The sequence below is a fragment of the Hymenobacter terrigena genome (assembly GCF_054776515.1).
The window spans coordinates 747,643-805,313 of the sequence record NZ_BAAHBU010000002.1 but is presented as its reverse complement, the minus strand read 5'-3'; the positions used below and the strand labels follow the sequence as shown (position 1 = coordinate 805,313).

Here is a 57,671-nt window from a genome sequence, read left to right as displayed (position 1 = left end):
ACGGGGCGAATACCGTGGCTGTGCTGGGCAGCACCTTATATGTGGGAGGTACCGCCACGCCACCGGCTACGTTTGGCAGCCAGTCCATTGCCACGGCGGTCCCGGCCAGCGTGGGCTTCCTGGCCTCGCTAGCCGCCGGTCCGTTGGCCACGGCCGATGCCGTGGCGCTGGTCGGCCTCAGCCTCAGTCCCAACCCGGCCCACGGCACGGCCACCGTGCAGCTCCCGGCCGTGCCCGGCGCGGCCACGGCCACGCTCACCGTGCTCGATGCGCTGGGCCGGGCCGTGCGCACCCAACCCGTGGCCACCGCCCACGCCGTACTCGACCTCACCAGCCTCGCGCCCGGCCTCTACGCCGTGCGGGTGGCTGCCGGCGGCCGCACCGCCACCCAACGGCTGGTGGTGGAGTAGGGGGGCAGAACCCCGTACCTTTGCCCCATGAACCTCGCCGCACGAATCGACCACACCCTCTTACGCCCCGACTGCACCGAGGCTCAGATAATCCAACTCTGCGAGGAAGCCGCCGCCCACGGCTTCGCCACGGTGTGCGTGCCGCCCTGCTACGTGGCCCTGGCCGCCGGCCGGCTGGCGGGCACGGCGGTGGGCATCTGCACCGTCATCGGGTTTCCGCTGGGCTATGCCATGCCGGCCGTGAAGTTTAAGGAGGCCGAAGTGGCCCTGTACGACGGGGCCACAGAGCTGGACATGGTCATCAATATTTCGGCCCTGAAATCGGGCAAGACCGATGCCATTCAGGCCGAAATCCTGGATTTGGCCGACCTCTGCCATGTGCACCAGGCCCTGCTCAAGGTCATCATCGAAACCGCTCTGCTCTCGGAGGAGGAGATTGAGCTGGCCTGCCGCCTGTGCGTGGGCGGCGAGGCCGATTTTGTGAAAACCTCCACCGGCTTCGCCAGCCGGGGCGCGTCGGCGGCCGATATCGAGCTCATGCGCCGCTCCCTGCCCGATACCATGCGTATCAAGGCTGCCGGGGGCATCCGTACCCGCGAAGCTGCGCTGGCCCTGGTGGCCGCCGGCGCCGACCGCATCGGCTCGTCCAATAGCCTGGCCCTGATTGCTGAATCCGATGAACCGACTGCTGCCTAAGATGCTCGTCGCCTCCCTGTTCTTCGGGCTGGCTGCCTGCGCGGGCACGGCCCCGCAGGCCCCCCACGCCAGTACTCCCGCCGATACTACCCTCAAAAAGGCCAACACTACGGCCGCGCTGCCGGCCGAGGACGTGACGAAGTACCGGCCGGTGTTTGCCGCTCCCAAAACCACGCCCATTCTGGCCACAGCGCCCGCCAAAACCACGGTGCTGCCCACCAACCACGTCAACGCCCCGGTAGAGCAGCGCCTGCGCGACCAGGCCTTCACCAACCAGAACGTGAAGTACGCCCAGGGTTACCGCCTGCTGGTGTACCTCGGCCTGGAGCGCGACCAGGTGATGGCCATTCGCCGCACCGTCATCGGCCGCTACCCGGATGAGACGGACTACATCACCTTCAAATCGCCGGTCTACCGCCTCTACATCGGCGACTACCTCACCAAGCTCGACGCGGCTCGTGCCATGGCCCGCTTGCGCGGCCTCACCCCTAAGCTGGAACTCGAAGCCACACAAGTACTGCTGAACAAGAACCCGTAGGGGCGTTTGCCTCAGGAAAGAACGGTCATGCCGAGCGCAGCGAAGCATCTTTACCGCGCAACGCAATCCAATCGAGAGGATTACTGCCTCGGTAAAGATGCTTCGCTGCGCTCCGCATGACCGTTCTTTCTGCCCTAAAACTGCACTACCCATCGTTTCCATGCCCGATACTCTCATCCCCCGCATCCAGCAGCTCGCCGCTGCCCACGCCGCCGATACCATCGCCATTCGCCAGCACCTGCACGCGCACCCCGAGCTTTCGTTCGAAGAAGTGAACACCGCCGCTTTCGTCACGCGGGAACTGGAGAAGCTGGGCCTGAAGCCGCAGCCCATTGCCAACACTGGCGTGGTGGCCCTCATCGAAGGCCAGCCCGGCGGCCCCACCATCGCCCTGCGGGCCGACATGGACGCGCTGCCCATCCAGGAAACCAGCGACGTGCCTTACAAATCGACCAACCCCGGTGTGATGCACGCCTGCGGCCACGACGTGCACACGGCCTCGCTGCTGGGCGCGGCCCGCATCCTCACGGAGCTGAAGGGCGAGTTCAAAGGCACCGTGAAGCTCATGTTTCAGCCCGGCGAGGAGCGGCTGCCCGGCGGCGCGTCGCTGATGATAAAAGAAGGCGTGCTGGAAAACCCCGCCGTGGGCCATGTGCTGGGGCAGCACGTTTTTCCGCACCTGCCGGCCGGTAAAATCGGCCTGCGCCCCGGCCGCTACATGGCCAGCACTGATGAATTGTACCTGACGGTAAAAGGCAAGGGCGGCCACGGCGCCATGCCCGAAATGAACCTTGACTCCGTGCTGGTGGCTGCCCACATCATCGTGGCCGCCCAGCAAATCGTGAGCCGCCGCGCCAACCCCAAAATCCCCTCGGTGCTGAGCTTCGGCAAGGTCATCGCCAACGGCGCCACCAACGTCATCCCCAACGAAGTCTACATCGAAGGCACCTTCCGCACCCTCAACGAAGAGTGGCGCGCCGAGGCCCACCAGCACCTGCGCAAGCTCTGCGAAGGCCTGGCCGAAAGCATGGGCGCGGTGTGTGAGCTGGAAATCCGCCACGGCTACCCGTATCTGGAAAACGAGCCCGCCCTCACCGCCCGCGTCCGCGCCGCCGCCGAAGAATACCTCGGCCCCGAAAACGTGGTCGAGCTTGACCAGTGGATGGCCGCCGAGGACTTCGCCTACTTCTCGCAGGCTGCGCCCGCCTGCTTCTACCGCCTCGGCACGCGCCATGCCGATGGCCGTTTCGCCGCCTCCGTGCACACGCCCACCTTCGATATTGACGAGCAGGCGCTGGCCACTGGCCCCGGCCTCATGGCCTGGCTGGCCATTAAAGAGCTGGGCGAGTAAAATTGGAGCGCGGACTTTTAGACCGCGAGTGAACTACCCAAGCTATTCCATTCGCGGGCTAAAAGTCTGCGCTACTTTTCACTATGAATCGATTTCTGCCCTGTGCTCTGCTGCTGGCCGCCCTGCTCGCCCGGCCCGCTGCCGCCCAAACGCGCCGCTCCACCTCCGGCCTGCAGCTCTGGCCCGAAGTGCAGGCCGAGCTGGCCCTGCCCGGCAACGACTACCTGCTCCTGTCCGCGCGCGGCCAGCAGAATACCGACAACAACCACCTCCTCGGGGCCGACCCTAAGCGCGTGCTAGGTTTCGATGAGCAGCGCCTGAACCTGGCCTACGAGCATTTCTTGAGCGAGCACTGGAGCGTGGGTGGCACTCTGGGCTACTTCAGCGCCAGCAGCAAGGACTACGTGCTGATACCCGAGGCATTGCTGCGCCACCGCAGTCCGCTCGGCCCGCTCACCTTCGGCCAGCGCCTGAGCGTGGAGCGCACCTTTCCCAGCGCCACTGGGGCCAAGGGCCAGACCAACGCCCGCCTGCGCGTCGACCTCGAAAAGCTGCTGCCCATTGGTAGCGGCAGCTTTGCCCTGCGCCCCCGCCTAAGCTACGAGGCCGCCACCCACATCCGCCTCCTCACGTCCGACACCGACCCCGACGAGCGCACCATTCAGTTCACCAGCCTGCGCGGCGAGGTGGGCTTCCGGGTAGCCGGCCTGTTCGATTTCACGCCCTGGTTTGCGTACCAGACCAGTTACCTGGTCACGTTGCCGCAGTATAATTCGATGGGCACCCAGACTTCCGGCGGCAAGCTCAACGCTGTGACCCCGGTGCTGGGGCTTGACTTACGCTTCACCATCCTTCAGGGCCAGAGCGCCGACACCCGCCAGCAGTTACCCACGCAGCACTAAGGGCGCTTATGCGTATTTACAGCAGACAGGCAAGCGGTGTTGGTGACAAAATTTCAGGTTTGCTTTTAGCCAGAATACTGCTTTGTTGATGCCTTGTTTGATGTTTCGTCAGCCACTGCTGTTGGGTGACAATAGTTGGATTTCTAAAAATAAGACAAATTGTCATAAAATTAAAAGATAATCGACTTGGTATAGAATTTAAGGAAGTGCGATGTGCCGCTGGTCGGCCGTCATTCTTTCACACTTCCCAAATATTCTATCATCATGGCAACCCTGCTGTATAATAACCGACCCTCCCTCCGTCCCAGCCGCGCTTTGAGCGCCATGCTGGCCGACATGCTCCGCGAGCCGCAAACGGCCGCCGCACAACCTACGCCCGCCTTCGTGCCCGCCGCCGATATCCTCGAAATGGCTACCGGCTTTGAGCTGCACCTGGCCCTGCCCGGCGTGAAAAAAGAATCCGTCAACCTCGAATTCCTCGACGGCCAGCTCGTCGTATCCGGCACCCGGCCCAACCCGGCCACTGTTGCCAAAGAAGCTGCTGCTACCGCCACTGAGGCTTCGGCCAACGGCGAGGAGAACACGCCCGCCGTGGTAACCCCCGAGGCACCGGCCGCGCCCAAGTTCCGCCGCGTCGAAACCAACTACGGCCACTTCTCGCGCACCTTCCGCCTGCCCGATACGGTGAACGTGAAGGCCATTGCCGCCGAGCTGACCGATGGCATCCTGCGCGTGACGCTGCCCTTCGACACCGAGAAAGTGACCGCCCAGCACATCGAAATCCGCTAAGTGCGGGCCGGTTTGTAAAAAAAGGCACCTCCCGGGGTGCCTTTTTTACAGCTGCCAGCGTTGGGTTCCTGACAAGCTGGTTCTGGCCTGTTTTCTGCAACAAGCAACCTTCGGACGCGAAAGCGAATCCTTTCTGCGTTAAGCTGAAAATAACCGGGCCGGACTCATCCGGTTTTCATTCGGCTGATGCTAAATTAGGCTCCTGGTTCACCCATTCACCCTTTTTCAAATTTTTCCCTTACCCATGCAAGCAAAACAAATGATGCTCGGCCTGCTCGGTTCTGCCATTCTCGGCGGCGGCGTGGCCGTGGGGGGGTACAAGCTGCTTGAGCCGGCCCCCGTGGCACCCCAGGCCGTAGCCGCCGACCCCCAGGTGCGTTACACTTCCGAGATGCGGAGCACGCCCTACGCCGTGCCCGAAGGCCTGAACTTCGTGGCCGCTGCTGCCGCCGTAACCCCGGCCGTAGTACACGTAATGACCGAATACGCCGCGCCGTCCGTTGACCAGCGCCAGCAGCAGATGGACCCGTTTCTGCGCCAGTTTTTTGGCGACCAGCTGGAGCAGTTTCATGGCCAGCAGCCGCAGGGCGGCGGCCAGGGCTCGGGCTCGGGCGTGATTATCGCCGCCAACGGCTACATCGTGACCAACAACCACGTCATCGACAAAGCCTCCAAGATTGAGGTGGTGCTCGACGACAAGCGCAAGTTCGACGCCGAACTGGTGGGCGCCGACCCCAACACCGACCTGGCCGTGCTGAAAGTGAAGGCCGACAACCTGCCCTTCGTGAAGTACGGCAACTCCGACGACGTGAAAGTAGGCCAGTGGGTGCTCGCCGTGGGCAACCCTTTCAACCTGAACTCGACCGTAACGGCCGGCATCATCTCGGCCAAAGGCCGCAACATCGACATCTTGCGCCGCAAAGACAACATGGGCATTGAGTCGTTCATCCAGACCGATGCCGTGGTGAACCCCGGCAACTCGGGTGGTGCCCTCGTGAACCTAAACGGGGACCTCATCGGCATCAACTCGGCCATTGCCTCGCACACGGGCAGCTACGAAGGCTACTCGTTTGCCATTCCCAGCTCACTGGCCAGCAAAGTGGTGGACGACTTGCTGAAATACAAAGTGGTGCAGCGCGCCCTGCTCGGCGTGCAAATCCAGGAAGTGGACGCCAAGCTGGCTTCGGAGAAGAAGCTGAATACGCTGAATGGTGTGTACGTGCAGGGCCTGACGGCCGGTAGCGCGGCGGCCCAGGCCGGCCTGAAAAAGGAAGACATCATCACCCAAATCAACGGCGTGGCCGTGAATACCTCGTCGCAGCTGCAGGAGCAAGTGGCCCGTTTCCGGCCTGGCGACAAGATTAAGGTGAGCTACCTGCGCAACGGCACGGCCGGCCTGGCCGAGGCCATTCTGCGCAACGCCACCGGCACTACCGGCATTGTGCGCGAGGATGCCATGGCGGCCGCCATCAAGTACGAGGGTGCGACCATCGCCGCCGTGCCGGCCCGTGACCTGGCCAAACTCGGCCTGGAAGGCGGAGCTAAAATCTCGGGCATCAAGGGCAGCAACTTCCGCGAGACGGGCATGGCTGATGGCTTCATCATCACCCGCATCGACAAAAACCAGGTGACCAAGCCGGCCGACGTGAAGAGCTACCTCGACCAGGCCCGCGAAAACTCGGGCGCGCTGGTAGAGGGCGTGTACCCCGACGGCCGCAAGGCGTACTACCCCATCGGGCAGGAATAGACAGCCTTAAGTGAAGTGAAAAAAGCCCCTGCCGCATTGGCAGGGGCTTTTTTTATTGACCACTGGATTACAGTGGCTAATTCCCATTTTGGGATAAATTTTAATTTCCGGTACCATGAACCGGCAGCAGGTAATCTGTGCTTGTCAGCCCGAAAGTAGGGGCTTGATGTTCAGAGAAAATAATAAGAAAAAATAGCCTTTTTAGGTCTGCGTAGTTAGTCCTTATTGGTGATTTCTAACGTAATTGTTATCCCAGATTGGGAGAAGTACCTCTGCGGCGTGCGCCGCTTTTTCTTGATTAATGGAAAACGTAATCAACACCCTCTATATTCAGAACTTTAAGTCGATTCGGAGTGCCGTGCTGCACCCGCGGCGGGTCAATCTCATCATCGGGCAGCCCAACGTGGGCAAGTCGACGGTGCTGGAGGCCATGAGCCTGCTGGGGAGCTTTCCATTTGAACAGAAGAAGCGGTTTATGCGCAGCTTTATCCGGTATGAGAAGCCGGCGCAGCTGTTTCACGACAGCCTGATGACGGCCCCCATTCGGGTAGAAACCGACCGCGACGTGTGCCTGCTGGGCCGCGTAGGCGAGGGTGAGAGCAAGCGCTTCCAGTATGGAGCGTTCAGCCAGACAGCCTACCTGCTGCTGCGCGCCCAACTGGGCCTGCCGCTGCTGGAAGGTCGGAGCCGCACCCGTACCAGCGACGATGCCCAACTACTGGCCCGCTTGCACGGCCACCTCGCCAGTGCTGCCGCCCTGCCCGAGCCCGGCTTTATCTATACCGAGTTCGACCGCGACGGGCTGACCGACCGGCCGGGAGTGGATGGGCGCTACCTGGCGTCGCGGCCGGCCTGGCAGCCCCGGGCCGTGAAATCTTACCGTTTCAAGCGCAACACCCACCTCGACCGCCGCTACGCCGATACCACGCTGCGCCCGCCCCACGGCAACAACCTGGTGCAGGTGCTGGAAGCCAACGCCGACCTGCGCCACGAATTCGCCACGCTCTTTGCCGACCACAACCTGCGCCTGCGCGTGCGCCCCGACACCAACCGCTTCGAGGTGATGAAGGAGCTGGACGGCCTGAGCTTTGCCTACCCGTACTCAAGCAGTGGCGACACGTTGCAGCGGTACGCCTTCCACCTGGCGGCCATGGAATCGAACCGCAACACCGTGATTTTACTGGAGGAGCCCGAGGCCCATTCTTACCCCCTGTATGTGACGCAGCTGGCCGAGCGCATTGCCACCCAGCAAACCAACCAATATTTTGTGACCACGCACAGCCCCGGCTTTTTTGATGCGGTGCTTGAAAACATGGTGCCCTACGAAAACCGGGTGCCCGAACTGGCTGTGTTTGTGGTGTATTACAAGGACTTTCATACTAAAATTCGTCAGCTCTCGGATGAGGAAGTACGCGGGATGCGCCGCAACAGCCTCGACGTGTTCAATAACCTGCACCTGCTGGCGCAGGAGCCGCGCAAGGTGTAGAAAAGCCCGGTATTTGTCATTCCGACGCAGGAGGAATCTGAGTCAAGCCACTGAAACGGCTTAGCCCAGATTCCTCCTGCGTCGGAATGACCGTTTTGGGGAAGTGGGCAGTACAGCCCTGACCCATACCTCGGCCAACTCCGCGGCAAACCGTAGCTTTGCCGCAGCAACATCCCACCCCAACCACCCCATGAAACAGGCCCTCGAAGAAGCCACCGCACCCGACGTAACGGTACCGCACCCCCACCACGACCCCCACGGCATTCAGGACGTGCTGCGCCAGCTCGGCGTGCAGGCCGACAATGCCGCCTATAGCACCGGCCGCGCCTGGGGCGGCGATGCTAATGCCGACCGCCGTGTCATCAACGCGCCCGCCGATGGCCGCCGCATTGCCAGCGTCGCTTTCGCCACCGCCGATGATTACGAAACCGTAGTAAAAGCGGCCCAGGAGGCTTTCAAGACCTGGCGGCTGGTGCCGGCCCCGAAGCGCGGCGAAATTGTGCGCCAGATTGGCAACAAGCTGCGCGAGTTCAAGGAGCCGCTGGGCAAGCTGGTGAGCGCCGAAATGGGCAAAATCCTCCAGGAAGGCCTGGGCGAAGTGCAGGAGATGATTGACATCTGCGATTTCGCAGTGGGCCTGAGCCGGCAGCTGCACGGCTTCACCATGCACTCGGAGCGCCCCGCGCACCGCATGTACGACCAGTATCAGCCGCTCGGCATCGTAGGCATCATTTCGGCCTTCAACTTCCCGGTGGCCGTGTGGAGCTGGAACGCCATGCTAGCCGCCGTGTGCGGCGACGTGAGCATCTGGAAACCCTCGGAGAAAACGCCCCTCACGGCCGTAGCCGTGCAGCACATTATCAAAGACGTGCTGGCCGAGAATGACATTGCCGAAGGCGTGTTCAGCGTGATTATCGGCGATGCCAGCATTGGCGCGGCAATGGCAGCTGATAAGCGCATTCCGTTGGTGTCGGCCACGGGCAGCACCCGCATGGGCCGCAAGGTGGGCGAGGTAGTGGGCGCCCGCCTGGGCCGCGCCCTGCTGGAGCTGGGCGGCAACAACGCCATCATCGTGACCAAAAACGCCGACCTCAAAATTGCCATCCCGGCCATCGTGTTTGGGGCGGTGGGCACGGCCGGGCAGCGCTGCACCAGCACGCGCCGCGTCATCATCGAAGACAGCGTGTTTGAGGAAGTAAAAAACCGCCTGCTGGCCATCTATCCCAACTTGCCCATCGGCCACCCGCTGCAAACGGGCACGCTGGTGGGGCCGTTGATTGATGCCGATGCGGTGAAGATGTTCGAGCAAGCATTGGTAGCCGTGCAGGCCGAAGGCGGCAAGCTGCTGAGCGGCGGCGAGGTGCTGAACCGCCCCGAGCTGCACGGCGGCCACTACGTGACCCCGGCCCTGGTGGAAGTAGAAAACCACTACCACACGGTGCAGGAGGAGACGTTCGCGCCCATCCTCTACCTCATCAAGTACAGCGGCGACGTGGAAACGGCCATCGCGCTGCAGAACGATGTGCGGCAGGGCCTGTCGAGCAGCATCTTCACGCTGAACATGCGCGAGGCTGAGGCTTTCCTGGCCGCCAGCGGCTCGGATTGCGGCATTGCCAACGTGAACATCGGCACGAGCGGGGCCGAAATCGGCGGCGCGTTCGGCGGCGAGAAGGAAACCGGCGGCGGCCGCGAATCCGGCTCCGACGCCTGGAAGGTGTACATGCGCCGCCAGACGAATACGATTAACTATTCGACGGAATTGCCGCTGGCGCAGGGCATCAAGTTCGACGTGTAGCGCACGCTTCGGCTTGCGCCGGAACAATAAAGAGGCCCCGCCGAATTCATCGGCGGGGCCTCTTTGCGTCTGGGCGTAGCTGGTTATTGTGGGCTGTATCGCACGTCGCCGTGGCCTTTGTACACGAGACCAGTAGCATCGTATACCACGTAGTAAAGCCGATATAGTTCGTTGGGGCCGAGGCCCGCGCCGATGTAATCCAGCGAAAACCTTATGCCATTGACAAATTCAGTAGGACCCAACTGGCGCATGATTTTATATTGACGGTTCACCAACAGGGCGCGCATCGAATAAATAGTGGCTAGGCCGCCAGCCGGACGTTGGGCATTCAGGGACCAGCTAGCTTGGCCGGCCGAAGGGTTAGGATAAGCGGGAGAAGAACTTATTAAACCACCAGCTTGCTGCGCGCCGTTCAAGTCGAAGCCGAGGTCGGAAAAAAGAGCGCGCTCCTGTTTGTTCCATTCGCCGTCGGAAGTCCAGTCGGTGGGGTCGCTGGGGCCGGCAGGCATGTTACTGCTGTTACGATAAGTGATGCCTTCGCACTCACCAAAATCAACGATGGGGTTGGAGTCGGACTTGCTGCATCCCAGCAGGGTGGCGAGGAGTAGAATGGGTAGGAAACGCTGACGCATGGAAAGGGATTGGTGATGCGAAAGCGTCAAAGGTAAAAATGGAACTTCGACCGGGTGCTACAGCAGTTTGCGCAGCGCCCACAGGCTCCAGACGATGACCATCAGGCCCACGCCCACGAACATCCAGCGGGTGGGCAGGCGGCCGGCCAGCTTGGCGGCGATAGGGGCAGCAGCCACCCCGCCCACGATGAGGCCCAGCACAATCTGCCAGTGCGAAATGCCCAGGATGGTGAAAAACGTGAAGGCGCTGGCAAACGTCACGAAGAATTCCACTAGACTCACCGTGCCGATGACGTAGCGCGGCGTGCGGCCGTTCGTAATCAGCGTGCTGGTCACCAGCGGGCCCCAGCCGCCGCCGCCGAAGGAATCGAGGAAGCCGCCGGCTCCGGCCAGCCAGCCGGCATTTTTCACCTTCTTGCGCTTCTTTGCCACTTTCTGGAAGGCTTTGGTGATGATGCGCAGGCCCAGAAACAGCAGGTATACGGCCAGAATCGGCTTGACGTAGCCGGCGTAGGTTTCGCCGAAGTGCGACAGCAGCAGCGCGCCGCTGACGGACCCGGCAATGCCGGGCAGCAGCAGCACCCGAAACAGGCGCTTGTTCACGTTGCCGAAGCGGTAGTGGTTGTAGCCCGACGCACCGCTGGCAAACACCTCGGCCGTGTGAATGCTGGCACTCACCGAAACCGGGCTCAGCCCCAGCGACATCAGGCTGATGGCCGACACCACGCCGTAGCCCATGCCCAGCACGCCGTCCACCATCTGGGCCAGGAAACCCACGGCCACGAAAGTGTAGAACGTGCCCGAGGAACGCACCAGCTCCCACGCCTGCACTGGCGTGAAGTAGTAGGAGAGGATGTTAATGAAAATAAAAACCGCGAAGGTGATGAGCGCGCCCGTAGCGACGCGCCGCCAGTAAACCGTGGCGGGCGTTTCGTAGGCGGGGCCGTGGGCGAGCTCGGCGGTGACGGCGTTCAGCGACTTCACTTTTTCGGCGAAATCCCCCTGCAGCCGGCTGCGGATGATGGTCATCTGGCCCAGCACCGAGGCCAGTTCGGCGGGCAGCACTTCGGCCAGCACTTCGCGCAGGCGCTTGCCCACGGTGGGCGACTTGCCGTTGGTGGAAATGGCGATTTTCAAATCGCCCTTTTGCAGCACCGACGAGAGGTAAAAATCGCAGAGTTCCGGTGTGTCGGCCACGTTGGTCAGGAGCTGGCGGGCCGCCGCCGCCGCGCCGATGTAGCGGTGCAGCGCCACGTCGTCGGTGGCCAGGAACAGGAGGTCTTTGTCGTCGAGGTCGCGGTCCTGGTAGGGGCGCTGGTGCAGCTGCACTTTGGGGTGGCGCGCGGCCAGCTCACGCAACTCAGGCAGGATGTGCGGCGCGACCACGGTCACGGCCGTGGCAGGGCTGTTGCGCAGAATGGCCCCCAGTTTTTCCAGGCCTACATTGCCGCCGCCCACCAGCAGCACGCGCATGTTTTCCAGCTTCAGGAAGATGGGAAACAGGTTGTTGGCCGGTGGGGCAGTACCCGGCGGCGGGGTGACCACCGCCGGGCCGACAGGATTGGGGAAATTGGAATCCATAGCTCAGAAAGATAATAAAATCAGGCGTGAAAGTCCAACCCGTACTGAGTGGCTTTCACAACACCGGTCCGCACCACAAAGTCGCCGAAGCCCTCGGCGGGTTGGCGCCCGGCAGCGTAGGCGGCCAGCAGGGGCGAGAGCTCGCGCAGAATGCCGTCCTCGTCGAGCATTTCGCGGTAGAGTTTGTTGAGGCGCTCGCCAGCGTGGTTGGCGCCGAGGTAAAGGTTGTAGCGGCCAGGGGCTTTGCCCACCAGCCCGATTTCCCCGAGGTAAGGCCGGGCGCAGCCGTTGGGGCAGCCCGTCATCCGAATGAGAATGCCGGCTTCAGCCAGCCCGTGGGCGCGGATAACAGCATCAAGCTTATCGAGCAGTTGGGGCAAGTAACGCTCTGCTTCGGCGAAGGCCTGAGAGCAGGTGGGCAGCGCCACGCAGGCCAGCGCGTTGCGGCGCAGGCCGGTAAGCTGCTCTGCCTGGGGCGTCGCACCGTGAGCTTCGAGGATGGCTTGGATGCGGGCGCGGTGGGCGGGCTCGATATTGGCCAGAATCAGGTTCTGGTTGCCGGTGAGGCGGAATTCGCCGGTGTGAAAGGCGCTGATTTCGCGCAGCGCAGTTTTGAGGCGGTAGCCGGGGCGGTCGAGCACCCGGCCGCCCTCCACAAATAAAACAAGGTGCGAAGGGCCATTTGCATCGCCGGTCCAGCCGAAGGCGTCGCTGGAACTGTGGAACTGGTAGGGGCGCGTTTCGGCCAGCGCGTAGCCCAGACGCTGGTGCAGCTCGGCCACGAAGGCGGGCAGGCCTGCTCGGTCGATGGTGTATTTGAGACGCGAGAGCTTGCGATTTTCGCGGTTGCCCCAGTCGCGCTGGATGGTCACGATTTTCTCGCACACGTCCACCACGTTTGCGGTGGGCACGAAGCCGATAAGGTCGGCCAGGCGCGGGTAGGTTTCGGGCAAGCCAAAGGTCATGCCCAGGCCGCCGCCCACGGCCACGTTGAAGCCCAGCAGCTGGCCGTTTTCTTCGATGGCGATGAGGCCGATGTCGTTCGAGAAAATATCCGAATCGTTGTAGGGCGGCAGCGCCAGGGCAATTTTGAATTTGCGCGGCAGGTAGGTTTTGCCGTAGATGGGCTCCGCGTCTTCATTCGATTCGGTGGTGTTTTGCAGCTCGCCGTCGAGCCAGATTTCGTGGTAGGCCGTGGTGCGCGGCGTGAGGTGGGCGCTGATTTCGGCCGCCACGGCCTGCACCTCGGCGTGCACCGCCGACTCGTGCGGGTTGGTGTTGCACATCACGTTGCGGTTCACGTCGCCGCAGCCCGCAATGCTGTCCAGCAGCGCATCGTTGAAGCCCTGGATGGTGGGGCGCAGGTCGCGCTTGAGCACGCCGTGGAGCTGGAAAGTCTGGCGGGTGGTGAGCTTGAGCGTGCCGTTGCCGTAGGCATCGGCCAGGGCGTCCATGCGCTGCCACTGGGCGGCAGTGGCCACGCCGCCGGGCACCCGCACCCGAATCATAAAGGAAAACAGCGGCTCCAGCTTCTGGCGCTTGCGCTCGGAATCGAGGTCGCGGTCGGTTTGCTGGTAGGAGCCGTGGAACTTGATGAGGTGGGTGTCGTCGGGGTTCAGCGCGCCGGTGAGGCGGTTGTTGAGGCTCTCCACGATGGTGCCGCGTAGGTAGCGACTGGCGATTTTGACGTGCTCGACTTCGGAGAGTTTCTGCGGAGCGGTGGTGATATCAGACATTGGCGAAGGGATGTAGCGTGGACTTTTAGTCCGCGCGTGGATGGGGCTACTCGCGGACTAAAAGTCCGCGCTACAGCTAATGCAGTACCGTGGCATCAAACACCACGCTCACGTAATACAGCGCCCCGATGGTGGGGCCGGCGGCGTACTGGAAGTAGCGCTTGTTGAGAATATCCGTGCCGCCGAGCTTGACGGTGGATTTCAGGGTGGGCACGCGCAGATTCACCTGGGCATCGAGGGTGGCGTAGGCGGGGACTTGGCCGTTGGCCAGCGGGCTTTCCCAGTAGAAGGAGTCCTGCCAGCGCCAGTTCACGTTGAAGCCGAAGTTTTTCACGACTTCGCGGTTGCCGACGGACACGTTGGTGGCCCACTTGGGCGTGTTGAAGCCGGTCACGAATACATCGGCCTGGTTGTTCTTGGATAAAGCATTGTAGTTCACGTTGCCGGCCACGGTGAACTTCTGGTAGAAGTTGTAGGTGAGGCCTAGCGTGGAGCCGTAGCTGTGGTAGTCCTGGCGCGAGTTGGTGTACACGCGGTAGCGGTCCTGGCGGGCGTCGCGGTTGCTGCGCAGGGCGGCCAGGGCGGCGGCATCGGAGCCCACGGGCACTTGCTGGCCGTTGGCGTCTTTGGGCACACTCACTTCTACCTGGCCCAGGAAGCCGGAGTACACGTTGTAGTACGCGTCGGCGTCGATGGCCAAGCGGTTGTCGAAGAGCACGCTGCGGTAGCCCACTTCGTAGGCGTTGATTTGTTCGGGCTGCTCGGTAGGCAGGTTGGCTACTTGCAGCAGGGCGCGGTTTTGGGGCAAGACGGCGGCCTGGGCGGCGGTGCTGCCAGTGTTGGCGGCCACGTAGGCGTTCACGGCCGCGTTGAACTGGTCGATGCTGGTGCGGGTGTAGGAGTTTTGCAGGTAGTTCAGGCCCTCGTTCACGCGGGCCAGGCCGCCCACGCGGCGCACGTTGCCGTTGTTCACGAAGGACAGCGCCTCAAACAGCGAGGGGAAGCGCCAGCCGTTCTGGTAGGAGGCGCGGAAGTTGTGCTTCTCGGCCACGGTGTACACGGCGGCCAGGCGCGGGTTCACTTTGGCGGTGAATTCGGGGTTATAATCAACGCGCAGTGAGCCGGTCAGCTTCAGCTTGTCGCCGAGCAGCAGCTTGGTGGCCTGGCCGAACGCGCCGTATTTCTTGTAGTACACGAAGTCGCCGCCGACCCGGTTGCGGTCGGCCAGCGGCAGGCTGAAATCCACGAAATTGTTGCCATCGGGAATAATCTGGTACACGCGGGCATCGGCACCCACCAGCAAATCCACGAATTTCACGCGCGGGCCCAGGTTCCAAACCCCTTCAGTGTGGTAGGTGCGGCTGTGCTGCGAGAGGGCGGCGCCGCCGGGCGTGGGCGCGCCGGCCACGTTCACGCCGCTGTCCCAGTTGTTGGTGGCCACGATTTGGGCTTTCAACGCATCAAACGCGGGCGTGCCGGGCTCGGCGCGGCCGGCATCGGCGGCGGCGCGGGCGGCGGCCATGGCGGGGGCGAGGGCGGTGCCGGCGGCCAGCTGGCTTTGCAGGGCAGTCTTGAACTTGTTGCCCCACACGGTATTCGAGCCGTTTTGCAGGTCCAGGTTCAGGGCCAGGGGGTTGAGGTTGTAGGAGTTGCCGGTGTTTTCGAGCAGGGCGTAGGCGCGCACCACGAAGTCAGCGCCTTTCAGCTCCAGCTTGTGGTTCTGCACGGTCACGCCGTCGAGCTGAATCTTGTTGCCGCGCTGAAACACGCCGTCCATCAGCCCGAAGCGGTAGCCGTAGCTCAGTTCCAGCTTGTCCGTCAGCTTGTAGTGCAGGCTGCCATCGGCCTTGATGTTGCGCACGATGGGGTTCACCAAATCCTTCTCGTAGTAGCCGGTGCGCGTCACAGTAAACGCTTGGTTTTTGCCTTGGTAGGGGATGGTCACCGTGAGCGAAGAGTTGGTATCGTCGCCGTAGCGGTTCCACAAATCGGCGGCCGGGTTGGCAGTGCCCGACAGTTCCGGAAAGGCGGGGTTGGAAGTTGAGAGGCCCTGCGGGTTCTGGTCGGTCTGGTTGTTGGCCAGCCAGTCGGTGCCGCGCAGGTAGTCCACGTTCACCTTGTAGGCCCAGCGGCTGCCCAGCGCCTGCGCGTAGCGAACGGCCGTTTCGGTGAGGGCGCTGGGGTTGCGGTCGGCGGCGCTGCCCACGTGGTTCACGCCCACTTTCTGGTACACGCTCAGGCCCTGGTAAGTGAAAGGGCTTTTGGTGGTGAGGTTGGCCATGCCGTTGATGGCATTCATGCCGTAGAGGGCCGAAGCTGCGCCGGGCGTCACCTCCACGCTGGCAATGTCCAGCTCGGTGGGCCCGATGGCGTTGCCCAGCGGCACGCCCAGCGTGGCCGCCTGCATGTCCACGCCATCCACCAATTGCATGAAACGGAAGTTGTTGGGGATGTTAAAGCCCCGCGTATTGGGTACTTTGAAGGTGAGGCTGCTGGTGAGCATCTGCACGCCCTTCACGTTTTCCAGCGCGTCGTAAAAGCTGGGCGCGGGTGTTTCCTTGATGGCGCGGATGTCGAGCTTTTCAATGGCCACCGGCGACTTCAGCCGGCTTTCCTCCACCCGCGAAGCCGATACCACCACTTCATTGGTGAGCACGCCTTTGGCTTCGAGCGTCACGTTCAGCGGCTGGCTGCTGCTCAGAATTTCCAACTCCACGGCCTCGTGGCCCAGGGCATTGAAGACGAGCGTAAATGGGTAAGTCAGCTTGGCTTTGAGGGCGAAATTGCCGGTGGCGTCGCTCTGGGTGCCGGTGCTGGCGCCCTTCACGCTGATGCTCACGCCGGGCAGCGCCTCGTTGGTGCCCTTCTCGTGCACCACGCCGCTGATAGCAATAAGCTGGGTTTGGGCAAAAGCCGCGCTGATGCTAGCCAGAAACAGGATGAGGAAAAGGAGGAATGCGGGGTAATAGGATTTCATAAATCGGGAAGGTTGAAGTCGGAAATGAATGGCTGGAAAATGGGCGCATTCGACAACAACAGGGGGTATTTGAGGCGGAAGTGGGTTTCATAGGTGGTTGGTGTGAAGGAAATGAGGCTACACTCGGTATGACCGTTAGCAGATTGTCGATTTCGGACTAGTACACGTCCTCCAGGTAGCGGCGCTGCTTGCGCAGGTTCTTCACGTATGCCGCCGCGTCTTCGGCCGACAGCCCGGCTTCCTTCTGCACCACTTGCGCCAGCGCCGTCTGCACCGCGCCACCAAGGCGGTTTTTATCGCCACAGACGTAGAATTGCGCGCCGTTTTCGAGCCAGCCAAATACCTCGCGGCTATTCTCCAGCAACCGGTCCTGCACATAGATTTTCTCGGTCTGGTCGCGCGAAAAGGCCACGTCGAGCTTGGCCAAGCTGCCGCGCTTGAGGTGCTGCTGCCACTCGGCCTGGTACAGGAAATCGGTGGTGAAGTGCGGGTTGCCGAACAGCAGCCAGTTGCGGCCGGTGGCGCCCAGCTCTACCCGCTCCTCCACAAAGGCGCGGAACGGCGCGATGCCGGTGCCAGCCCCAATCATGATGATGTCGGTGCCGGGGTTTTGGGGTAGCTTGAAATACTCGTTGTGCTCCACGAACACGCGCACTTCTTCGCCCACCGCCACGCGGTCGGCCAAGAACGACGAGCAGGCGCCGTGCTTGCGGCGGCCGTGGGCCTCGTAGCGCACGGCGCCCACGGTGAGGTGCACCTCGTCGGGGTGGGCCAGCAGGCTGCTGGCGATGGAATAGGCGCGGGTGGGCAGCGGACGCAGCGTGTCGGCCAGGGTCTGGGCGGTGAGCTGGTCGGTGGGGAAGTCGGTGAGCAAATCGGCCACGTCGCGGCCGTAGAGGTAGGGTTGGAGGCGCGTGGTGTCGGCCAGCAGCCCGTGCAGCTCGGCGTGCGGGGCCAGGGCAGCGTAGCGCTCCAGCACGTCGCGGGTGAGCACGGTGAGCTCGCGGCGGCTGGCCAGGGCGGCGGCCAGCGGCAGGCTTTCCGCGCCCAGCTGCACCGGCGCGGAGTCGGAGAGGCGCGCGGCCCGCAGCACTTCTTCCACCAGCGGGTCGTGGTTGCGGGGGCGCACGGCCAGCGCATCGCCGGGCGCAAAGCGCAGGCCCGAGCCGGCCAAATCCAGCTCAATATGGTACGTCTCCTTATCCGAGCCGCGCCCGTTCAGTCGGATGCTTTCCAGCACTCGCGCCGGCCAGGGGTTTTCGCGGGTGAATGTGGCGGCGATTTCAACGGGTTGAGGCGAAGCGGCCGGCACCGATGCTCCGGCTGCAACCGGAGTTTCTGCCTTGATGCCAGCGGCAGACCCATCTAGTTCTGCCAAAGCGGCCTCAATCCACTGACTTGCGGTAGCCTGATAATCCACGTCCGCATCCACGCGGTCGAGCAGGCGGGTGCCGCCCAAATCAGCCAAGCGCTGGTCGAAATCCTTGCCCGTCTGGCAGAAATGCAGGTAACTTGTATCGCCCAAGGCCAACACGGCGAAGCGCAGTTTGGGCAGCTTCGGCGCCCGGCTGCCGCTGATGAACTGGTGCAGTTCCTCGGCCGAAATGGGCGGTTCGCCCTCGCCGTGCGTGCTCACGATGACGAACAAATTCTGCTCCTGCGCCAGCTGCCGGGTGGGGTAGTCGTTCATGTCGCGCACCTCTGCCGTGAGGCCACGCTGCCTCGCTGCTTCGGCGGCCTGCTGGGCCACTTTCTTGCCGTTGCCGGTGTGCGAGCCGTACAGGATAGTCAGCTTCCCTACCGGGGCCGCCGCCACGGCGGGGGCGGACGCAGCAGCTGCAACTGCTGCGCCGCCGCTGGTGGCCTGACCGTAGAAATAGCCACTCAGCCACACCAGCTGCTGCGCCGATAGTTTGTCGGTGAGTTGCTGAAGGTGTGCTTCGTCGAGGTGAGGCGGGAGGATGGGAAAAGCAGACATAATCAGTTTAAATACAATAGAGTGGAGGCAACAGGCTGATAAGGGATTGATGCCTAAGCCACTTTCGCGTAAGTCAGCAGCTCTGGCAACAGCTCAGTTGCTACACCAGAAGCTGCTGCGGCCGGCTGCTTCATTAGCCGTACTACTTCGCCCAGCACAATCACGGCCGGCGCGCCCAGGCCAGCACGGCTGGCCCGTTCGGCGATATCGGCCACGGTGCCGGCCACTACGCGGGCAGTGGGCAAGGTGCCGTTTTGGATGATGGCGGCCGGCACCTCGGCCCCGCCGTAGCGAGCAAAGAGCGCCGCGATTTCCACCAGCCGGCCCATGCCCATCAGGATAATCGTGGTGACGCTGGGCGTCTGGGCCGCTTCCAGCAAGGCGGTCGAAAGCTGCTCATCGGCCGTGGTGGCCGTCAGCACCCGAAAGCCCTCGCTAAGGCCCCGGTGCGTGGCCGGAATGCCCACGCTGCCCGCCGCTGCCACTGCGCTGCTAATGCCCGGCACGTAGTCCGTGGCCAGCCCGTGGACTTCGGCGTACAGCATTTCCTCGCGCCCCCGGCCAAATATGAACGGGTCGCCGCCCTTCAGTCGCACCACGTGGCCGTGGCGGTACGCCTGCTGCACAATCAGGGCGTTGATGCCCTCCTGCGTATAGGCCTTGAAACCACTGCGCTTGCCCACAAAAATCAGCGGCACGCCGGGCCGCGCATGCGCCAGCAGCGCGTCATTCGCCAGCGCATCGTAGAGCACCACATCAGCCGCCGCCAATGCTTTCGCGCCTTTCAAGGTCAGCAAATCCGGGTCGCCGGGCCCGGCCCCGACAACCGTCAGGCGAGGTAAAAAGAGAGGGGAATCAGCCATGATATTCAGCAAATGCTAGATGGAAAAAGCCGCTTCGGCGGGCACTTCATCGGTGAAATACGCCGGGTCGGTGGCGGCGATGAGGCCGGCGGCCAGGGTGGCGCCGGTCTGCTCATCCACCAGGATAAAGGCCCCGGTCACGCGGTTCTGGCGGTATTCGTCGGCTACCAGCGGCAGGGCCGTTTTCAGGCGCACCCGCACGATGTCGTTGAGCTTGGCCTCGTCGGTGCCCTGGCTTTCAAAGGTTTCAATGTTGGTTTTTTGCAGGATGGTGGTCACGGCCGCTTTCACGGTGGCGGCGTGGTGCTGCACCAGCAGCTTGCGGCCGGCGCGCAGGGGCCGCTCATCCATCCAGCAGAGCGTGGCTTCCAGCTCGCGCACCACGGCCGGGTGGGCGCTGGTCGGTACGATGGTAGCGCCCCGACTCACGTCCACATCGTCGCGCAGCCGCAGCACCACGCCCTGTGGCGCGGTGCTGCTAGCTACTTCCTGCTGGTTCACTTCAATGGCCTCAATCACCGTTTCCAGGCCCGAGGGCCAGATGCGGACCCGGTCGCCCTGGCGGTAGGTGCCGCTCTGAATCCGGCCGGCGTAGCCCCGGTAGTCGGGCAGCTCTTCCGTCTGCGGCCGAATCACATATTGCACCTGAAAGCGCGGCTCGTTCGGGTTGACATCAGTGGCGGCTGGCACGCTTTCAAGATGTTCGAGCAAACTGGGCCCCTGGTACCAGGGCAGAAAATCGGAGCGACGCACCACGTTGTCGCCATTCAGCGCGCTGAGCGGAATGGCCACCACATTCGGTAGTTTCAATTGCTCGGCAATAGCGGCGTAATCGGCCACGATTTTCTGAAAAATTACTTCCTCGTGGCCCACCAAATCCATCTTGTTTACGGCCAGTACGAAGTGTTGAATGCCCAGCAGCGAAGCCAACAGTGTGTGCCGCCGGGTTTGCTCAATCACGCCCTGGCGGGCATCTACGAGCACAATGGCGAGGTCGGCATTGCTCGCGCCGGTCACCATGTTGCGGGTGTATTGCACGTGGCCCGGCGCATCGGTGATGATGAACTTACGGCGCGGCGTGGTGAAATATTTGTGCGCCACGTCGATGGTGATGCCTTGCTCGCGCTCGGCTTTGAGGCCGTCGGTGAGCAGGGCCAAATCCACGTCGCCGCCGGTGGTGGCGCGGCGCTTTTCCAGCGTGGCCAGCACGTCGAGCGACACGGAATCGCTGTCATACAGCAGGCGGCCGATGAGCGTGCTCTTGCCATCGTCGACGCTGCCGCAGGTGATAAATCGGAGAAGGTCCACTTTTGTAATGATTAATGGTTAGCGGTTAATGATTAATGGCTGGATTCAACAGGAATAATCGAGCGTTATAAGCTCGTTAATCATTGACCATTAATCACTAATCATTTAAAAATACCCGTTGCGCTTGCGGTCCTCCATCCCCGTTTCGGAGAGGTTATCGTCCAGCCGCGTCGCCCCACGCTCGCTCACTTTGGCCAGCAGCAGGTCCTGAATAATATCGTCGACCGAGGAGGCGTCGCTTTCCACGGCGGCGGTGCAGGTCGAGTCGCCCACGGTGCGGAAGCGCACGCGGCGCTGCACAATTTCGTCGGTTTCGTCAAGGTTCAGGTGCTCGCTGAAGCCGAGGAGCTGGCCGCTGGGCAGCACCACGCACTGCCGCTCGTGCGAGAAGTAAATCTCTGGCAGCTTGATGTTTTCGCGCTGGATGTAGTTCCACACGTCCAGCTCGGTCCAATTCGAGATGGGGAATACGCGCACGTTTTCGCCTTTCTGAATGCGGCCGTTGTAGATGTTCCACAGTTCCGGGCGCTGGCGCTTGGGGTCCCACTGGCCAAAGTCGTCGCGCACCGAGAAGATGCGCTCCTTGGCCCGGGCCTTCTCCTCATCGCGCCGCGCCCCGCCGATGCAGGCGTCGAACTCGAATTCCTCAATCACGTCGAGCAGCGTGTAGGTCTGGAGCGGGTTGCGGCTGGGGTACTTGCCGCCCGGCTCGCGCAGGCCGCGCTCCCGGATGGTATCTTCCACGCGGCGCACAATCAGCTTTTCGCCCAAATGCGCGGCTAGCTCGTCGCGGTAGTTGATGATTTCTTCGAAGTTGTGGCCGGTATCGATGTGCACCAGCGGGAACGGAAACTTGCCCGGCCGGAAGGCTTTTTCAGCCAGCCGCGTGAGAGCAATCGAGTCTTTGCCGCCCGAGAACAACAACGCGGGCCGCTCAAACTGGCCAGCTACTTCACGTAGAATATGAATAGCTTCGGCCTCCAGACGGTCGAGGTAATCGAGATAAGCAGCGCTTGGCATTGGCGTAGGAAGTCATGGCCCGAAAAAATCGGGCGAAATTGAAAAACCGGAAGAAGTGGGTGGGATAAGGCCCGCGAAAGGTGCCTTTGGGGAAGAATGTGGCGTCAGCGGTCCGTCCGCCGGCGCATCGGTTCGGGCCTAGCCCGGCATTCGCTCCACCACCGGGTCGAGGCCCTGGTGGGCGGTAGTGGCGTGGAGGCCGCACTCCTTAGCGGCCGCGTCTTCCCACCACCAGCGGCCGGCGCGGAAATCCTCGCCCGGCGCAATGGCGCGGGTGCATGGCGCACAGCCGATGCTTACGAATCCTTTGTTATGCAATGGGTTAACCGGAATGCCATTGGCTTGGGCAAAGGCTTCGCACTGCGCCCAGGTCCAGCCGAAGAGTGGGTGTACTTTGATGAGCTCGTGGCCAGCATCCCACTCGGCGGGGTGCATGGTCTGGCGGTTCTGCGACTGCTCGGCGCGAATGCCCGTCACCCACACCTGCTGGCCGGCCAGGGCGCGGCTCAGCGGCTCCACCTTGCGGATATTGCAGCACTCTTTCCGGTTCTCAATGCTCTCGTAGAAGCTGTTGGGGCCTTTTTGGCGGGTCAGCTCCTCAATGGCCGCCCCGTTGGGGGCAAAGACTTCGATGGGCTTTTCGTAGCGCAGCAGGGTCTTGTTCCAGGTCGAGTAAGTCTCCTGAAAATTACGGCCCGTATCGAGCGTGAAAACCCGGATAGGCAGGTCGTTTTCGAAGATGAAATGGGTGATAATCTGGTCTTCCAGACCAAAAGAGGTGGAGAAGGAAACGCGGCCGGGGAAATGGTCGGCCAACAGGGCCAGTGTTTCCGGTACCGAGCACTCGGGCAGGTAGCGGCGCAGGTCAGCGACCTGGCTTTCAAGGGGTAATGCCATGACGAGGGGAGAGTTTTTTTCCGTAGAAAAAACCAGAGAAGGCCCAAGGGGCCACAAGGTGCCGCTACGCTGTGCGCAATGAGTCAATCACCACAACGGGAGTCGGCGGGTTGGCTGCCGTGAAGCAGCCGCCGGAAGAGAAGCCCTAGTTCAACAACCAGCAATTGCCCCCAGCATACAGGCCAGGGGACGGGGCATGCAACAGCACATTCGGCGCGAAGCGGCGAGGGTGGTGGGGTGCAGGCGGCGGTTGGTGGATGTGCTCACAGCGTTTTTATATGTCAGGACTTGGCACCGTTCCAGCTAGTGGGGGTTGCCGGCGTTTCGTCGAGCCTGTCTCTCCGCGCCTCTGTATAAAAATGAATAGCGCCCCAAACGAGGGTTGCTGGGGCAAATGTAAAGGATGAAAAAGCGAAATGCCAAAATTTTGTTTCGCGGAGATGAAACTGCCCGCCTCGCAAAAGGTTTGGCGGCCGTGCTTTCGCCGCGTAATTTGCCGTGCAACCCCTGAACCCTGCGCTTGGTCTATGGGTTGCTTAAGCACTTCTAATACCTTGTTTTCTGCATGGAAGCCCTAGCTCACTCCGCCTACGTCGACATCAACGCTCCGCTGGTGGAGCGCTGCCGCCTCAACGACCGCCAGGCCCAGGCCGAAATTTACCGGCGCTACTCCAAGGCCATGTTCAACGCCGCCCTGCGCATCACCGGCGACTACGCCGAGGCGGAGGATGTGCTGCAGGAGTCGTTTCTGAGTGCTTTTCGGGAGCTGAGCGGTTATAAGGGCGACTCTTCGTTCGGCGCCTGGCTGAAGCGGATTGTGGTGAACAAAAGCATCAATTGCCTGCGGCAGCGGCGGCTGGCGCTGGTGCCGCTGGGTGAGCAGCACCACGAAGAGCCCGCCGAAACCGCCGCCCATTCGCCCGAGGACGAGGCCGACCTGCACTACCGCGCCGACGTGCTGCGCCGCTGCATTCAGGAGTTGCCCGATGGCTACCGCGTGGTGCTGAGCCTGTATTTGCTCGAAGGCTACGACCATCTCGAAATCGCCGGCATCCTGGGCATTTCCGAATCTACTTCCAAATCGCAGTACAGCCGGGCACGGGTTCGGCTGCGCGAATTAGCCGCTCAGCGCGGCCTTAGCTAAGTTTTTATCCGTTATCACTAGTCATTTAACCGTCAACTACCCTTCATCCTTTTTCGCCCGGCCGCGGTTTTCGTATAGCCCCGTGGCCCGCCCTGAACCTGGACGAACCGTGCGTCTGCTACTCATTCATGGATACCAAGAAAAATAATTCTCTCGAAACCTTCGTCGAGCGGCACCGTGCCGATTTCGACACCCACGAGCCGCGCCCCGACCTCTGGGCTGCGCTGGAGGAGCAACTCAACGCCGCCATGCCCGCTTCCCCGGCCATGCGCCTGGCCGAAGTTTCGGAAGTGCCTTTGGTGGCACCCACCGTGGCGGTTGCGGCTTCTGTAAATCAGCCCGAAGCCAGTCTCCGCTGGTTTCAGCGCTACGGTGTAGCGGCGGCTTTGGCCCTGCTTGTGTTCGCTGCCGGGGCCAGCGAAGCCTGGAAGTCTCGCAGTGCCGCGCCCGAAACGGCTGTAGCAGCCGCACCGGCTGCGACGCTCGGCAGTGCCACTAATGAGCCCGACGCCGCCCTGTACCAGGGTGGCAACCCGCTTTCCCTCACCGCCGCCGAGCACACCACCGGGGCCGACAGCCAGTTGGTGCGCGCCGTGCGCGGCATGGAAGCCTACTACACCAACCAACTGGCCCGCCGCCAAACCGAACTGAGCCAGCTGAACGGTCCCGGCATGGCCGCCATGAACGCCGATTGGCAGCACGAGCTGGTGTCGCTCGATTCCAGCTACCGCGAGCTCAAGCAGCAGCTGCTGCACCACCCGCAGCCCGATGCCGTGCTCACGGCCATGAACCGCAACCTGCAAATCCGCCTCGACATTCTGGACCGGCAACTGAACCTGGGCAATAACGCCCAAGCTGCTCCCAACAACAGTTCTTACGTGCTGGCCGACAGCCGGCGCCAAGCCGAATGAACCAGTCCCTGGTTTTCCGATTAGGCCGCCTGTTGGCGCTGAGCGGCGGGCTGCTGGGGCTGTTGACCCCGCTTGGCGTTCAAGCCCAGGACCGCCCGACCCGATGGGTGGTCGTCGGCCACGGCATAGCCATCAATATTCTTTCCCCCGAAGCGCGCCGGGCCGAAGCTGCCCTGTTTGGTGATGAGCAGGAGCAAGGGCCCCAACCCCAGCAGCAGAACCCGCTGGTGGACCAGACGGACGACCAGGGCAGCGCCAGCTTGCAGGTGGAGCAGCGTCGCCACCTCGTGCGCAGCTACGCGGTGCCGAAAACCGGCCGGCCGTTTTCGCTCGATACGCGCTACGGCCGGGTGCAAATCAACCCCTGGAATAAGAAGGAAATCAAGGTGGATGCCGAACTGGTGGCGCGCTCCGAAAGCGACGCCGGGGCCCGCCAGATTCTCGATGCGCTGGGCGTGCAGTGGCTCGATTACGACGCCAAAACCGGCGGCGTGGCCGTGAGCACGCAGTTTGGCCCCGCGCTGCGCGGCCGGGCTGGCGGCTGCCGCTACGAGGTGAACTACACCGTGTGGCTGCCCCGCACCACGGCCCTGAAAATCTACAACAACTTCGGCGAAGTGACCCTGGCCGGCGATGTGAGCGGCCCCACCGAGCTGGCCGTGGAATATGGAACCCTGCGCACCGCCCGCCTCGAAGGGCCGCGCAATCTCGTGCGTATCGGCAATGGCGACTGCCGCATTGCCTTCGCCGGTCGCGCCAGCATCGATGCCAGCTACGCCCAACTGCGCCTCGATACGGGCACGACGGTGGACCTGCGCAACAACTATTCTGACGTGGATATCGGCACCGTGCAGGACCTGACGGTGCACAGCAAGTACGGCGACGTGGCCCTGGGCACCGTGCGCAACCTGCGCGGCTCGTCGGGCTACTCGCGCTTCACCATCGAAAAACTGGACGAAGCCCTCGACATGGCCCTGCGCTATTGCCCCGATTTCGTGGTGCGCGACATGGGGGCCAATTTCCGCCAGGTAAACCTCGACGGTGGTTTCAGCACCATCCGGTTGGGCTTCGCCGAGGCTCCGGCCTTCCGCTTCGATGTGAGCACCGAGCAAGGCCAACTGTTGGTCGATAGAAACCTGGTGCGCGTGCTCTCGCAGGAAAACGGCCCGCAAACCAGCGACGTGCTGGGCACCTTCGGGGCGGCCGCCCCGGCGCGGAAAGCCGGCAACGTGAACATCAAAGTGCGCTACGGCACGGTGCGGTTCAGCAAGTAGGGGCGGGGCTGGCACCGCACGCAGAAGCGCCACAAGCAAACAGACGGCTCAAAGTCGTCTGTTTGCTTGTGGCGCTTCTGCGTGTAGAGTTAGTGGCAGACTATGCTCTGCAAATATGGCTTTTACGAGATTAAATCTGCTTCCCGAAGCTAAGCAGCGAAAGCGATGTTTCAGTTGAAAAGTGTGGAATCAGGGCCTGGTTTTTTGGCAGGGCTGCTGCCACCGTTTGGCTGCCTGCAAGCTCCATTGGCGCAAGCTGGTGTGCCGGAGGTGTTTGGCGATTGCGGCGTTTGGGCTTAGCTTGCCTGATGCTTCGGTACGGTGCAAACACCAATTACCGATGTCAAGCTGTTGCCGGAGTCTTATTAGTACGGGCTTAGCCAAATGATTTTGCACGGTTATTTCGTTTTTGTAGTGCAGATAATTAGCAGTAATTAATTGATAATAAATGCGGACCATTGGCGAGTGGGGGCAATTGTAGGCGTTGCCTGTGATGCTGTGTTGCCTGACTGGTAGCGGGGCAGTGCGGGTGCGCTTGGCCATGCTGCCATACCCGATGGACCCGCATTTTTGTAAATTTTGTGGCTAAGCAAATAGTGCATTGGATAATAATTGGACCAAAACATAATCTTCAACCCTTCAAGATTTAATATGCAAAAACCTTTACAGTGTGAAAATACGGTCCAATTGGAGCGGCCTTTCAATTACACGGCTCGTTGGGGGCGGCTACTGGCGGTGCTGGTACTGCTGCTGGTCAACGCAGGCAGTACCTGGGCGCAGCTTTCTGGCACTAAGACCATTCCGGGTAATTATGCCTCGCTCACGGCTGCTTTCGCCGACCTGGCAGCGCAGGGCATGAGCGGGCCTGTCGTGCTGGAACTGCAGGTGGGCTATGCCCCCACCGCCACTGAAACAACCAGCGGCATTACGTATAGTTACAGCGGAGCTACGGCTACGAACACCGTAACCATTCGGCCAGCGGCCGGGGCCACGAACCTGACCATTGCGAGCGCGGCTGCCCAAACCTTCAACATTAGTGGCGGCAAATACCTCGTGCTGGACGGCCGCCCCGGAGGCACGGGCACGGCACTCGAATTGACAGTCGCCAATACTTCTACTTCGGGCGTCGCCATTCAATTTACCAGCGACGCTAACAACAACATCGTGCAGTATTGCCAGGTGAAAGGCGTGAATACTTCCATTACAGGCGGCGTCATCACGTTCACGAGCACGGCGACTGCGGGCGGCAACAGCAACAACACCATTCAGAACAACCGGATTAGCGACGGGGCCACCACGCCCAATAACCTAATCTACTCGGTGGGCTCGGCCACCACGACGGCTGCCAACCGGGCCAATAGTGTGCTCAACAACGAGTTGTTTAACTTCTTTAACGCGGGGGCCAGTTCATCGGCTATTAACCTGGCCAATACCAATCCGAATGGTAATACGGGTTGGAGCATCAGCGGCAACAGCATTTACCAGACGGTAGCCCGCACCTACACCACCAGCGCCCTGCATTACGGCATCATCATCGGTACCGGAGCGGGGTATACCGTTACGGGCAACTTTATTGGGGGTACGGCGGCGTTTGCAGCCAGCGGCACCTTCACGCTAACAAGCACGGTAGCCACCCGATTTGCCGGCATTCAAGGCACTTTCACCGCGGGAGCGGCCAGCAGCATTCAGGGCAATACGGTGCGTCGCATTTCGCTTACCACCAGCAGCGGGGCTGCTACTGGTTCGGGAGTGCTGGCCGGCATTTATGTGGCCGGCGCCGGCGATGCGCAGGTAGGCACTACCACCGCCAACACCATCGGTGATGCTACCCTGGCCAATGGCCTCAGCGCCACTCCTTCAAATAATGGGGGCACAGTAGTTGGCATTTCGACCGCGGCTTCGGGCACTGTGAGTATCAGCAACAATTCCGTCAACGGGCTTAGTGCGGCGGGTTCCACGATAAGCATTGCTCCCCTTACGGTGGGCATCATGCTGGGCGCGGGCACGCCGACCGTGGCGGGCAACACCATCAGCGGAAACCAGGTTGCCGGGGCTCAAGGGACACTTTATGGCATCTTGGGTGGTACAGCCAGCAACTACGCTACCACGGTTTCAGCTACGAACAACACCATCACCAACAATACGATTCCTAACACGACGGGCTCTACTTCCTCGTCTGTCTACGGCTACTACAATCTTGGTAGCTCAACCGCAGAAACCCTGACGGGCAACACTATTACCGGCCTGGCTATTGGGGGCGCGGGTACGGCCACCGGCCACACGGTGCGAGGAATTAACATTAATACTGGCTCGACCGATGTGCAGGTAATCACCGGCAATACCATTGGCGGGCTGGCCATTAGCGGCAGCGGCAGCGGAGCGGTTGGAGGAATAAACCTTGCCACCGGTGGTGCTACCGGTACCAGCATTGCCCGCAATAAGATTTACGACCTGAGCGCGTCCGGGGCAAGTGGTTCTGCCCTCGGCATTGCGATAGGTGGCGGCGGCACCTACCCCATCAACAACAACCTGATTGGCGACCTGCGCACGCCGGCCGCCACCGGCACCACGGCCATTGCGGGCCTGAACATCACCGGCGCCACGGCCGTCAATGCCTACTACAACACCATTTACCTGAACGCCACCAGCACCGGGGCCACCTTCGGCACCTCGGGCATTTTTGCCAATACCACGACCACGGTGGACCTGCGCAACAACATTGTGGTGAATACCTCCACGGCCAAGGGCGCTGCCCTTACCGCCGCCTACCGCCGTAGCAGCACCACGCTCACCACTTACGCCACGGGCTCGAACAACAACCTGTTTTACGCCGGCACGCCGGCGGCTACGCAGGTTGTTTTCAACGATGGCACGAGCAGCGACCAGACCCTGGCGGCCTACAAAACCCGCGTCAGCTCCCGCGACGCGGTTTCGATAACGGAAAACCCGCCCTTTGCCAGCACTACCGGCACGGCCAGCAGCTTTCTGCACATCAACCCCGCCGTGGCGACGCAAGTGGAAAGCGGCGGCCAGTCCATTAGCGGCATCACCACCGATTATGATGGAGATACTCGCAACTCGCCGTCCGATATCGGTGCCGATGAGGGCACTTTCACAGTTAACGACCTGACGCCGCCCACCATCAGCTTCACCCCGCTGGCCACCACCCCCTCCACCGCCGACCGCACCCTGACCGCGACGATAACCGACGCGGGCTCGGGTGTGGCCCCGGCCACGGTGCTACTGTACTACCGCAAGGCGGGCGGCAGCTACGCCGCTACGGCCGGCACGCTGGCCAGCGGCACTGCCGCCAATGGCACCTACACCTTTACCCTGCCCGTCAGCACCCTCGGCCTGACGGGCGGCAACACGGTGGAATACTACGTGGTGGCCCAGGACGTGGCCGGCAACTCGGCGGTGAGCACCAGCACCGGGGGCTCGGCGGCCGGCAGTGGCCCGCCGGCCACCCCCGCGGCCTACGTCATCCAAATCACCTACAGCGGCAATTACACCATCCCGACCGATTTCCCGACCCTCACGGGCGCGGGCGGCTTGTTCGACCAACTCAACAACAACGTAGTGGGCGGCAACCTGACCGTCAGCATCGCCGCCAACCTGACGGAGCCGGGCACAGTGGCACTCAACCAGTTTGCGGCCGGCTACACCCTCGCCATTCAGCCGGATGGCACCACGGAGCGGCTCATCAGCGGGAGCTACGCCAGCAGCGGCACGGCCAGCCTCAACGGCCTGATTCGCCTGAACGGGGCCGACAACGTGACCTTCACGGGCACCGACAACGGCAAGTACCTGCGTTTCCGCAATACGGGCAGTGCGCCGGTTTTCCTGTTGCTGAACGGGGCCAACAATAATACCCTCACCTACGCCACCGTGGAGGGTACGTTCGTGAACTCGGCGGCGGGCACGATTACGCTGGACGGCAGCACGGCCAACAGCGGCAACACGTTTGCCTACAACGACGTGCGCGACCGTTCGGATGCCGCCAGTACCGTGTCGTTGAACGGCTTTTACGCCAGCGGCACCAACCAGGCGACGACCATCAAAGGCAATGCCATCCGTAACTTTTCGGGGGCGGGCATTTTCGTGGCTTCCAGCGCAGTCGGCGACGGCTGGGTAGTAGGCGGCAGCACCGCGGCCGATGGGAACCGGATTTATCAGGAGGCCAGCCGGACCACGGCCATCATCGGCATTCAGCTGCAAGCCGGCAACGGCCACACCATTCGCTACAACAGCGTCTATCAGGCGGCGGGCACGCTGAGCGCGGCCTTCACTGGCATTGCCCTCGCGGGCGGCGGCACGGGCCACACCGTGAGCGACAACACCATTGGCGGGGCTGCGGCCGATGCGTCGGGCACGCCCCTGACCAGCACCGCCGCTGTCACGGGCATCAGCCTGGCCGTGGGCGGCACCCTGGCTTCGGGCAGCACCACCGTGCAGGGCAACCTGGTGCGCAACATCACCGCCTCGACCACGGCCGGGGCCGTCACGGGCATCACGGCCACGGCCGGGGCCGTGAATATTGGCCCGGCTACCGGCACTACCGGCGGCAACACCATCGGCGATGCTACGGCCACGTTGGGCCTCACGGCCAGCGCCACCAGCTACGGCATCAACCTGACCTCAGCTGCCGCGACGGCCAACGTGCGCTACAACACCATCACCAACCTGATGCTGAGCAGCACCACCAGCGGCAGCACGGCCACGGCCAACGCCTCGCTCTACGGCATTCTGGCGAGCGGCGCCAACAACAGCGCCCACACTATCAGCTACAATACCATCAGCAACATCAGGGCGCTGGATGGCACCACCAAAAGCAAAGGCATTACGCTGCGCGGCATCCAAACCAGTGGTGCGGCCGCTACGCCGGTACTGGAGGGCAACCAGATAAGTAATCTGTTGAACTACTCCGTTATCAACACTTCGCCGGCGTTTTCCACTTCCACGATTGGCATTCTGGTGAGCAGCACCGGGCTGACCACCGTGCGGGCCAACCAGATAAGTGCCGTGCAAAGCCTGAGCACGGCTGCTTCCAGCGGCGTAGTCAACAACGGGGTGACGGGCTTGTCGGTAAGTGGCGCGGGCGCGGGCAGCCTGACCACGGGCAACCGCATCTGGAACGTGCTGGCGTCGAGTGTGAGCACGGGTTCGGTGGCCGATGTGGTGAACGGCCTGCAAATAGCGGGTGCTGCTTCTGTTACCGTCGCCAATAATCAGGTTTCCCTGCCTGCCGGCACCAATGGGCAGTCAGGGCTCATCAGCGGCATGCTGGACGTAGGCACCGGCACGGTGGGCTACTACTACAACTCGGTATACCTCGCGGCCGGCGATGGCCTGGGCAACACGTTTGCTTTTCAACGCAACGGCACGTCTGCCGTCACGCTGCGTAACAACATTTTCTACAACGAGCGCACCGTGACCAGCGGCACCGCCGTGGCCAACTACGCCATTGGCAACACCAATGGCGCCGCCACCGGCTGGGCGGCTGGGGCCTCCAACTACAACCTGCTGGTGACGGCCGACAACGCGAAAGTGAGCAACTGGCTGGGCACCGGCTCCGACTTAGCGGGCTGGAAAGCCGCCTCGGCCGGCGATGCTAACTCTTATTACTACCTGCCCACGGCCCCGGAAGTGGGCGGCGCGGCGGCTGGCCTCTTCAACGCCCCCCTAGCTGGTGACCTTGCCATCAAGCTGAGCTTCGCCACGGTGGTTTCGCCCATCGAATCGGGGGGCATTGCCCTGGCCGGTACGGTTGATAACGACTACCAGGGCGACATCCGTCAGGGCAGCCCCGGCTACGCGGGCACCGGCACGGCCCCCGACCTGGGCTCCGATGAGTACGCCGGCACCCCGGCTCCGGCGCTGGCCTTTGCCTGCTCCGGCGTGGCCGTGACGCAAACGACTACCAACGTGTACGCCGGCACCACCAACCAGGTCGTGCTGCGCGTGGCCCTGGCCGTTACCGGCACCGTCGGCACCCTGAGCGCAACCAGCTTCAGCTTTAACGCTGGTGGCACCACGGGCAGCGGCACGCCTTCCAACATCACCAACGCCAAATTCTACTTCACCGGCAGCAGCAGCACCTTTGCGGCCACCACGGCCTTTGGTGCCACGGTAGCCGCGCCTACTTTCGCGCCCGATTTCACCTTCACGGGCAACCAGGCGCTGCAAACGGGCACCAACTACTTTTTCCTGACTTACGACGTGCCTGCCGGAGCCACCGGCGATGTGGTTGACGGGGTGCTCACGGGCGTCACGGTAGGGGCAATCAGCTGCCCCGTGCCCGCCACCACCGGCGACCCGGCCGGCAGCCGCACCGTCCTCGGGCCGCTGTTTGGCGACTACACCGTGGGCCGCACCGGCCTTGGCACCAACCGCAGTGGCGCGGCTGGCGAAGACTTCGCCAGCCTCAAGCTGGCTCTGGCCGACCTGGGCCTGCGCGGCCTGCGCACCAACGCCGGCGACACCGGCGTGCGCCTGCTGCTCACCAACAACGCGGCCACCACCGGCAGCTACGACGCTGCCAGCGGCGGCGAGACGTTCCCGCTCACCATTGGCGCGGTGGCGGGCAGCTCGGCCGCTCGCCGGGTGGTCATCAGGCCCCAAACGGGCGTGGTGGCGGCCATTTCGGGTTCCGATGCCAAGGCCATTTTGCTGCTCGATGGGGCCGATTACGTGACCATCGACGGCTCGAATGCCGCCGGTACCGACCGCAGCCTGACCATCAGCAACACCAGCGCCAGCAGCAGCAGCACCGTCATCTACGGCCAGACGGCTAGCTCCGGCACCAATCCCGCCACCCTCAACACCCTGCAAAACCTGAACGTGGTAGGCAGTGGCCCGACTCAGACTCTGATGGGCATCGGTTTCGGCAGCACTACGCCCGGGCTCACCAGCCTGGGCACGGGCAACAATGGCAACCAGGTGCTGAACAACAGCATCCGGGCCGTGCAGGCGGGCATTTACTCGCAGGGAGCCACGCTGGCCAATAAAAACACCAGCACCATCATCGTCGGCAACGACCTGAGCAGTGCCTCGCCCGCCAACGTGGGCCGTTTCGGCATTTACGTGGGTTTTGAGGATGGCATTGTCATCAGCCAGAACCTGGTGGGGGGCATCAGCTTCAACACTGATGCCGCAGGCATCGACGTAGGGGCCGTGTCATCTATCAGCAATGCCAGCCCTACCGGCAACCAGGTAGTGAACGCCACCATCAGCCGCAACAACGTGAGCGGCGTGGTGGCGAGCGGTGCCAGCTCGGCCGTGGGCATCCTGGTGGCAGGGGCGGCCACCGGCACCAACACGGTGGTCAACAACCAGATTTCGGGCGTGACCAGCAACTCAACTGTGAATGACGTGACCGTGGGCCTATACCTGGGCGGCATCAGCGGCTCCACTACCAACGTGTATTTCAACACCGTAAGCCTGACCGGCGACCGGGGCGCGGGCACCACCTCGCCCAGCCTGGCCCTGGCCATCGGGGCCGCTGCTACCGTGAACGTGCGCGACAACATTCTGGTGAACACCCAGACCACGGCCGGCACCGGCAGCAGCTACGCCATTGGCCTGAACTACACCGCCTATACGGCGCTGGCTTCGGACTACAACGACCTGTACACCAGCGGGGCCAACGCGCGGTTTGCCACGGTGAACGGCTACACTTCTACCACGAACACCACCCTGGCCCAGTGGCGCACCACCACCGGCAAAGACGCCAATTCCATCAGCAACGACCCCATCTTCGCGGGTGCTACGCTGCTGCCGACGGCCTGCGCCCTCGACGGAGCCGGCGTAAGCATCATCGACCCGCTGACTGCGACCAACTACCTCGACTACGCCAACACGCTGCGCAGCACCCCGCCCGACCTGGGGGCCCTGGAATTTGTGCCCACGCCGACCAACGACCTGCAGCTGCTGGCCCTGACCGCCCCCACCGGCACCGCCTGCCGCAGCACCGCTGAGCCTCTGAGCGTGCAGTTGCGCAACAACGGCTGCGCCCAGACCTTCTCGGCCGGCAACCCGCTCACCATCACGGTGAGCGTGACCCGGCCGGATGCCACGGTGGTGCCCGTCACCATCAGCGTGACGACGGGCAGCCTGGCCGCCGGCGCTACCACCACCTATTCCGCTAGCTTCGACATGACCGATGCCGGCACCTACAGCCTGACGCCAACCCTGGCGTATGCCGGCGACCAGACGGCTTCTAACAACAGCACGGCCGCCGTGACGGCCGTCAGCACCAACCCGGTGCTAACGACCACGCCGGTGCCCGCGCAGTGCGGTCCCACCAACTCGTTCAGCATTTCGGCGGCCAACAGCAGCAACCAGACGTTTGTGGGAACCGTGAGCGGCTCGGTAAGCCCTAACGTGACCATTCCCGATAATTCTACCACCGGGGTATCGTCGGCCATCACCCTGGCTACGGTTGGCACCGCTGCCATCAGTTCTGGCAGCACGGTTCAGGTCACGCTCAACATCAACCATACGTATGTGGGCGACCTGCGCATTTTCCTGGTTGACCCCAGCAACACCCGCACCCTGGAACTCATCGACCAGAAGGGCTCAAGCGGCCATAACTTTACCAACACGGTGCTGCGCACCGGGGCGGCCACCAGTATTTCTACTGTTGCTGCCGCCGACGCGCCCTTCACCGGGACCTATGCCCCTGAGAAAACCACCGGCCAAGCCGCCAACGCCACATACACCACCCTGTATAGCCTGCCTACCGGCGTGCTGAATGGGGCAAGCATCAACGGCGCCTGGAAGCTGTGGCTGTTTGACGTTGTATCGGGCGATGCCGGTACCCTAGCCAACTGGAGCCTGTCCATCACCGACGCGGGCATTCCCACGCCTTTCACCACCACTATTGCCGGCCCCGGCACGGTGGGGGCGGTGAGCTACTCGGGCACCAATAACGCCAATGCCACGGCCCCGGTGACCAATGCCCCGGTGGGCACCAATACCTACACCATCACCACGACTGACCCCAGCGGCTGCGCCAAAACGGTGACTCAGCAGGTAATCGTGCGGCCCTTGCCCACCTTCAGCACCACACAAACCAACGTGAGTTGCTTCGGGGGTAACTCGGGCAGCATCGCCGTGACGGCGGCGGGCGGCACGGCGCCTTACTCGTATTCCATCGACAACGGCGCGAACTATGTGTCCAGCGCCACCAACCCCTACACGTTCACGGGCCTGGCCCCTGGTACCTATCAGGTACTGGTGCGGGGCCAGTTCTGCGCGGCGGCGGTTCAGTCCGTCACCATCACGGGCCCGGCTTCGGCCACGGCCGTGACGACCACCGAAACCGATGAAACCGCCGCCGGTGCCAACGACGGCACGGTGACGGCCACCGGCAACGGGGGCACCAGTCCCTACCAGTATAGCCTCGACGGGACGAACTTCGTACCTGCCACGGCCACGGCCGGTGCTTACACCTTCACGGGCGTAATGGCCGGCAGCTACACCGTGACGGTGCGCGACGCCAATGCCTGCACAGCCACGACCACCGTGGCGGTGGGCACCGCCGCCTGCACCGCCACCACCTACACCGGCGCGGCGCCCGGCGACGGCAGCAACTGGTTTAACCCGGCCAACTGGACGGCCTGCGTGCCCTCCCGCACCGTGGACGCGCTTGTGCCAGCCGGCCTGGCCAACTACCCGAACCTGAGCACGACGGCCACCGCCGAAGTGCGCAACCTGACGCTCTACAACGGTGCCCAGCTGGCCCAGAGCGCCGGCCTGCTGAACGTGTATGGCAACCTGACCAGCAACACGCCCACCGCCAACGCCACCCTGACCGGGGGCGCAGTGGCCTTTGTGGGCAGCGTGGCCCAGAACTTGGACGGTGCCCAGCCGCTGAGCTTCTTCCAGCTGTCGGTGAACAAGGCCGATACCCTGCACGTGAACACCAACCAAACGGTGGCCAATGCCCTGGTGCTGACCAACGGCATTCTGAAAACCTACGTGCTGGCCAGCAGCCACAAAATCAGCCTGACCGGCAGCGCCACCATCGCCGAAACCAGCACCAGCTTCGTGCTGGGCGATGTGGAGGTGCCCGCCGCCGACCTGAGCACCGACAACAGCACAAGCAGCTTTTCCGGCCTGGGCCTCACGCTCACCGCGCACGCCCTGAAAACCGACAACGCCACCCCGGCCGCGCTGCCGGGCCTGACCACGGTAATGCGCAGCACCGGCACGCCTCTCTACGGCGTGACGCCGGCTGGGGGCACCCGCAGCCGCAGTATCCGCCGCCGCTTCACCATCACGCCCGTCAACGATACCAACCTGAACGTGGACATGGTGTTTGGCTACAACAACTCGGCGTTTGAGTTGAACAACATCAGCGAAACCAGCCTGCGCCTCTTCAGCGCTCCGGCCCTTGCCGGCCCGTTTGCTTACGCGGGCGGCACCCCGAATACCACGGCTCATACAGTGAGCAGGACTGACCTGGACCACCTGTCCGTCTGGACATTGGGCGATGCCGAGGCGCCGTTGCCTGTGGAGCTGAGCAGCTTCGTGGCCGAGCGCCAGGGCACCAACGCGGCCCTGGCTTGGACCACCGCCAGCGAGAAGAACAACCGCGGCTTTGCCGTGCAGGTAAGCACCGACGGCCGCAGCTTCCGCGAGTTGGGCTTTGTGGCCGGCGCTGGCAGCGGCACCGCCCCGCACGCCTATTCGTTCCTCGACCAGGAAGCCAGCAAAGCCGGCTTGCGCTACTACCGCCTACGCCAGCTTGACTTGGATGGCACGGCCACGTTCTCGCCCGTCCGCACCGTTACCTTCGGCCCGGCCGAGGCCCCGGCCCTGCGCCTGACGGCCGCGCCCAACCCGTTCCGGCAGTCCCTCACCCTGACCGTGGACGTGCCCCTGGGCACGGCCTTTACCCCGGCCCAGCTTACCCTGACCGATGCCGCCGGCCGCTCCCTGCTGAAGCAGGGCACGGCCTCGCTGCTGCCCGGTACAAATAAGGTGGAGCTGCTCGAACTGGCCAGCCTGGCTAGTGGCGTGTACTTCGTGCATCTGGCCCTGCCCGGCCAGCCCGCTCAGCACCTGAAGGTGGTGAAGGAATAACCGCCATTTGTCCTTGTTTGCCCAACGCCCCCTGGCTTTTGTTAGGGGGCGTTGTTGTTTTAGGATAAGGTGGGAGAGGGGCAGCGCTGACTACCTTCGGCCATGAAATTGCTTCTTCTAGCGGGGCTGGGACTGGTGGCAGGACCGCTGCTGGCTCAGCCCGCTATTCCGCCGCCCATGTCCGCCCTGCCCGCCGCCCAACACTCCGCCCTGAAAACCTACGCCCTGCGCCTGCGTCCCGGCGACGACCTGCGCCAGCAGCTCACCGCCTTCGCGCAGCAGAACCACATCCTGGCCGGCACCATGATTACCTGCGTGGGCAGCCTCACGGTGGCCACGCTGCGGCTGGCTAATCAGGAAGGCCCTTCAGTTTATAAAGGGCATTTCGAGATTGTGTCGTTGGTCGGCACGCTTTCTACCAATGGCTCGCACCTGCATCTGGCCGTGTCGGACAGCACCGGACGCACCATTGGCGGGCATTTGCTGGATGGCTGCAAGGTGTATACCACGGCCGAAATCGTGCTGGGCGAGCTGCCGCAGCTGGAGTTTCGGCGCGAGAAGGACGACACGTTTGGCTATCAGGAGTTAGTGGTGCGGCCCGCTCCCGGCCCAGTTCCCAGCCCGGCCGATGAGAAGGGCAAAGCGCGCAAGCACTAAAACGTACCTTCGTCCCATGACCACCGCCACCGATACCCCGCAGGCCGCCGCCTTCCGCCGTCAGGTTCTGAATCCGCTGAAGCTGCGGCTGTTTATGCTGCGCAAGCTGCCCATGGCGTGGCTGGCGGGCTTGCGCCTCACGCAGCTCACGCCGGAAATGGCTACGGTCACCATCCGCTACAAATACCTTACGCAGAACCCCTTTCGCAGCCTCTATTTCGCCTGCCTGGCGATGGCGGCGGAATTTGCCAGTGGGGTGCAGGCCATGATGCACGTGCAGGCCGGCGGGCCGGTTTCGATGCTGGTAGTGGGCATCCAGGGTGATTTCACCAAGAAAGCCGTGGGCCTCATCGCCTTCACCTGTCCCGACGGCCCCCTCATTGCCCAGGCCATTGCCGAGAGCCGCGCCACCGGCGAAGGCCGCACGGTGGTGTGCATAAGCACCGGCGTGGACGAGGCCGGCGACGTGGTGGCGGTGTTCAAATTGACCTGGTCATTTCGGGCGAAGAAGTAGGCCCTGTCATGGTTTCGCCGGGCCTCCCCGCCATGACAGCCGTTTACTCCTGCACCGAGCTTATCACATCTACCATCCCGTCCTCGCTCACCACTACGGCGATGCAGGGATAATCCGAACTCTCCACATAGCGCAGGGCCGAGTTGTAGCGGGCCCCCCGGGTCCCGTCGCCCCGGCCCGAGGCGCGACCATCCAAAATCACCCCGATGGAGTAGCAGTAGCCCTCGGGGTCGAGGAGCACGGCCCCGTCGATGCTGGTGACGAGGCGGGTGATGAGCGGCGTGAGCGGCACGGGCTCAATGAGCGTGCATTGCAGCTTGAGGCGGTCGGCTTCGGCCAGCGCCTCGGTGGTGATGACCAGGAGCGTGCCGTGCTTCTGGCGGCTGGCTTCGAGCACCACGTCCCAGAGGCGCTCTACTTTGGGCGCATCGGTGAGGGCGAAGGTGCGCTTGAGCGACTTGCGGAAGGCCGTCCGGCTGAGACGGGTGCGCGGCAGGCCGGGCAGGCCGTAGTGCGAGCGCATGAGGACGTGCCCCGCGTGCTGGAGCTCCCAGGCGTAGTGCGTCACGAAGTTGATGACGAACAAATCCTCGCGCACGGCGTCGTAATGGCCCACTTGCTTGCCCAGGGCATACACGTTTTCGCCGTCGGCGAGCAGGTGCACGTCGGGCGTGGTCATCTCTAGGAGCTTGCGCACGGCGCGGTAGTCCGTCAGCTCGGTGGGGCAGGTGAGGGCGAAGATTTCCTCGATGTTGGGGTGGCCGCGGCGGGCCAGCAGCAGCTTGCCCACGCCCTCGGCGCCCTCGTAGCGCAGGCTGCTGATGGTGTTGCAGGTAGCAAACAGCTTGATGACGGAAGGGTCGAGGCCCAGGGCCTGGGCGGGCGTATCGAGGAAGGTCTTGCCGGCGGCGCGCAGCAATTCCTCGCTCTCGCGGGGCCGCACGAAGATACTGGCCCCCGGCTCGGCCTCGCTCAGGGCCTTCACGCCTTCTTCGTTGAAGCGGTACATGGCGGCCAGCAGCAGCGACGGGGCCAGCGGCTTGCCGTCGGTGTAGTAGCGGGAGGGCTGTAGCGACGGATACGCCCGCAGCGGCTTGCGCACCAGGCGCAGCACCGTCACCACAAAGTAGCCGTTGATTTCCACCGGCCAGCCGGAAAAATGCTGGTAGTGGCCCTGTTCGTCAATTTCATTGAGGGTTTCCTGCACCGCATCCCGAATGCCGATGCCCTGGTGCTTGCGCCGGATGGTGGCGGCCGTCACGTCGTCGCGGTCGGGAAAGGGCCAGGGCGTGGTGAGCTGCTTCACGCGGCCCCGCGCCACGGCGTCGGAAAACGCGGCGGCGGGCAGGCCGGTGTCCACGGGTTCGAGGCAGCGGGCGGGGTGCGCGTCATCGGCGGGCAGGGCCAGCAGCAGCACGAAGGGTTTCAGGTCGTCATCGAGGGCGTCGAAAAGGTCCTGGGCCAGCGCTTGGGCACCCTCGCGGTAGCGCACCTGGTGGGGCCAGATTTGGGCCGGCGGGGCGATGACAGCCGGTAACTTGGATGCAGTGAAGGAGCAGGAGGAGAGCATGGTGGGGTGGGCGAAAGGCGAAGAAAACTCCCCTCCTTGGTCAGAAAGGGAATTTCAGTTTACAACTGGAATAGAACCGGCAACACCATCTTTTGCTTCATTGGCTTGCCCTGAAACATGGCGGGCTCCCATTTTGGGGCTGCCTTTATCAGGCGCAGGGCCTCCTCATCCAGGCCGGAGCCCATCTTCTTGATGACGCGGGCATCGGTCAGGCTACCATCCTTTTGCACCATGAATTCGACCATCACCTTGCCCTCAATTTTGCGCTTGCGGGCCAGGTCGGGGTACTTCTGATTTTTCTCAATCCAATCGAAAAAAGCCTGGTTGCCGCCCACGGGCTGGGTGGGGCGGTCGGGGGCCACCACGGCGGGCCGGTCGGGGTTGGCCGAGGCGGCAATGTCGGCGGCGGAAGTAGTAATGGGGCGCTCCTTGGCCGGCCCGCCGATGGTGACGGTGCTGCCCGGCGACATCACGAAGGACACCGGCACCACCACGCGCTGGCGCACCACCTGGTTGCGGTGCTTGGCGGGCGTCCACTTCGGGCCGCTTTTGATGAGGCGAATGGCTTCGGCATCAAGCTCAGGCGACACGGGCGTTTCCACCTTCACCTCGTTCACGGTGCCGGTTTTTTCCACCACGAAGCTCACCTTCACCGTGCCCTGAATGCCTTTTTGCATGGCGCTGGCGGGGTATTTCTGGTGCGCGGCCAGAAACTGAGCGTAGCGCTCGGTGCCGCCCAGGGGCACGGCGGGCTGCTGCACCGAGTCGTACACGGCATTGGCTGAAGGCTTGGGTGGCATTTTGCGCTTCTGGGCGTGGGCCGACAGGCTGAAGAAACTAAGGCCGCCAAGCAGCAGGAGCATCGGGATTTTCATGCGTAGAAAAGGGGGAAGGAGAGAGGGAAATGAAAAAGACAGTTGCAGCGCAAAGGCCGTGCCCGCCGAAATAGTGCCGGCGTGCTGCGCAAAGAACGGCAGCCCGCGCCCCGTCTGGTTTCGCCTTCCCTGCTATTATGACGTTCTTTGAAGCGAAATACTGCATCTCCCAACGCATAATTTAGCATGAGCACCGAAAGCCGCGCCCCCGAACCCGTGGGCGCCTACCCCTATACCCGCCGTGTGGGCAACCTCCTGTTTCTATCCGGCGTGGGGCCGCGCCAGCGCGGCCAGAAGGCCATTCCCGGCGTGGAGCTGGACGAAGACGGCAATATCCTGCGCTACGACTTTGAAAGCCAGTGCCGCGCCGTGTTCCAGAACGTGCGCTACATTCTGGAAGAAGCCGGGGCCGAGTGGGATGATTTGGTGGACGTAACCGTGTTCCTGACCAACATGAAGGACGACTTCCCCACCTACAACCGCCTCTACGCCGAGTACTTTGCCACGGCCCAGCCCTGCCGTACCACCCTCGAAATAAACTGCCTGCCCACACCCATTGCCATCGAGTTGAAGTGCATTGCCGCGCTGCCGAATTAATGGGGATTTAATGCTTTCGGCGTAACACGCGGAGAAATTTAGGGGTTATTGGCCCCAATGTACATCCGTAAAAACCTCCGCTGGAGCGTGGTATGGCGCTTGACGCGTCGCAGCCTGCTCATTTTTGTCGTCTACAACACGTTGATATGCCTGCTCTACGGGCCGCTCAACGTGCACGTTCTTGACATTCCGTGGCAGCCGGTGGCGCTGCTCGGTACGGCCGTGGCCTTCTACATCGGCTTCAAGAGCAACGGCTCCTACGACCGGTTCTGGGAGGGCCGCCAGCTGTGGGGCACCATCGTGAACACAAGCCGCGTGTGGGCCATCCGCACCTTCGATTTCGTGCAGGCCGTGCCCGATGGCGTGGGCCCCGACCCGCGCTACATCACTGAGCTGCACCGCCGCCTGCTCTACCGCCAGATTGCCTGGGTGAATGCCCTGCGCCTGCACCTGCGCCGCCAAACCGCCGCCCTCTGGGACACCGAAGTAGCGCCTTTCCTGCCCCCATCCGAGGCCGAACAGGCCAAAAACCTCAGCAACCCGCCCACCCACCTGCTGCGCCGCCAGAGCGTGGAGCTGCGCGAGCTCTGCCAGCGCGGCCTGCTCACCGAGTTCCGCCAGGTGGCCCTGATGCAGACCATTCAGGACCTGCTGAACGCGCAGGGCGGCTGCGAGCGCATTAAAAACACACCGTTTCCGCGCCAGTTTGCCTACTTCAGCTTCGTGTTTGTGTGGGTGTTTGCGGCCATTCTGCCGCTGGGGCTGGTGGAGGAATTCGACAGCCGCCTGGCCCTGGGCCAGTACCACGTCTGGCTGATGGTGCCGTTTTCGGTGCTCGTGTCGTGGGTGTTCAACGTGATTGAAGTGGTGGGCCACACCAGCGAAAACCCCTTCGAAAACGACATCTACGACGTGCCCATGACCTCCATCTGCCGCAGCATCGAAATCGACCTGCGCGAGCTGCTCGAAGAAACGGAGATGCCGCCCCGGATTGAGCCGGTGAATGACGTGATGTATTAACGGGGGATGGATTGGTAAGCGACTGGAGCAGCGCTTCCAAACTAAGCTCGACCTAACGGAAACCCATCTCCGGCGTAAGGAATGGCATCTGTCATCCTTTTCCGAACGCCTGATGCCCAAGCTTCCCAATCCCGCCCGTACCTCGGGCCTCACCACCTCTTCCTGGTTTGGCACCGCGCCCAGCCTGCCCACCTTTGAGCCGCTCGGCGAAGACACCACCGCCGACGTGGTGATTGTGGGCGGCGGCATTGCCGGCCTCACCACCGCGTATTTGCTGAGCAGGGAAGGCGCGAAAGTGCTGCTGCTGGAAGACGGCGAGCTGGCCAGCGGCGAAAGCGGCCGCACCACGGCCCACCTGTCCAACGCCCTCGACGACCGGTACACGACGCTGGAAAACCTGTTTGGGAAGGAGGGCGCCCGCCTGGCCGCCGACAGCCACACCGTGGCCATTGCCGCGATTGAGGACATCGTGGAAAAGGAAAAAATCGAGTGTGACTTCACCCGCCTCGACGGCTACCTGTTTCTGCCCAAGGGCGGCCGCAGCCAGGAGCTGAGCGATGAGCTGGCCGCCGCCCACCGCGCCGGCCTCACCCACGTAGAGCACCTGTCGGAGGCCAGCACCGCGGGTTTCGAACCGGGCGAATGCCTGCGCTGGCCCCGGCAGGGCCAGTTTCACGTCCTGAAATACCTGGCCGGGCTGGCGGCTGCCATTACCCGGCAGGGCGGGCGCATCTGCACCAACACGCACGTGAGCGAGGTGCACGGCGGGGCCAATGCCCGCGTAGTTACTGCCAACGGCATCGAAGCCAAAGCCACCAAAGGCGTTGTTGTGGCCACCAACACGCCCTTCAACGACCGGGTGGTGATGCACACCAAGCAAGCTGCCTACCGCACCTACGTGGTGGCCGCCCGCGTGCCCAAAGGCTCGGTGACCAAGGCCTTGTATTGGGACACGGCCGACCCGTACCACTACATCCGCCTGCAGGAGGTGGCCGCCGGCCCCCGCGGCGCGGCCGGCTACGACCTGCTCATTGTGGGCGGCGAGGACCACAAAACCGGCCAAGACGACCACCCCGAAGCCCGCCTCGACTGCCTGGAGGAGTGGGTGCGTGCCCGGTTCGCCATGGTGCAAGACTTCGAATACCGGTGGTCAGGGCAGGTGATGGAGCCGCAGGATAGCCTGGCCTTTGCCGGCCGCAACCCGCTCGACGCCGACAATGTGTTCATCATCACCGGCGACTCGGGCCACGGCATGACGCACGGCACGCTGGGGCCGATGATTATCACCGACCTCATCCAAGGCCGCCCCAACCCCTGGGCCGCCCTCTACGACCCCGGCCGCGTGACTGTGAAGCGCGAAAGCGCCCAGGAATTCATCCGCGAAAACGTGAACGTGGCCCTGGAATACACCGAGCTGCTCACCGGCGGCGATGTGAAGACCCCCGACGAAATCCCCGTTGGCGAGGGTGCCATATTTCGGCGCGGCCTCAGCAAAGTGGCGGTGTACAAGGACAACCAGGGCGCTATGCACGAATGCTCGGCCATTTGCCCTCACCTGGGCTGCGTGGTGCACTGGAACAACCTCGAAAAAAGCTGGGACTGCCCCTGCCACGGCTCCCGCTTCACGGCCCTGGGCGAGCTGCTCAGCGGCCCGGCCAATTCAGGGCTGGCGGCCGTGTAGCGTCAGGCTGCTCAGGCTGTCTGACGCAGTTAAGGCCTGCTGGCCGTAGGTAAGGGAAGTAGGGGGCAGCGGCTGCGGTAGATGCCCGAGAACCTGCGCGGCAACGCTTCTGCCGCGCAGGAGCCGTAATTTTGCATCATGAAACTTCCCTTGACTTTAGCTCGGGGCCGGAGGGCCGCACTGCTGGCTGGGCTGGCCCTCGTGCTGCCCGCCTGCCAGGCCGACCAGCAGCGCCTGGCCCGCCTCGAAGCCGTGCAGCAGCAACAGGCCCGCGAGCTGGCCCGCCTGCGCCAGCAGCTGGCCGATAAGGAAGAAGAAGTGGCCGAGCTCGAAACCTGCGTCGGCGACCTGGAAAGCGCCGTGTACGACGACGGAGATTCAACGGCCTACGACGAGGACGAGCGCCCGGCGCTAAAGCAGCTGTAGCGCGAACCAGCGGTACGGGCGTGCTACAGCGCTAACCCATTTGGCCGTTCTTCGCGTTAATTGCCGCATTACCCGCTTTCGCTGCATGAACCACCAGACGCGCCGCCTCCGCTACTTTTTTTCCAGCCAGAATTTTTCCGATGGGGTGCGCATTACGGTGTCCATTTTGCTGCCGGCGGTGCTGCTGGGGCAGTGGGGGCACTTTGCCGAGGGGCTGAGCATCTCGACCGGGGCCGTGTGCGTGAGCGTGACCGACACGCCCGGCCCCGCCGCCCACCGCCGCAACGGCATGCTGGCCGCCCTGGTACTGGTGGGGGCCACGGCCCTGCTCACGAGCGTGGCCGCCCTCAACGTCTGGACGCTGGCCCTCGAAGTCGGAGTGCTAAGCTTCGGGCTGACCATGCTGCTGGTGTGGGGCGCGCGGGCCGGGGCCGTGGGCACCGCCGCCCTGCTGAACGTGGTGCTGCTGCTGGCCCACCCGCCCGCGCTGGCCGATGCCCTGTCCCATGCGGGCCTGCTGTTGCTGGGCGGCATCTGGTACGCGGGGCTGGCCATGCTGGCCTACCAGGTGCGGCCCTACCGCCCGGCCCAGCAGGCGCTGGGCGAGTGCATTCATGCCCTGGCCCGCTTTCTGGACCTCAAAGCCAAGTTCTACAACACCGCCACCGACCTCGACGAAGACTACCGCCAGCTCGTAGCCCAGCAGGTGGTGGTGAACGAAAAGCAGGAAGCCGTGCGCGACCTGCTCTTCCGCACCCGCCAGATTGTGAACGAAACCACCACCACCGGCCGCCGTCTGGTCCTCACCTTCGTGGAAACGGTGGATTTGTACGAGCGCATCACGGTGGGGTATTACGACTACTCGGCCGTGCGCGAAAGCTATGGCCACACCGGCATTCTGGACGATGTGGCCCGGCTCATCCGGCACGTGGCTACTGAATTGGACCACCTCGGCGTGGCCATCCAGACCAACAATGCCCACCCCGGCACCGGCCCCGTGCTCACGGCCGAGTGGGACCGTCTGCAAGCCCGCATCAGCGCCCTCGAAGGCGCGGCGGGCAGCGGCAACACGCTGGTGTTGAAGAAAATACTGGTGAACCTGCGCGACATCATCCGGCGCGTGGGCAACATCCGCCGCTACTTCGATGAAGCCCTTTCGGCCGCCGCGCCCGCCGCCAGCCGCGCCGCCGAGCACACCCAGTTCGTGGCCCCCCAGGAAATCGAGCTGCGTGCCCTGGGCCAGAACTTCACCATGAAATCGGCCGTGTTCCGCCACGCCGTGCGCATGATGGTGGCCTGCCTAGTGGCCTATGCCGTGGCCGAAACCCTGTGGCACGGCCAGCACAACTACTGGATTCTGATGACGGTGACCATCATGCTCAAGCCCGGGTTCAGCCTCACGCGGCAGCGCAACACCGAGCGCATCATCGGCACGCTGGCGGGCGGGGCGCTGGGCGGGCTCATCTTGTGGGCGGTGCCGTGGCCCGAGGCCCGGTTTGCCATTCTGGTGGTGTTTATGGTGGTGGCGTACAGCTTTCAGCGCACCGTGTACCTGGTCACGGTGGTGTTTCTGACGGCCTACCTGCTCATCATGTTCCGATTTCTGGGGCTGAGCTACCTGGGCGTGGCGCAGGAGCGCATCATCGATACGCTCATGGGCTGCGCCATTGCGTTTTCGGCCGGCTATTTCCTGTTTCCAAGCTGGGAATCGGAGCAGCTGACCGACTACATGGCCGCCGCCCTGCGCGCCAATCTGGCCTACCTGCGCCAGCTGGCCGACCGCCTCGCCGGCCGCCCGCTATCGGCCAACAACTACCGCCTGCTGCGCAAGGAAGTGTACGTGAGCGGGGCCAACCTCGCCGCCGCCTTCCAGCGCATGCTCACCGAGCCCAAAAGCAAGCAGCACCACCCCACCGAAACCCACGAATTTGTGGTGCTGAACCACATTCTCTCGTCCAACATCGCGGCCCTCACCGGCACCCTGCGCGAGGCCGCGCCCGCCGTGCCGCCCTTCCCGCCCGAGAGCCGCCGCGCTCTTACCAGCGCCGTGGCCGCCCTTAGCAAAAGTTTAGCCCGCATCGCGCCCGCCACTGCCCCGCCTGCCGTGGAGCTGGCCGCGCCCGAGCCTAACATCTCCGTCGCCGCCGCCGACGACAAGCTGCTGCTGGAGCAGCTCACGTTCCTGCAGAAAGTGAGCGGGGATATTGGGAAAATAACGGAGGTGCTGGCGAAGTAGGGGCGGGGCTCCGGAACGGTGCCGCTCGCGCGCCAATCTTCCCTAGGCCTTCGCCCGGGCCAGCTGCAGCGTTTGCGACAGCCGCTGCAGCTTCTCTTCCAACTCCCGGGCGGCCAGCTCGCATACGGCTTCAATGGTCGAGAATAATGCGTGCACCTGAGCCATATTTTCGGCGCGGCCGGCATCGCCGGGCTCGTTGGCAATCAGCAGCGCGGCCAGGGCTTGCAAGGCTTTGGCATTGTCTTCGAACTCCGGGTTGATGCCCACGGTGGCAAATGTAGGGATGATGGAGTGCGTGGCCGATTTCAGGGCGCTCCATTCGTTCGCCTCAATGGCCGCTTTCATGGTTTGCACCAGCTGCGGAATCTCCTGCAGGTACAGGTAAATCATCTCAGCCATGCGCGAATCGCTCTTGGTGATGCGGCGCAGGTAGTCGAAATTGACGCAGGTAACCATGGGCTGCGGCTCGGCATCCATCTGGTCCGGCTCGTCGGTGGGCTTGTTGTAGCCCGAGCTTTTCAGGTACTTGATGATTTTGCTGTAGAGCAGCTTGTCGTCGATGGGCTTCGAGATGTAGTCGTTCATGCCCACGGCTTTACATTTCTCCACGTCCACGGTGGTCACGTCGGCCGTGAGGGCGATGATGGGCACGTTGGAATGCAGCTGCGTGCGGATGTATTCAGTGGCGTCGAAGCCGTTCATCACGGGCATCTGCAAGTCCATCAGCACAATATCGAAGTGCATGGTACGCATCTTGTCGATGGCAATCTGCCCGTTGCCGGCCACTTCCATTTCGAAGCCGAAATCTTCCAACAGCGTTTTCATCAGCAACTGGTTGAGGGCAATGTCCTCCACCACCAGGATGCGCACATCTTTGAAACCGGTTTCCAGCTCCACGGTCAGGTTGGATTCCGCGTCGGCTTTTTCCAGCGTTTTATTGAAGCTCAGAATGAAGCTGAACGTGGAGCCCTTGCCCACCTTGCTTTTCACGTTGATGGTGCCGCCTTGCGGCTCCACCAGGTTTTTCACGATGGCCAGGCCCAGGCCCGTGCCGCCGTACAGGCGGCTGGTGCCGCTGGTGGCCTGCTGAAAATTATCGAACACCGTCCCCAGCTTCGACTGCTCGATGCCAATGCCGGTATCGGTCACGGCAAACTCTAGGATGACTTTTTCGGCGTCTTGCACCAGCATCCGCACGCCCACCGTGATGCTGCCCTCGCTGGTGAATTTCACGGCGTTGCTCACCAGGTTCAGAATAATTTGGTGCAGGCGCACGGGGTCGCCCACCACCACTTCCGGAATTTTCTCGTCGTATTCCATCACCAATTCCAGGTTTTTTTCCTGGATTTTGGTCTCGAACAAGTGCACCATTGCCGCCACCGAGGCCGAAAGCTTGAACGGAATCTGCTCAAACGTCATCCGGCCGGCGTCCACCTTGGCCAGGTCCAGAATGTCGTTTATCAGCACAATCAGCGTGTCGCCGCTCAGCTTGATGGCCGTGAGGTATTCCTGCTGCTTTTCGGTCAATTCCGTCTTCAGCACCACCTTCGTGAATCCGATGATGGCATTCATCGGCGTACGGATTTCGTGGCTCATGTTGCTGAGGAACTGCTGCTTGGCTTTCACGGCATCTTCGGCGATGCCGGTGGCGCTTTCGGCTTTGGCCTGGGCTTCCTCGGCCAGCACGGTGGCGCGCTCGGCGGCAATTTTGGCCTCCGTCAGCTCCGTGGCAATGCGTTTCTGGTCGGTCACGTCGCGGGCCACAATCACCACGCCCAGCACGTGCCCTTCGTCGTTTTTATACACCGAGCCGTTGAACAGCACGTCGGTCAGCTTGCCGTCTTTGTGCCGCAGCGTGAGCGGCGAATCGGCCACAGTGCCCTTGGCAAACACCTCCTGGTACACCTCGCGCGCCATCTGCGGCTCGGTGAAATAAGTGAAGAAATCGGAGCCCAAAAGCTGCTCGCGCTCAATGCCGGTGATGTACACCGTGGCCATGTTCATGTCCGTAATCTTGCCCTCGGGACTGATGGTCACCAGCGGGTCGCGGCTGGCCTCAATCAGGCTGCGGGCGTAGTTGGCAATGCGCAATTCGGCCGCCCGCTTCACCTTCTCATCGTTCTGAAAAGCCAGCTCCTTATTGGCAATCACCAATTCAGCAGCCCGCTTTTCCTTCTCGTCGTTCTGAAACGCCAGCTCAATATTGGCAATGCTGAGCTCCTGAGCGCGTTTTTCCTTCTCGTCATTTTGGAACGCCAGCTCTGTATTGGCAATGCTCAGTTCCTGCGCCCGCTTTTCCTTCTCATCGTTTTGGAACGCCAACTCGGTGTTCGCTACGCTCAACTCCTGCGCTCGTTTTTCCTTTTCGTCGTTTTGGAAAGCAAGCTCCGTGTTGGCAATGCCCAGTTCCTGCGCTCGTTTTTCCTTTTCGTCATTCTGGAAAGCGAGCTCCTCATTGGCAATGCTAAGCTCGGCGGCGCGTTTCTCTTTTTCATCATTTTGGAAGGCCAGCTCAGTGTTGGCCACGCCTAACTCCTGGGCGCGCTTTTCCTTCTCATCATTTTGGAAGGCCAGCTCCTTGTTGGCAATCACCAACTCGGCGGCGCGCTTTTCCTTCTCGTCATTTTGGAAGGCCAGTTCCTCGTTTGCAATGCTCAACTCGGCCGCACGCTTCTCTTTCTCATCATTCTGGAAAGCCAATTCTTCGTTGGCAATGCTTAGCTCATCGGCGCGTTTTTCCTTCTCGTTGTGCTGGAAAGCGAGTTCCTTGTTGGCGATGCCCAGCTCGGTGGCCCAGTTTTTCTCGGCCACTTCGCGGGCCACCAGCACCGCACCCAGCACCTGGCCGTGGTCGTCCTGGTTCACCGTGCCGTCGAGCAGCACCTCCGTGGGGGCGCCATTGGCGTGGAGCAGCGTGCAGGCCACGTTGGTGATTGCACCGGTAGCCAGCACTTCCCGGTACATCTGCTCCACCACGACGGGCTCGGCGAAATAGGCAAAGAAAACGGAGCCCATGAGCGTGTCACGGTCCACGCCCGTACTCTTAACCGCTGCCTCGTTCGTGTCAATAATGTGACCCGTCAGGTCCACGGTGACCAGCAAATCCTGGCTGGCTTCCATTAGCCGGCGGTAACGCTTTTCGCTTTCCTTCATGGGAGTAATTGGACTGGCCCGGAAGGCAAGTATTAGCTGGTTTATAATGGCGCCGACTGGTTGGAAGGCGGGACGAAAAGGCGTCTGCCCACTAAAAATCCCGGTATACCGCAGGCGGCTATAAGCTAAATCCTAAATAATTGTTTTACAGAAAAATAGCTGTATGCAAGGTAAGGCTTTTTACTCAAGTGCTGGCCGTCCTTAACGTTACTTCAGCACCATAACCTTGATGGTTACCCGGTTCGGAAATACAGATAAACGCAAGCGGGCAATTCCGGCGGGTTAGAACGGCCGCGCATTACGCCAGAAAGCCCATCCGGGCGACCGAACGGGCTTTCTTATTTGTATTTACTAAGCGCTATTTCGCGGCTGTGCCGTCGGGCTTCAGCGTGCGGCCCAGCCACTCAAAAAACACCCGCTGCCAGAGCACCGAGTTCTGCGGCTTCATCACCCAGTGGCCTTCGTTGGGCAAATACAGAAACCGGCTCGGAATCCCGCGCAGCTGCGCCGTGCCAAACGCCTCCATGGCCTGCCCCTCGGGCACCCGGAAATCCTTGCCGCCCTGGATGACCAGGATGGGCGTGTCCCAGTTTTTGGCAAACATCTGGGGGTTGAATTCCTGGTAGGATTTGGGCTGGGGCGAGTCCCAGGGCGCGCCGCCCATGTCGTGTTTGGCGAAGAACATTTCCTCGGTACTGGGGTACCAGCTCGTGAGGTTATAGAGGCCGTCGTGGGCGATGAAGGTCTTGAAACGGCCCTCGTGGTGGCCAGCCAGGAAGTACACCGAGTAGCCGCCGTAGCTGGCGCCCACGCAGCCGCGCCGGTCTTTATCGACATAGCTTTCCTTGCTCACCGCATCAATGGCCGAGAGGTAGTCCTTAATCGGCTGGCCGCCCCAGTCGCCCGAAATGGCGTCGTTCCACTCGCGGCCGAAGCCGGGCAGCCCACGTCGGTTGGGGGCCACAATGATGTAGCCGTTGGCCGCCATCAGCTGGAAATTCCAGCGGTAGCTCTGGCTTTGGGTGATGGGCGACTGCGGCCCGCCCTGGCAGTAGAGCAGCGTGGGGTACTTCTTGGCCGGGTCGAAATCGGGCGGATAAATCACGTACACCTGCATCTGCTTGCCGTCGGTGGTGGTCACGCGCCGGTCTTCCACCTTGCCGAATTTGATACCCGCCAGCTCCTGCTGGTTGATGGTGGTGAGGGGCGCTTCCTTGCCCGTTTTCAAATCCAGCCGCACGATGTCGGCAAAGGCCGAGAGGGTGGTGCGGTTGGCCACGGCCTGGTCCTTGCCCACCAGCTCAAACGCGTTGTAGTTCTGCGCGCCATTCGTAATCTGACGAATTTTACCGCCCTTGCTCGGCACCGCAAACAGCTGCTCGGCGCCCGTCACCACGGCCGCGAAGTAGATGGTTTTGCCGTCGGCGCTCCAGCGCACGTTGGCCGCGCTCAGCTCCGAGCCTTTGGTGATGTCGACGCGCTTTTTGCTGGCGAAATCATACACCACGATGCCGTTGCGGTCCGACTCGAAGCCCGGCGTGGCCATGCTCAGCCAGGCCACTTGCTTGCCATCGGGCGAGAAGTTGGGCTCGGTGTCGTAGCCGCCCAGGCCCTCGCTCAGGTTCACGGTTTTCTGGTCGTGAATGTCGTAGAGGTAGATATCCGAGTTCGTGCTCTCCGCCTCGGCGCGGCCGGTGAGCTTGCGGCTGGTGTAGGCAATGCGGTAGCCGTCGGGCGAGAAAGCCAGCTGCTCCGAGCCACCGTCGGGCATCAGGGGCGAGTCGAATTTCTCGCCGGGCATCAGGTCCTTGCCGTAGCCTTCGGGCTTGCCGTCGGTGTTCAGGGGCTGGAAGAAAACGTGGCTGGCGAGGTGGTCGTCCCACACGTTCCAGTGGCGGTAGTTCAAGTCGTCGATGATTTTGGCGTCGGCCTTGGGCAGGTCCGGGAACATATCCAGCGTGGTCGGGCTCGATTTTACGTCCTGTGTGTAGAGGATGAAATTGGCCTTCGGCGCGTATTTCAGGTTGCTCAGGCCCTGGTCGGGAAATTCGCTGAGCTTGGCTTTGCCGGTGCCGTCGGCACTCATGACGTAGAGCTGGTCGGTGCCGCTTTCGCCCGAAATGAACGTCAGTTTGCCATCGGGCCGCCAGTTCAGGGTGTTTTCCGAGCCGGGCGTGTCGGTGATTTTCTTGGGCTGCCCACCGGCCACGGGCACCGTCCAGATGTCGGCGTTGCCCTTGTTTTCGGCCAGGTTGTATTTGGTCACGGTGTAGGCCACCGTCTTGCCATCGGGCGACACCTGCATTTCGCCCAGCCGGCCCAGCTGCCACAGCTTTTCGGGGGTGAGGACGGACGATGGGGGAGGGGTTTGGGCGGCCGCTGCGAGTGGGAGCAAAGCCAGCGCGCCAAGAAAGAGCTTGTTCATGCCCGAAAATTACGGACTACCAGCACATGGCGCGGCAGTGAGCTCACTGAGGCAATATATATTATTTACTATTTAATAAGTACGTTTATACTAATCCACTTGCCCTGAACGCCATATGAAATCAGTTTTCCTCCGTCGGCTACTGCCCGCCAGCCTGTTATTCGCCGTGGCCCTGCTGCTGATTGCCGCTTCTGCCCGCGCCCAGCAGCCCGCCAGCCCCGCGCCCGCCAAGCGCAGCCTGCCGCCCATCCCCGGCCTTGGCCCCGAACCGGTCCTGCCCGCCAACCCCACCGCTGCCCAGCGGGCCGCCTACAACCGCGAAATGGCCGAGCGCACCCGCGTCCGCTGGAATTACCTGCTTACCGATTCGCTGATGCGGGCCCGGGTGCTCAACGAGCAGCCCAACGCCCTGCTGGTCGAAACCGTGAAAAACCTCAAGCCCGGCACCGCCCTCGACGCCGACATGGGCGAGGGCCGCAACGCCATTTACCTGGCCCAGCAAGGCTGGCAGGTGACGGGCGCCGACGTGGCCGAAAAAGCCCTCGATTACGCCCAAAAAAGGGCCGCCAAGCTGGGTGTGAAAATCACCACCGAAGTAGCCGACATGGCCAAATACGACTGGGGCACCAGCAAATGGGACCTCATCGTGCTGAGCTACGCCGGCGGCCGCGACTACGCCGACCGCATCATGCGCGCCCTCAAACCGGGCGGCCTGGTCGTGCTCGAAGCCTTCCACATGGACGCCACCGAGAAGCTGCAAGTGGTGGGCGGCGACTACCGCGTATTTTTCAAAACCAACGAATTGCCAAAATTATATACCGCCGCTGGCCTCAAAATCGTGCGCTACGAAGAGCCCATCGGCACTGCCGACTTCACCAAGCAGCAGTTGCGGCTGGTAAAAATGGTGGCCCAAAAGCCATTGTAGCCAGCAGTAAAATCAAAGAAAAACCTCCCACAATCGTTTGCAGGAGGTTTTTCTTTTGTAGGGTGACAGCCACTTGGTGTCGTCGAAACGGACCAAGGAATCAAATATCAGCCTTTTTTCGGCCTGAGCCGCCGGTTTTTTTTCCGCCGCCGTCGGTTTTGTTCACCGTAGCCCAGGCGCGGGCCTCGGCTTCTTTCTCCGAAACGCCTTTCTTCTCGTAGCCTTCTTCGATGTGCTCGGCCTGGCGCTTCTGCTTGTCGGTGTACTTCGATTTATCTCCCTGAGGCATGATGATGGTGAAATAAAAATGGAAAGAACACGGCCCGTAGTGTCGGGCCACCGGTTTTTTTTACGCACGAGGCAGGAGATGAGTTAGGCCGAGCTTACTACCTTCGTACCCGGTTCCGGCCATTTTCTTTTTTATATGCGCCACGTCGCCGACATCCCTCATCCCGCCGTCAAAATCACGCTCCTGGCCTGGAACGGCAAGTTCCTGCTAAAACTGGAGCAGGGCAACCTGGAGCAGACCTACAAAGTGGCCGAGCTCGACCTGCTCACCGGCTCCGATGCCGAGGTTCGCGAGTTGCTCGATGACGAGTTCCTGGCCGCCGCCATTGCCCGTTTCCAGGCCATGCGCGACGATTTGCAGGCCGCCTTCGACCGCCACGAGCTGCGCTAACCGCTGATTCAATCCCCCGCGTTATGTCTAAAATTTACTTCCTGCTGCTGATGCTGGCCGGTCTGCTTTCGGCCGCCCCGGCCGCGGCCCAGCTCTACGACGTGCGTCCCGGCGACGTGAACTACAACAAAAAGCCCCGTGCCGCCCTCAAAGTGCAGGTCGATGGCAAGGCCACCGACGTGCGCGAGTTTTTCCAGGACTGGATGAAGAGCAGCTACAACGTGAAGTTCAAGACCGGCGGCGTGCTGGGCATGGGCAAAAGCGACGTGCTGGTGGCCCGCCAAACCCCCGCCAGCACCATTTCGGGCAAGCTCGTGGATTTGTACGCCACCATCATCGCCCCGTCGGATTCGGTGTCCGAAGTCGCCATTTTCGGGGGCTTCGATGACAACACGTTCTTCGACCCCAGCAGCACCAAGGCCGAGTACGATGCCCTGCGCGCCGTGGCCCAGAACTTTGCCGGCGCTGCCCGCCTTAAGGCATACCGCGACATGATTGCCGAAGCCGAGAAGAAGCTCAAAGCCACCGAAAAGGAAAAAGACCGCCTCGAAAAGGAGCAGGCCTCGCTGAAAAGCAACACCGAAGCCAACCTGGCCCGCATCGAAGAGCTGAAGAAAAAGAACGCCGAAAACCTGCTGCAATCGCGCACCGATTCGGCCTCGCAACTCAAAAACAACAAGCTGCTCGACGAAAGCCGCCTGCGCCTGCAACGCCGCCGCGACCGCCTCTCGGCCCTCGACCGCAAAAACTAGCCCCGCCGCCGGCCGTATTCTGGTCATGGACAACCCCAACTCGCCCCTCGATACCCTCCGCCAGCTCAAGGAAATGCTGGATTCCGGGGCCATCACGCCCACCGAGTTCGAAGCCCTGAAGCAACGACTCGTGTTCACCGCGCCCGCTACGCCCACGGCGTCAGCTACTCCTGTCGCTCCCGCATCCATCGTTCCCGAGCCCGTGGTCCCGCCCACGCCGCCCGTTTTCGACCGTCCGCCCGTGGCCACAGAGCCGGTTTTGCCGCTTGTCGAAGCGTTGCCTGAGCCCGGGCCCGTGCACTTCACGGCCGGCCCCGAGCCACTGCCCGGGCCCGAACCCGCCTGGCGAACCCGCAACGAATTTCCGCCTATGGCAGAGGAGCCGGCCCGCAACCCATTGGCCTTGGTTTTTGCCATCGGCGGCGTGCTGGCCTTTCTGGCGGTGGTGCTGTATTTGAATCTGAACCGGCCGCCGTCGGAGCACATTTCCAGCACCAGCCAAACGGCGGCCGACTCGCTGGCCGCGCCCATTGAAACCGGTCCGCAGGCCGAGCCGCTGCCCGCCACCGCAGCCGCCCCCGAAACCGTGCGCGTGGCCCCCGCGCATCCCGCGCCGGTTATCCAGCCCCGCACCACGCCTACGCGTTCAGATTCTGTCGAAACTGCGTCGCCACCAACTGCTTCGGATTCGGCTGCGCGCCAATAAGCCAGCTGTTTTCACGGGCGAGCTTACTCCGATTTGCTTCAACGTGCGGGCCGTTTGGCCGTATGAAAACCCCAGCCCGCACCGGCTGGGGTTTCCTTTTGCGCTTATCCGTCCTCCTAAACACCGCAACCATGCTGCTTTCCCGACTCTTATTGCTCAACGCCGCGGCTGGTCTGCTACTGGCGGGCTGTTCATCGCCCAGCGGCAAAACCGAAACGGCCGCCACCGGCACCGCCGCCAATTCGAACAGCGCCAGCACCGATACGGCCGCCGCCCATTCGCCCCTGCAAGTGGTGGCCGAATTCACCGACCCGCAGATGGTGGGCGTGGCCGTGGCCCCGGGCGGCGAAATGTTCGCCTGCTTTCCGCGCTGGGACTACAACCCCGTGTATCCCATCGCCAAAGTCGGCCCCAACAACACCCTCACGCCATACCCCAACGCCAGCTGGTGTATGTGGAACGACTCCGTGAAATCGGAACCACTCAAACATTGGATTTGCCCCCAAACCGTATTTGCCGATAAATCCGGCATGGTCTGGATACTCGACCCCGCCGCACCCGGCCTGAAATTCACCGTGCCCGGCGGTCCCAAACTGGTGAAGACCGACCCCAAAACCGGTAAGGTTCTGCTCACCATTCCCTTTCCGGCCGATGTGGCCCCGCGCAAATCCTACCTCAACGACGTCCGCATCGACCTGCAGAACAACTACGCCTACCTAACCGAATCGGGCATGGGCGCGCTGGTGGTCACCGATTTGAAAACGCTGAAATCGCGCCGTCTGCTGGCCAAACACCCATCCACCAAAGCCGTGAAAGGCCTGGTCTTGAAAGCCGAAGGCCACCCAATGATTGACGCGCAGGGCAAGCCCGCTCAGTTCAACGCCGACGGCATCGCCCTGAGCACCGATAATGCTTACCTCTACTACTGCCCGCTCACCGGCCACACCCTCTACCGCATCAAAACCGCTGCCCTGCGTGATGCCGCTTTGAGCGAAGCCCAACTGGCCCAGCAAGTGGAAACCGTAGGCGAAATCCCCGCCTCCGACGGCCTCGAAATCGACGCCGCCAACAACGTCTATATTACGTCCTTCGAGCAAAGCGCCCTGGTGCGCCGCACGCCCGCCGGCAAAATCGAAACCGTTGCCAAAGATTCCCGCCTGCAATGGCCCGATACCTACAGCTTTGCCGCCGATGGCAACCTGTACGTGGCCAACTCCGCCATCCACAAAACCCCCAACTGGAACAAGGGCGTGGGCCAGCCCCGCCAGCCCTTCCGCATCTTCAAAATGGCTTTGCCGAAATAAGCCATTCGGCGAAATAATCAAAAATCAAAAAAGCCGCACCATAGTCAGGTGCGGCTTTTTTGTGCCTTTATAGAATAGCAATAGTTGTTTTTACAGCGCTGCCAGTGGCTGAATCTTCACGCCCTTCTGAAAAATATCGTATTTCTCGCTGGGGTGGGTCAGCACGTCCATGCAGTGGTGATGGCGGCGGTTCATGGTGTCATGAACGGTGTACACGCCGTCGAGTTTGGGCGAGATGCCGCGCACGCGCACCTTATCGCCAAAATTGAAAGGGCCGCCCCAGGGTTTCAGCAAGTCGCGCGACAGAGCCATCCAGCGCTTTTTGCTCCCATAATGCGGTTTGATGTGGGAATTGTCGGCTGTGATAAACGGCTCGTTGTCCGTTTGCCCGGGCACGGCCTGGTAGGCGGTAGCCGTCACAGTATAGGTGAGAACGTGGGTAACCATTTTTTTCGCCTTAGCTGCGTGCCGCAACATGGTTCGGTGCGGTATCAGAAACTCCTTGAGTCCCTTGGCTTCGGCGGCGGGTGCGCTATGAAAAAGCGGCGTAGTCAGGGCTGCCGCAGCAATAAATAGGTCGGCTAATAACTTAACATTGTTCATCCAATTGATATTCGTCCACCCGCCAAAATGCCCGGCGGTATAGGCCCTGTCCGGAGCTTAAAAAACGGACAGAAAATTATTAACGGTTTGATTAGTAGATAAGTTTTGATAAATCAGAATGTACAATTCGGAAATAGCTTGCACGGCGCGTTAGGGTGTTATATAGTAAAAAGTTTATATGATTCATGAGACTGCCGCGGCCTTGTGCTCCCTGCTTTCAGCTCGGTGACATGACCGTATCAGGCGGGGCTGCGTAGAAATTAAAACTCGTCATCCTGTCGTTTTTCGATAAATTGACCAGCCAAGCGACTGCACGAACCAAGTGGGGGTAAGGTCATTAGATTGACTATCAGAAAAATTTGCATACCCGCATACAGGTTTTTACCTGTGTAATAAGCCTATTACTTTTACGCAGCCTTACCTAA

Annotated in this window: 40 protein-coding genes and 1 riboswitch (1 of these 41 running past the window's edge); of the genes, 25 read left to right on the top strand and 15 right to left on the bottom strand. The window is 62.4% G+C overall.

The window, feature by feature from the left end:
* The 9 genes from ACYU7Q_RS10170 to amaB form a co-directional block, all read left to right on the top strand.
* Nucleotides 1-410 carry the end of a T9SS type A sorting domain-containing protein gene (locus tag ACYU7Q_RS10170; protein WP_460609346.1) on the top strand. It extends 1,321 nt beyond the left edge of the window, so the window shows 410 of its 1,731 coding nt (coding positions 1,322-1,731); its start codon lies off the left edge, out of view; it ends in the stop codon at nucleotides 408-410.
* Nucleotides 411-437: 27 nt separating this feature from the next.
* Entirely contained in the window at nucleotides 438-1,106 is a 669-nt protein-coding gene (gene deoC, locus ACYU7Q_RS10165) for a 2-deoxyribose-5-phosphate aldolase (RefSeq protein WP_460609345.1), read from the top strand.
* A gap of 1 nt (nucleotide 1,107) precedes the next feature.
* A complete protein-coding gene (locus ACYU7Q_RS10160) occupies nucleotides 1,108-1,644 on the top strand; it encodes a hypothetical protein (protein WP_460609344.1) in 537 nt (178 codons plus the stop codon).
* Nucleotides 1,645-1,804: 160 nt separating this feature from the next.
* Nucleotides 1,805-2,995, top strand: a complete 1,191-nt coding sequence (locus ACYU7Q_RS10155; RefSeq protein ID WP_460609343.1) for a M20 metallopeptidase family protein — start codon at nucleotides 1,805-1,807, stop codon at nucleotides 2,993-2,995.
* 83 nt (nucleotides 2,996-3,078) lie between these two features.
* Complete coding sequence (locus ACYU7Q_RS10150) at nucleotides 3,079-3,897, top strand: hypothetical protein (RefSeq protein ID WP_460609342.1); 819 nt, start codon at nucleotides 3,079-3,081, stop codon at nucleotides 3,895-3,897.
* A gap of 264 nt (nucleotides 3,898-4,161) precedes the next feature.
* The gene (locus ACYU7Q_RS10145) at nucleotides 4,162-4,686 is read left to right on the top strand and encodes an Hsp20/alpha crystallin family protein (RefSeq protein WP_460609341.1); all 525 of its coding nucleotides are present in this window, start codon (nucleotides 4,162-4,164) and stop codon (nucleotides 4,684-4,686) included.
* A gap of 244 nt (nucleotides 4,687-4,930) precedes the next feature.
* On the top strand, nucleotides 4,931-6,433 hold the full coding sequence (locus ACYU7Q_RS10140; protein WP_460609340.1) for a S1C family serine protease: 1,503 nt from the start codon (nucleotides 4,931-4,933) through the stop codon (nucleotides 6,431-6,433).
* A gap of 301 nt (nucleotides 6,434-6,734) precedes the next feature.
* The gene (locus ACYU7Q_RS10135) at nucleotides 6,735-7,919 is read left to right on the top strand and encodes an AAA family ATPase (protein ID WP_460609339.1); all 1,185 of its coding nucleotides are present in this window, start codon (nucleotides 6,735-6,737) and stop codon (nucleotides 7,917-7,919) included.
* Between the two features lie 190 nt (nucleotides 7,920-8,109).
* Nucleotides 8,110-9,714, top strand: coding sequence for an aldehyde dehydrogenase family protein (gene amaB / locus ACYU7Q_RS10130; RefSeq protein ID WP_460609338.1), 1,605 nt, complete (start codon nucleotides 8,110-8,112; stop codon nucleotides 9,712-9,714).
* An 83-nt stretch (nucleotides 9,715-9,797) separates the two neighbouring features.
* Here amaB and ACYU7Q_RS10125 read toward each other — a convergent pair whose 3' ends face one another.
* From ACYU7Q_RS10125 to ACYU7Q_RS10085, 9 genes are all read right to left on the bottom strand, one after another.
* Nucleotides 9,798-10,346 (bottom strand): hypothetical protein, encoded by a 549-nt coding sequence (locus tag ACYU7Q_RS10125; protein WP_460609337.1) that lies wholly within the window; start codon nucleotides 10,344-10,346, stop codon nucleotides 9,798-9,800.
* A gap of 57 nt (nucleotides 10,347-10,403) precedes the next feature.
* A complete protein-coding gene (locus ACYU7Q_RS10120) occupies nucleotides 10,404-11,927 on the bottom strand; it encodes a TSUP family transporter (protein WP_460609336.1) in 1,524 nt (507 codons plus the stop codon).
* 20 nt (nucleotides 11,928-11,947) lie between these two features.
* The gene (locus tag ACYU7Q_RS10115; protein ID WP_460609335.1) at nucleotides 11,948-13,663 is read right to left on the bottom strand and encodes an assimilatory sulfite reductase (NADPH) hemoprotein subunit; all 1,716 of its coding nucleotides are present in this window, start codon (nucleotides 13,661-13,663) and stop codon (nucleotides 11,948-11,950) included.
* A gap of 76 nt (nucleotides 13,664-13,739) precedes the next feature.
* Nucleotides 13,740-16,640 (bottom strand): TonB-dependent receptor, encoded by a 2,901-nt coding sequence (locus tag ACYU7Q_RS10110; protein ID WP_460609334.1) that lies wholly within the window; start codon nucleotides 16,638-16,640, stop codon nucleotides 13,740-13,742.
* Between the two features lie 157 nt (nucleotides 16,641-16,797).
* Nucleotides 16,798-18,618: a diflavin oxidoreductase gene (locus ACYU7Q_RS10105; protein ID WP_460609333.1), complete on the bottom strand. Its 1,821-nt coding sequence runs from the start codon at nucleotides 18,616-18,618 to the stop codon at nucleotides 16,798-16,800.
* 53 nt (nucleotides 18,619-18,671) lie between these two features.
* The gene (gene cobA, locus ACYU7Q_RS10100; protein WP_460609332.1) at nucleotides 18,672-19,481 is read right to left on the bottom strand and encodes a uroporphyrinogen-III C-methyltransferase; all 810 of its coding nucleotides are present in this window, start codon (nucleotides 19,479-19,481) and stop codon (nucleotides 18,672-18,674) included.
* A gap of 15 nt (nucleotides 19,482-19,496) precedes the next feature.
* The gene (locus ACYU7Q_RS10095) at nucleotides 19,497-20,789 is read right to left on the bottom strand and encodes a sulfate adenylyltransferase subunit 1 (protein ID WP_460609331.1); all 1,293 of its coding nucleotides are present in this window, start codon (nucleotides 20,787-20,789) and stop codon (nucleotides 19,497-19,499) included.
* 105 nt (nucleotides 20,790-20,894) lie between these two features.
* On the bottom strand, nucleotides 20,895-21,809 hold the full coding sequence (cysD, locus tag ACYU7Q_RS10090; protein ID WP_460609330.1) for a sulfate adenylyltransferase subunit CysD: 915 nt from the start codon (nucleotides 21,807-21,809) through the stop codon (nucleotides 20,895-20,897).
* 138 nt (nucleotides 21,810-21,947) lie between these two features.
* Nucleotides 21,948-22,706, bottom strand: a complete 759-nt coding sequence (locus ACYU7Q_RS10085) for a phosphoadenosine phosphosulfate reductase family protein (protein ID WP_460609329.1) — start codon at nucleotides 22,704-22,706, stop codon at nucleotides 21,948-21,950.
* Between the two features lie 271 nt (nucleotides 22,707-22,977).
* Nucleotides 22,978-23,066: riboswitch (SAM riboswitch) on the bottom strand.
* A 205-nt stretch (nucleotides 23,067-23,271) separates the two neighbouring features.
* On the opposite strand from ACYU7Q_RS10085, the gene ACYU7Q_RS10080 reads away from it, so the two are divergent.
* The 6 genes from ACYU7Q_RS10080 (at nucleotide 23,272) to ACYU7Q_RS10055 (ending at nucleotide 38,294) form a co-directional block, all read left to right on the top strand.
* The gene (locus ACYU7Q_RS10080) at nucleotides 23,272-23,850 is read left to right on the top strand and encodes an RNA polymerase sigma factor (protein WP_460609328.1); all 579 of its coding nucleotides are present in this window, start codon (nucleotides 23,272-23,274) and stop codon (nucleotides 23,848-23,850) included.
* Between the two features lie 128 nt (nucleotides 23,851-23,978).
* Nucleotides 23,979-24,761, top strand: a complete 783-nt coding sequence (locus tag ACYU7Q_RS10075) for a hypothetical protein (RefSeq protein WP_460609327.1) — start codon at nucleotides 23,979-23,981, stop codon at nucleotides 24,759-24,761.
* A complete protein-coding gene (locus ACYU7Q_RS10070; protein ID WP_460609326.1) occupies nucleotides 24,758-26,035 on the top strand; it encodes a hypothetical protein in 1,278 nt (425 codons plus the stop codon). The genes ACYU7Q_RS10075 and ACYU7Q_RS10070 overlap by 4 nt, the downstream gene beginning before the upstream one ends.
* Before the next feature lie 651 nt (nucleotides 26,036-26,686).
* Nucleotides 26,687-37,123: a beta strand repeat-containing protein gene (locus ACYU7Q_RS10065; RefSeq protein WP_460609325.1), complete on the top strand. Its 10,437-nt coding sequence runs from the start codon at nucleotides 26,687-26,689 to the stop codon at nucleotides 37,121-37,123.
* Nucleotides 37,124-37,225: 102 nt separating this feature from the next.
* Nucleotides 37,226-37,780, top strand: a complete 555-nt coding sequence (locus ACYU7Q_RS10060; protein WP_460609324.1) for a PPC domain-containing DNA-binding protein — start codon at nucleotides 37,226-37,228, stop codon at nucleotides 37,778-37,780.
* Between the two features lie 16 nt (nucleotides 37,781-37,796).
* Complete coding sequence (locus tag ACYU7Q_RS10055) at nucleotides 37,797-38,294, top strand: PaaI family thioesterase (RefSeq protein WP_460609323.1); 498 nt, start codon at nucleotides 37,797-37,799, stop codon at nucleotides 38,292-38,294.
* A 43-nt stretch (nucleotides 38,295-38,337) separates the two neighbouring features.
* Here ACYU7Q_RS10055 and ACYU7Q_RS10050 read toward each other — a convergent pair whose 3' ends face one another.
* Nucleotides 38,338-39,864 carry a DNA integrity scanning protein DisA nucleotide-binding domain protein gene (locus ACYU7Q_RS10050; protein WP_460609322.1) on the bottom strand — a complete coding sequence of 509 codons (1,527 nt, stop codon included), beginning with the start codon at nucleotides 39,862-39,864 and terminating at the stop codon, nucleotides 38,338-38,340.
* Nucleotides 39,865-39,923: 59 nt separating this feature from the next.
* A complete protein-coding gene (locus tag ACYU7Q_RS10045) occupies nucleotides 39,924-40,739 on the bottom strand; it encodes an energy transducer TonB (protein WP_460609321.1) in 816 nt (271 codons plus the stop codon).
* Between the two features lie 186 nt (nucleotides 40,740-40,925).
* Between ACYU7Q_RS10045 and ACYU7Q_RS10040 the strand changes: the two genes are divergently transcribed.
* From ACYU7Q_RS10040 to ACYU7Q_RS10020, 5 genes are all read left to right on the top strand, one after another.
* The gene (locus ACYU7Q_RS10040; protein ID WP_460609320.1) at nucleotides 40,926-41,336 is read left to right on the top strand and encodes a RidA family protein; all 411 of its coding nucleotides are present in this window, start codon (nucleotides 40,926-40,928) and stop codon (nucleotides 41,334-41,336) included.
* Nucleotides 41,337-41,393: 57 nt separating this feature from the next.
* Entirely contained in the window at nucleotides 41,394-42,356 is a 963-nt protein-coding gene (locus ACYU7Q_RS10035) for a bestrophin family protein (protein ID WP_460609319.1), read from the top strand.
* Between the two features lie 112 nt (nucleotides 42,357-42,468).
* On the top strand, nucleotides 42,469-44,037 hold the full coding sequence (locus ACYU7Q_RS10030) for an FAD-dependent oxidoreductase (RefSeq protein ID WP_460609318.1): 1,569 nt from the start codon (nucleotides 42,469-42,471) through the stop codon (nucleotides 44,035-44,037).
* Nucleotides 44,038-44,175: 138 nt separating this feature from the next.
* Nucleotides 44,176-44,463, top strand: a complete 288-nt coding sequence (locus tag ACYU7Q_RS10025; protein ID WP_460609317.1) for a hypothetical protein — start codon at nucleotides 44,176-44,178, stop codon at nucleotides 44,461-44,463.
* Nucleotides 44,464-44,548: 85 nt separating this feature from the next.
* On the top strand, nucleotides 44,549-46,699 hold the full coding sequence (locus tag ACYU7Q_RS10020; RefSeq protein ID WP_460609316.1) for an FUSC family membrane protein: 2,151 nt from the start codon (nucleotides 44,549-44,551) through the stop codon (nucleotides 46,697-46,699).
* Nucleotides 46,700-46,741: 42 nt separating this feature from the next.
* Here ACYU7Q_RS10020 and ACYU7Q_RS10015 read toward each other — a convergent pair whose 3' ends face one another.
* Nucleotides 46,742-49,852, bottom strand: coding sequence for a hybrid sensor histidine kinase/response regulator (locus ACYU7Q_RS10015; protein WP_460609315.1), 3,111 nt, complete (start codon nucleotides 49,850-49,852; stop codon nucleotides 46,742-46,744).
* A gap of 358 nt (nucleotides 49,853-50,210) precedes the next feature.
* Complete coding sequence (locus tag ACYU7Q_RS10010) at nucleotides 50,211-52,277, bottom strand: alpha/beta hydrolase family protein (protein WP_460609314.1); 2,067 nt, start codon at nucleotides 52,275-52,277, stop codon at nucleotides 50,211-50,213.
* 115 nt (nucleotides 52,278-52,392) lie between these two features.
* Between ACYU7Q_RS10010 and ACYU7Q_RS10005 the strand changes: the two genes are divergently transcribed.
* Nucleotides 52,393-53,202: a class I SAM-dependent methyltransferase gene (locus tag ACYU7Q_RS10005; RefSeq protein WP_460609313.1), complete on the top strand. Its 810-nt coding sequence runs from the start codon at nucleotides 52,393-52,395 to the stop codon at nucleotides 53,200-53,202.
* Nucleotides 53,203-53,302: 100 nt separating this feature from the next.
* Here the strand turns inward: ACYU7Q_RS10005 and ACYU7Q_RS10000 are convergent, their stop codons facing one another.
* Entirely contained in the window at nucleotides 53,303-53,491 is a 189-nt protein-coding gene (locus ACYU7Q_RS10000; protein ID WP_460609312.1) for a hypothetical protein, read from the bottom strand.
* A 135-nt stretch (nucleotides 53,492-53,626) separates the two neighbouring features.
* Between ACYU7Q_RS10000 and ACYU7Q_RS09995 the strand changes: the two genes are divergently transcribed.
* The 4 genes from ACYU7Q_RS09995 to ACYU7Q_RS09980 all read left to right on the top strand — a co-directional run bounded on the left by ACYU7Q_RS09995 (nucleotide 53,627) and on the right by ACYU7Q_RS09980 (nucleotide 56,643).
* The gene (locus ACYU7Q_RS09995; protein WP_198075081.1) at nucleotides 53,627-53,881 is read left to right on the top strand and encodes a hypothetical protein; all 255 of its coding nucleotides are present in this window, start codon (nucleotides 53,627-53,629) and stop codon (nucleotides 53,879-53,881) included.
* A 23-nt stretch (nucleotides 53,882-53,904) separates the two neighbouring features.
* On the top strand, nucleotides 53,905-54,633 hold the full coding sequence (locus ACYU7Q_RS09990) for a hypothetical protein (protein ID WP_460609311.1): 729 nt from the start codon (nucleotides 53,905-53,907) through the stop codon (nucleotides 54,631-54,633).
* A gap of 25 nt (nucleotides 54,634-54,658) precedes the next feature.
* A complete protein-coding gene (locus ACYU7Q_RS09985) occupies nucleotides 54,659-55,339 on the top strand; it encodes an SHOCT domain-containing protein (RefSeq protein ID WP_460609310.1) in 681 nt (226 codons plus the stop codon).
* A gap of 131 nt (nucleotides 55,340-55,470) precedes the next feature.
* Nucleotides 55,471-56,643, top strand: a complete 1,173-nt coding sequence (locus ACYU7Q_RS09980; protein ID WP_460609309.1) for an NHL repeat-containing protein — start codon at nucleotides 55,471-55,473, stop codon at nucleotides 56,641-56,643.
* Nucleotides 56,644-56,733: 90 nt separating this feature from the next.
* On the opposite strand, the gene ACYU7Q_RS09975 is transcribed toward ACYU7Q_RS09980, so the two are convergent.
* Nucleotides 56,734-57,090: a hypothetical protein gene (locus ACYU7Q_RS09975; RefSeq protein ID WP_460609308.1), complete on the bottom strand. Its 357-nt coding sequence runs from the start codon at nucleotides 57,088-57,090 to the stop codon at nucleotides 56,734-56,736.
* Between the last annotated feature and the right edge of the window lie 581 nt (nucleotides 57,091-57,671).

Coding starts and splice junctions, on each gene's coding strand:
- ACYU7Q_RS10140 (WP_460609340.1), top strand. CDS start 4,931: ATGCAAGCAAAACAAATGATGCTCGGCCTGCTCGGTTCTGCCATTCTC.
- ACYU7Q_RS10015 (WP_460609315.1), bottom strand. CDS start 49,852: ATGAAGGAAAGCGAAAAGCGTTACCGCCGGCTAATGGAAGCCAGCCAG.
- ACYU7Q_RS10075 (WP_460609327.1), top strand. CDS start 23,979: ATGGATACCAAGAAAAATAATTCTCTCGAAACCTTCGTCGAGCGGCAC.
- deoC (WP_460609345.1), top strand. CDS start 438: ATGAACCTCGCCGCACGAATCGACCACACCCTCTTACGCCCCGACTGC.
- ACYU7Q_RS10160 (WP_460609344.1), top strand. CDS start 1,108: ATGCTCGTCGCCTCCCTGTTCTTCGGGCTGGCTGCCTGCGCGGGCACG.
- ACYU7Q_RS10070 (WP_460609326.1), top strand. CDS start 24,758: ATGAACCAGTCCCTGGTTTTCCGATTAGGCCGCCTGTTGGCGCTGAGC.
- ACYU7Q_RS10125 (WP_460609337.1), bottom strand. CDS start 10,346: ATGCGTCAGCGTTTCCTACCCATTCTACTCCTCGCCACCCTGCTGGGA.
- amaB (WP_460609338.1), top strand. CDS start 8,110: ATGAAACAGGCCCTCGAAGAAGCCACCGCACCCGACGTAACGGTACCG.
- ACYU7Q_RS10020 (WP_460609316.1), top strand. CDS start 44,549: ATGAACCACCAGACGCGCCGCCTCCGCTACTTTTTTTCCAGCCAGAAT.
- ACYU7Q_RS09995 (WP_198075081.1), top strand. CDS start 53,627: ATGCGCCACGTCGCCGACATCCCTCATCCCGCCGTCAAAATCACGCTC.
- ACYU7Q_RS10065 (WP_460609325.1), top strand. CDS start 26,687: ATGCAAAAACCTTTACAGTGTGAAAATACGGTCCAATTGGAGCGGCCT.
- ACYU7Q_RS10000 (WP_460609312.1), bottom strand. CDS start 53,491: ATGCCTCAGGGAGATAAATCGAAGTACACCGACAAGCAGAAGCGCCAG.
- ACYU7Q_RS10025 (WP_460609317.1), top strand. CDS start 44,176: ATGAAACTTCCCTTGACTTTAGCTCGGGGCCGGAGGGCCGCACTGCTG.
- ACYU7Q_RS10120 (WP_460609336.1), bottom strand. CDS start 11,927: ATGGATTCCAATTTCCCCAATCCTGTCGGCCCGGCGGTGGTCACCCCG.
- cysD (WP_460609330.1), bottom strand. CDS start 21,809: ATGCCAAGCGCTGCTTATCTCGATTACCTCGACCGTCTGGAGGCCGAA.
- ACYU7Q_RS09980 (WP_460609309.1), top strand. CDS start 55,471: ATGCTGCTTTCCCGACTCTTATTGCTCAACGCCGCGGCTGGTCTGCTA.
- ACYU7Q_RS10150 (WP_460609342.1), top strand. CDS start 3,079: ATGAATCGATTTCTGCCCTGTGCTCTGCTGCTGGCCGCCCTGCTCGCC.
- ACYU7Q_RS10115 (WP_460609335.1), bottom strand. CDS start 13,663: ATGTCTGATATCACCACCGCTCCGCAGAAACTCTCCGAAGTCGAGCAC.
- ACYU7Q_RS10060 (WP_460609324.1), top strand. CDS start 37,226: ATGAAATTGCTTCTTCTAGCGGGGCTGGGACTGGTGGCAGGACCGCTG.
- ACYU7Q_RS10055 (WP_460609323.1), top strand. CDS start 37,797: ATGACCACCGCCACCGATACCCCGCAGGCCGCCGCCTTCCGCCGTCAG.
- ACYU7Q_RS10005 (WP_460609313.1), top strand. CDS start 52,393: ATGAAATCAGTTTTCCTCCGTCGGCTACTGCCCGCCAGCCTGTTATTC.
- ACYU7Q_RS09985 (WP_460609310.1), top strand. CDS start 54,659: ATGGACAACCCCAACTCGCCCCTCGATACCCTCCGCCAGCTCAAGGAA.
- ACYU7Q_RS10040 (WP_460609320.1), top strand. CDS start 40,926: ATGAGCACCGAAAGCCGCGCCCCCGAACCCGTGGGCGCCTACCCCTAT.
- ACYU7Q_RS10045 (WP_460609321.1), bottom strand. CDS start 40,739: ATGAAAATCCCGATGCTCCTGCTGCTTGGCGGCCTTAGTTTCTTCAGC.
- ACYU7Q_RS10155 (WP_460609343.1), top strand. CDS start 1,805: ATGCCCGATACTCTCATCCCCCGCATCCAGCAGCTCGCCGCTGCCCAC.
- ACYU7Q_RS10135 (WP_460609339.1), top strand. CDS start 6,735: ATGGAAAACGTAATCAACACCCTCTATATTCAGAACTTTAAGTCGATT.
- ACYU7Q_RS10105 (WP_460609333.1), bottom strand. CDS start 18,618: ATGTCTGCTTTTCCCATCCTCCCGCCTCACCTCGACGAAGCACACCTT.
- ACYU7Q_RS09975 (WP_460609308.1), bottom strand. CDS start 57,090: ATGGTTACCCACGTTCTCACCTATACTGTGACGGCTACCGCCTACCAG.
- ACYU7Q_RS10110 (WP_460609334.1), bottom strand. CDS start 16,640: ATGAAATCCTATTACCCCGCATTCCTCCTTTTCCTCATCCTGTTTCTG.
- ACYU7Q_RS09990 (WP_460609311.1), top strand. CDS start 53,905: ATGTCTAAAATTTACTTCCTGCTGCTGATGCTGGCCGGTCTGCTTTCG.
- ACYU7Q_RS10035 (WP_460609319.1), top strand. CDS start 41,394: ATGTACATCCGTAAAAACCTCCGCTGGAGCGTGGTATGGCGCTTGACG.
- ACYU7Q_RS10050 (WP_460609322.1), bottom strand. CDS start 39,864: ATGCTCTCCTCCTGCTCCTTCACTGCATCCAAGTTACCGGCTGTCATC.
- ACYU7Q_RS10030 (WP_460609318.1), top strand. CDS start 42,469: ATGCCCAAGCTTCCCAATCCCGCCCGTACCTCGGGCCTCACCACCTCT.
- ACYU7Q_RS10145 (WP_460609341.1), top strand. CDS start 4,162: ATGGCAACCCTGCTGTATAATAACCGACCCTCCCTCCGTCCCAGCCGC.
- ACYU7Q_RS10080 (WP_460609328.1), top strand. CDS start 23,272: ATGGAAGCCCTAGCTCACTCCGCCTACGTCGACATCAACGCTCCGCTG.
- ACYU7Q_RS10085 (WP_460609329.1), bottom strand. CDS start 22,706: ATGGCATTACCCCTTGAAAGCCAGGTCGCTGACCTGCGCCGCTACCTG.
- ACYU7Q_RS10010 (WP_460609314.1), bottom strand. CDS start 52,277: ATGAACAAGCTCTTTCTTGGCGCGCTGGCTTTGCTCCCACTCGCAGCG.
- cobA (WP_460609332.1), bottom strand. CDS start 19,481: ATGGCTGATTCCCCTCTCTTTTTACCTCGCCTGACGGTTGTCGGGGCC.